Annotated in this window: 40 protein-coding genes (1 of these 40 running past the window's edge); 18 read left to right on the forward strand and 22 right to left on the reverse strand. The window is 37.0% G+C overall.

Going from position 1 to position 51,141, the window contains the following annotated elements; all coding sequences use genetic code 11:
* A protein-coding gene (gene fruA / locus AC0L3W_RS17045; protein WP_290039076.1) for a PTS fructose transporter subunit IIBC crosses the window boundary here: on the forward strand, positions 1–317 show its 3' end. Its footprint begins 1,429 nt before the window's first position; only the last 317 of its 1,746 coding nucleotides appear in the window; its start codon lies beyond the left edge, outside the window; it ends in the stop codon at positions 315–317.
* Between the two features lie 109 nt (positions 318–426).
* On the opposite strand, the gene proB is transcribed toward fruA, so the two are convergent.
* Positions 427–1,527, reverse strand: coding sequence for a glutamate 5-kinase (gene proB, locus AC0L3W_RS17050; protein WP_290039077.1), 1,101 nt, complete (start codon positions 1,525–1,527; stop codon positions 427–429).
* A 588-nt stretch (positions 1,528–2,115) separates the two neighbouring features.
* On the opposite strand from proB, the gene ahpC reads away from it, so the two are divergent.
* From ahpC to AC0L3W_RS17065, 3 genes are all read left to right on the forward strand, one after another.
* Positions 2,116–2,673, forward strand: coding sequence for an alkyl hydroperoxide reductase subunit C (gene ahpC / locus AC0L3W_RS17055; RefSeq protein ID WP_473574056.1), 558 nt, complete (start codon positions 2,116–2,118; stop codon positions 2,671–2,673).
* A gap of 196 nt (positions 2,674–2,869) precedes the next feature.
* Positions 2,870–4,465, forward strand: coding sequence for an alkyl hydroperoxide reductase subunit F (ahpF, locus tag AC0L3W_RS17060; RefSeq protein WP_409439989.1), 1,596 nt, complete (start codon positions 2,870–2,872; stop codon positions 4,463–4,465).
* A 481-nt stretch (positions 4,466–4,946) separates the two neighbouring features.
* Complete coding sequence (locus tag AC0L3W_RS17065) at positions 4,947–5,105, forward strand: YqaE/Pmp3 family membrane protein (RefSeq protein ID WP_113818064.1); 159 nt, start codon at positions 4,947–4,949, stop codon at positions 5,103–5,105.
* A gap of 90 nt (positions 5,106–5,195) precedes the next feature.
* Here the strand turns inward: AC0L3W_RS17065 and AC0L3W_RS17070 are convergent, their stop codons facing one another.
* From AC0L3W_RS17070 to AC0L3W_RS17090, 5 genes are all read right to left on the reverse strand, one after another.
* Entirely contained in the window at positions 5,196–5,606 is a 411-nt protein-coding gene (locus AC0L3W_RS17070) for a hypothetical protein (protein WP_290039079.1), read from the reverse strand.
* 79 nt (positions 5,607–5,685) lie between these two features.
* Positions 5,686–6,096: a hypothetical protein gene (locus AC0L3W_RS17075; RefSeq protein ID WP_290039080.1), complete on the reverse strand. Its 411-nt coding sequence runs from the start codon at positions 6,094–6,096 to the stop codon at positions 5,686–5,688.
* Between the two features lie 316 nt (positions 6,097–6,412).
* Complete coding sequence (locus AC0L3W_RS17080) at positions 6,413–7,633, reverse strand: DEAD/DEAH box helicase (RefSeq protein ID WP_290039081.1); 1,221 nt, start codon at positions 7,631–7,633, stop codon at positions 6,413–6,415.
* Positions 7,634–7,749: 116 nt separating this feature from the next.
* Positions 7,750–9,354 carry an ABC-F family ATPase gene (locus AC0L3W_RS17085; protein ID WP_409439988.1) on the reverse strand — a complete coding sequence of 535 codons (1,605 nt, stop codon included), beginning with the start codon at positions 9,352–9,354 and terminating at the stop codon, positions 7,750–7,752.
* Between the two features lie 966 nt (positions 9,355–10,320).
* Complete coding sequence (locus AC0L3W_RS17090) at positions 10,321–12,564, reverse strand: peptidase U32 family protein (RefSeq protein ID WP_409439987.1); 2,244 nt, start codon at positions 12,562–12,564, stop codon at positions 10,321–10,323.
* Positions 12,565–12,847: 283 nt separating this feature from the next.
* Between AC0L3W_RS17090 and AC0L3W_RS17095 the strand changes: the two genes are divergently transcribed.
* A complete protein-coding gene (locus AC0L3W_RS17095) occupies positions 12,848–14,476 on the forward strand; it encodes a methyl-accepting chemotaxis protein (RefSeq protein WP_409439986.1) in 1,629 nt (542 codons plus the stop codon).
* A 143-nt stretch (positions 14,477–14,619) separates the two neighbouring features.
* A complete protein-coding gene (locus tag AC0L3W_RS17100; RefSeq protein ID WP_409439985.1) occupies positions 14,620–15,093 on the forward strand; it encodes a peroxiredoxin in 474 nt (157 codons plus the stop codon).
* A gap of 69 nt (positions 15,094–15,162) precedes the next feature.
* On the opposite strand, the gene sfsA is transcribed toward AC0L3W_RS17100, so the two are convergent.
* Entirely contained in the window at positions 15,163–15,852 is a 690-nt protein-coding gene (gene sfsA, locus AC0L3W_RS17105; protein ID WP_409439984.1) for a DNA/RNA nuclease SfsA, read from the reverse strand.
* 185 nt (positions 15,853–16,037) lie between these two features.
* Between sfsA and AC0L3W_RS17110 the strand changes: the two genes are divergently transcribed.
* The 3 genes from AC0L3W_RS17110 to AC0L3W_RS17120 all read left to right on the forward strand — a co-directional run bounded on the left by AC0L3W_RS17110 (position 16,038) and on the right by AC0L3W_RS17120 (position 19,146).
* Complete coding sequence (locus AC0L3W_RS17110; protein ID WP_290039087.1) at positions 16,038–16,235, forward strand: hypothetical protein; 198 nt, start codon at positions 16,038–16,040, stop codon at positions 16,233–16,235.
* Between the two features lie 122 nt (positions 16,236–16,357).
* Entirely contained in the window at positions 16,358–17,986 is a 1,629-nt protein-coding gene (locus tag AC0L3W_RS17115) for an NAD(P)/FAD-dependent oxidoreductase (protein WP_409439983.1), read from the forward strand.
* A 233-nt stretch (positions 17,987–18,219) separates the two neighbouring features.
* Positions 18,220–19,146, forward strand: a complete 927-nt coding sequence (locus AC0L3W_RS17120) for a D-2-hydroxyacid dehydrogenase (RefSeq protein WP_409439982.1) — start codon at positions 18,220–18,222, stop codon at positions 19,144–19,146.
* 114 nt (positions 19,147–19,260) lie between these two features.
* Here AC0L3W_RS17120 and AC0L3W_RS17125 read toward each other — a convergent pair whose 3' ends face one another.
* The 7 genes from AC0L3W_RS17125 to queF all read right to left on the reverse strand — a co-directional run bounded on the left by AC0L3W_RS17125 (position 19,261) and on the right by queF (position 29,639).
* Complete coding sequence (locus AC0L3W_RS17125) at positions 19,261–20,556, reverse strand: NCS2 family permease (protein ID WP_409439981.1); 1,296 nt, start codon at positions 20,554–20,556, stop codon at positions 19,261–19,263.
* 225 nt (positions 20,557–20,781) lie between these two features.
* Entirely contained in the window at positions 20,782–22,497 is a 1,716-nt protein-coding gene (locus AC0L3W_RS17130) for a hypothetical protein (protein WP_409439980.1), read from the reverse strand.
* Between the two features lie 205 nt (positions 22,498–22,702).
* On the reverse strand, positions 22,703–23,482 hold the full coding sequence (gene xni, locus AC0L3W_RS17135; protein ID WP_409439979.1) for a flap endonuclease Xni: 780 nt from the start codon (positions 23,480–23,482) through the stop codon (positions 22,703–22,705).
* A gap of 1 nt (position 23,483) precedes the next feature.
* Positions 23,484–24,836, reverse strand: coding sequence for a nucleotide 5'-monophosphate nucleosidase PpnN (gene ppnN, locus AC0L3W_RS17140; RefSeq protein WP_290039093.1), 1,353 nt, complete (start codon positions 24,834–24,836; stop codon positions 23,484–23,486).
* A gap of 111 nt (positions 24,837–24,947) precedes the next feature.
* Entirely contained in the window at positions 24,948–26,423 is a 1,476-nt protein-coding gene (locus AC0L3W_RS17145; RefSeq protein ID WP_409439978.1) for a GGDEF domain-containing protein, read from the reverse strand.
* An 84-nt stretch (positions 26,424–26,507) separates the two neighbouring features.
* A complete protein-coding gene (locus AC0L3W_RS17150; RefSeq protein ID WP_409439977.1) occupies positions 26,508–28,709 on the reverse strand; it encodes a tetratricopeptide repeat protein in 2,202 nt (733 codons plus the stop codon).
* A 72-nt stretch (positions 28,710–28,781) separates the two neighbouring features.
* A complete protein-coding gene (gene queF / locus AC0L3W_RS17155) occupies positions 28,782–29,639 on the reverse strand; it encodes an NADPH-dependent 7-cyano-7-deazaguanine reductase QueF (RefSeq protein WP_409439976.1) in 858 nt (285 codons plus the stop codon).
* A gap of 105 nt (positions 29,640–29,744) precedes the next feature.
* Between queF and syd the strand changes: the two genes are divergently transcribed.
* Complete coding sequence (gene syd / locus AC0L3W_RS17160; RefSeq protein WP_409439975.1) at positions 29,745–30,296, forward strand: SecY-interacting protein; 552 nt, start codon at positions 29,745–29,747, stop codon at positions 30,294–30,296.
* 145 nt (positions 30,297–30,441) lie between these two features.
* Here the strand turns inward: syd and AC0L3W_RS17165 are convergent, their stop codons facing one another.
* A complete protein-coding gene (locus AC0L3W_RS17165) occupies positions 30,442–31,311 on the reverse strand; it encodes a delta-class carbonic anhydrase (protein WP_409439974.1) in 870 nt (289 codons plus the stop codon).
* A 191-nt stretch (positions 31,312–31,502) separates the two neighbouring features.
* Here AC0L3W_RS17165 and AC0L3W_RS17170 point away from each other — a divergent pair, with 191 nt between their 5' ends.
* The 4 genes from AC0L3W_RS17170 (at position 31,503) to AC0L3W_RS17185 (ending at position 35,184) form a co-directional block, all read left to right on the forward strand.
* Positions 31,503–32,384: a DMT family transporter gene (locus AC0L3W_RS17170; protein ID WP_409439973.1), complete on the forward strand. Its 882-nt coding sequence runs from the start codon at positions 31,503–31,505 to the stop codon at positions 32,382–32,384.
* A gap of 306 nt (positions 32,385–32,690) precedes the next feature.
* Positions 32,691–33,539 (forward strand): PA4780 family RIO1-like protein kinase, encoded by an 849-nt coding sequence (locus AC0L3W_RS17175; RefSeq protein WP_290039100.1) that lies wholly within the window; start codon positions 32,691–32,693, stop codon positions 33,537–33,539.
* Positions 33,540–33,578: 39 nt separating this feature from the next.
* Entirely contained in the window at positions 33,579–34,670 is a 1,092-nt protein-coding gene (locus tag AC0L3W_RS17180) for a GGDEF domain-containing protein (RefSeq protein WP_409439972.1), read from the forward strand.
* A gap of 76 nt (positions 34,671–34,746) precedes the next feature.
* Positions 34,747–35,184, forward strand: coding sequence for a tellurite resistance TerB family protein (locus AC0L3W_RS17185; protein WP_290039102.1), 438 nt, complete (start codon positions 34,747–34,749; stop codon positions 35,182–35,184).
* A 122-nt stretch (positions 35,185–35,306) separates the two neighbouring features.
* On the opposite strand, the gene AC0L3W_RS17190 is transcribed toward AC0L3W_RS17185, so the two are convergent.
* Together AC0L3W_RS17190 and AC0L3W_RS17195 are read right to left on the reverse strand one after the other, a co-directional pair.
* Positions 35,307–37,397 (reverse strand): HAD family hydrolase, encoded by a 2,091-nt coding sequence (locus tag AC0L3W_RS17190; protein ID WP_409439971.1) that lies wholly within the window; start codon positions 37,395–37,397, stop codon positions 35,307–35,309.
* Between the two features lie 512 nt (positions 37,398–37,909).
* On the reverse strand, positions 37,910–38,461 hold the full coding sequence (locus tag AC0L3W_RS17195) for a GNAT family N-acetyltransferase (protein ID WP_290039104.1): 552 nt from the start codon (positions 38,459–38,461) through the stop codon (positions 37,910–37,912).
* Between the two features lie 346 nt (positions 38,462–38,807).
* On the opposite strand from AC0L3W_RS17195, the gene AC0L3W_RS17200 reads away from it, so the two are divergent.
* Positions 38,808–39,434 (forward strand): alpha/beta family hydrolase, encoded by a 627-nt coding sequence (locus tag AC0L3W_RS17200; RefSeq protein WP_354669222.1) that lies wholly within the window; start codon positions 38,808–38,810, stop codon positions 39,432–39,434.
* A gap of 203 nt (positions 39,435–39,637) precedes the next feature.
* Positions 39,638–40,705 (forward strand): branched-chain amino acid aminotransferase, encoded by a 1,068-nt coding sequence (locus AC0L3W_RS17205; RefSeq protein ID WP_290039105.1) that lies wholly within the window; start codon positions 39,638–39,640, stop codon positions 40,703–40,705.
* Between the two features lie 60 nt (positions 40,706–40,765).
* Here AC0L3W_RS17205 and AC0L3W_RS17210 read toward each other — a convergent pair whose 3' ends face one another.
* Positions 40,766–41,743, reverse strand: a complete 978-nt coding sequence (locus AC0L3W_RS17210) for a LysR family transcriptional regulator (protein ID WP_409439970.1) — start codon at positions 41,741–41,743, stop codon at positions 40,766–40,768.
* Between the two features lie 135 nt (positions 41,744–41,878).
* On the opposite strand from AC0L3W_RS17210, the gene AC0L3W_RS17215 reads away from it, so the two are divergent.
* Both AC0L3W_RS17215 and AC0L3W_RS17220 read left to right on the forward strand, forming a co-directional pair.
* On the forward strand, positions 41,879–43,084 hold the full coding sequence (locus tag AC0L3W_RS17215) for a multidrug effflux MFS transporter (protein ID WP_290039107.1): 1,206 nt from the start codon (positions 41,879–41,881) through the stop codon (positions 43,082–43,084).
* An 80-nt stretch (positions 43,085–43,164) separates the two neighbouring features.
* On the forward strand, positions 43,165–43,953 hold the full coding sequence (locus tag AC0L3W_RS17220) for a M48 family metallopeptidase (RefSeq protein ID WP_409440393.1): 789 nt from the start codon (positions 43,165–43,167) through the stop codon (positions 43,951–43,953).
* Positions 43,954–44,024: 71 nt separating this feature from the next.
* Here the strand turns inward: AC0L3W_RS17220 and pntB are convergent, their stop codons facing one another.
* The 4 genes from pntB to rapA all read right to left on the reverse strand — a co-directional run bounded on the left by pntB (position 44,025) and on the right by rapA (position 50,948).
* Entirely contained in the window at positions 44,025–45,395 is a 1,371-nt protein-coding gene (pntB, locus tag AC0L3W_RS17225; protein WP_290039109.1) for a Re/Si-specific NAD(P)(+) transhydrogenase subunit beta, read from the reverse strand.
* Positions 45,396–45,397: 2 nt separating this feature from the next.
* On the reverse strand, positions 45,398–46,939 hold the full coding sequence (locus AC0L3W_RS17230) for a Re/Si-specific NAD(P)(+) transhydrogenase subunit alpha (protein ID WP_409439969.1): 1,542 nt from the start codon (positions 46,937–46,939) through the stop codon (positions 45,398–45,400).
* 360 nt (positions 46,940–47,299) lie between these two features.
* A complete protein-coding gene (locus AC0L3W_RS17235; RefSeq protein ID WP_290039111.1) occupies positions 47,300–47,962 on the reverse strand; it encodes an RluA family pseudouridine synthase in 663 nt (220 codons plus the stop codon).
* Positions 47,963–48,035: 73 nt separating this feature from the next.
* Entirely contained in the window at positions 48,036–50,948 is a 2,913-nt protein-coding gene (gene rapA / locus AC0L3W_RS17240) for an RNA polymerase-associated protein RapA (RefSeq protein WP_409439968.1), read from the reverse strand.
* Between the last annotated feature and the right edge of the window lie 193 nt (positions 50,949–51,141).

The following is a 51,141-nucleotide window of genomic DNA, read 5'->3' on the forward strand; positions in this document are numbered from 1 at the left end:
CTGAACAAGAAGCAGGTAAAGCCTCTTTTGTATTAGGGTTATGTTTTATTTCTGAAGGTGCGATTCCATTTGCAGCTAAAGATCCAATGCGCGTGATTCCAAGCTGTATGTTAGGTGGCGCAATTACTGGTGGTTTATCTATGTTATTCGGTGCGCAGTTATTAGCACCTCATGGTGGATTGTTTGTACTACTTATTCCAAACGCAATTACACCTGTATTAATGTATTTGGTAGCGATTGCCGCAGGGACATTAGTGACTGGTTTTACTTATGCTTTTTTAAAAAATAAAGCGGATGTTAAAGCCGCTAGTGCATAATCATATTAAATAAGTGTGATTGCTATAAATTAGATTGATAAAACTAAAAAGGGGGATAACGATTAAGATCGTTATCCCCCTTTTTTAATCAACCAACTTAATGTTGCAATTAATCTGCTGATTCGTGTTCTAGTACTGCGATGTTTTTATCAGAAACTAATGGACCCGTTTGGTGATGCGAGTCGCTTTCATCTTCAGTAATATAGTTAAGTAAGCAACTACTGTAGTTTGCTTCTGCTTTCGCTACGTGTTTACCATCGTCACTTCGGATTAATATCGTATCACCCGCAGAGAATTCCCCATGAACCTCAAGGATTTCATTACTAGTTAGTTGGTCACAATGTTCATCGAGTGGGTATTCAAATCCATCTTCAATAACGACTTCGCCTTGAGCTTTTGATGTATGTGTCATCCAATGTAAGTCTTCTTCCATTGGTTTCGCATAAGGGGCAAAAATAGTACCTGGATTTTTACCTAATATTAATTGTTCAAAAGAGTGCTCTTTAAAGCCGTTAATGATGTAAGTGGTTAAACCATGTGATGTTGCTTTTTCTGCAGCTTCTATTTTAGTTTGCATACCACCAGTACCTACACTGCTATGTGCGCCACCGGCCATATCGAAAATACTTTGGTCGATAGTATTAACGTTTTTAATCATTACCGCATCGTCATTAGTATGCGGATTTTTATCGTATAGACCATCGATATCTGAGCAGATAATTAAAGCATCTGCATCCGCCGCTGCGGCTACCATTGCAGATAGATTGTCGTTATCGCCTACTTTTAATGCGTCAGTTGTTACTACATCATTTTCATTTACTACCGGTAAAATACCATGGTCAAGTAATGCAAAAATAGTTTCACGTACACTGTCGTAACGTTCACGGTCTTGGAAGTCACCGTGAGTTAATAAAATTTGTGCAGAAGGGAAATCAAAGAAACGATCCCAAGCAGCCATCATCTCGTTTTGACCGGCTGCAGCCATCGCTTTTTTTATTGGTAATGAAGGCTTGTCAATGTTGCCAAAGAAGTGAGCGCCTGCGGCTACTGAGCCTGAAGATACCAGGATGACTTCTGTGCCTCTGTCTCGGCATTGTAAAATAAATTTGGCGATATGTAATAGGTAACGAGAACTGCAGCCTTTTCTTTCAGGGGCTATTAGTGCACTACCAACTTTTAATACAATTCGATTCCACTTATGATTTTTCATATTTTCTCTTTTAGCTTTTTACTGCATTACTCTTTATTCTTATATACAACATTAATCGCAAGAGTAAGAAGCGATTAACTGCTTTAGATAACTATGTTAAATCAGCAATTTCATAGCTCTATTCGGATAATTAGTTTGTTAGATTGTGTTTTAGGAACGGGTGGATCTTGGAGGGGGAAGGTTTGTTGATATACGATAATTTCTCATGAGAGCCATTATTTTATGTCCTGCCTTACTAGGTTGATTCAAAGATTAATTACATAAAAAAAAGAGTCTTAAATATGTAATCAAATCTAGTGTAACATATTTATAACAACTTTTTGTTTAATTTTTAGTCACAGGAAATAGACTCGTTATACCTTGGAAAGTTCAGGCTTTATTATAAATCTACTTTTGATTGTCGTACTTTTATTTTATACTTTAGCGCTCACCTTCAAAAACCTATTAAAAACAAAAAATAGTCATTGGCTATTAAACTAATTGAAACTAACAATTTTACCTATTGAGATTTTTACTACATAATGCTTCTCATGGACTCGAGGAACGAGTTCAAAAAGTAAATAACCCAAACTTAATAGGAATATCAAAATGATCAATACTAAATTGAAACCATTCAACGCAAGTGCTTTTAAATCTGGTGAGTTCGTAGAAATTTCAGAAAAAGACGTACTAGGTAAATGGTCTATCTTTTTCTTCTACCCAGCTGACTTTACTTTTGTATGTCCTACTGAATTAGGTGACGTTGCTGATCACTACGAAGAATTACAAAAGCGTGGCGTAGAAGTTTTCTCTGTATCAACTGATACTCACTTCACTCACAAAGCATGGCACGACAGTTCAGAGACTATTGGTAAAATCAACTACTTCATGGTTGGTGACCAATCAGGTAACATCACAAATAACTTCAACGTTATGCGTGAAGGTCAAGGCCTTGCAGACCGTGCTACATTCCTAATCGATCCAGAAGGTACAATCCAAGCAATGGAAATCACTGCTGAAGGTATTGGCCGTGACGCTGAAGACTTACTACGTAAAGTTAAAGCTGCTCAATATGTTGCTGCTCACCCAGGTGAAGTATGTCCAGCAAAATGGAAAGAAGGTGAAGAAACTCTAGCTCCTTCTTTAGACCTAGTAGGTAAAATCTAAGTCTAAAAAGCTAAGTAACTTGTTTGTTGCTTAGCACTAAATAGACCTTAGTCTGCAAGACTGAGGTCATTTAAAAATAGATTTTTATAAAGCCTTATTGACGAGAGAGTCGATTTTTAAATTAACCAATTTGCTTACTCACGTTTTTTACTAAACGTGCACAAACACAGCTATAAAAAATTACAAAGGTGGGATTATGTTAGACCAAAATATGAAGACGCAATTAAAAGCGTACTTAGACAACTTAAAAACTGAAGTAAAACTTGTTCTTAGTCTTGATGACAGTGAAACTGCTAAAAAACTGAAAACACTGGCAACTGATATTGCATCATTGCATGATAAAGTATCTGTAGTTGAAGATCAATCTGCAAGTACTCGTAAACCAATCATGCAAGTGGTTAATCCAACGAAAAATACAGCTATCGGTTTCGCTGGTTTACCAATGGGTCACGAATTCACATCGTTAGTATTAGCATTATTGCATACTGGTGGTCACCCAATGAAAATTGATGCAGAAGTGATTGAGCAAGTACGCAACCTTGAAGGGGAGTTTAACTTTGAAGTATTCATCTCTCTAAGCTGTCAGAACTGTCCTGATGTTGTACAAGCATTAAACATGATGGCTGCAATTAACCCAAACATCAAAGCGACTATGATTGATGGTGGTGCGTTTCAAGACGAAGTTGCAGAGCGTAACATCATGGCTGTACCAAGCGTATACTTAAACGGTGAAGTATTTACACAGGGCCGTATCACATTAACTGAAATCTTAAGTAAAGTTGATACGGGGGCTGCGAAAAAACAAGCTGCGGCGTTAAATGAAAAAGAACCATATGAAGTACTCGTTGTTGGTGGTGGTCCTGCAGGTGCATCTGCAGCTATTTACGCTGCTCGTAAAGGTATTCGTACTGGTGTTGTTGCTGAACGTTTCGGCGGACAAGTAATGGATACAATGGCGATTGAAAACTTTATCTCTGTAAAAGAGACTCAAGGTCCTAAATTAGCTGCTGCTCTTGAAGAACACGTTAAAGAATACGATGTAGATATCATGAATGAGCAACGTGCTGACTCAGTTGTTGCTGCAGAAAAAACAGAAGATGGTTACATCCACGTTTCATTAGAAAGCGGTGCAACATTAAAAAGCCGTAGCGTTATCTTATCAACAGGTGCTCGTTGGAGAAAAATGAACGTACCTGGTGAACAAGAATACAGCAATAAAGGTGTTGCTTACTGTCCTCACTGTGACGGTCCATTATTCAAAGGTAAAAAAGTAGCGGTAATTGGTGGTGGTAACTCAGGTATTGAAGCGGCAATCGACCTAGCTGGTATCGTAGCGCACGTAACTGTTTTAGAGTTTGCTGATACATTACGTGCAGACCAAGTATTAGTAGATAAAGCAAACAGTATTGCTAATATCGACATTGTTAAAAGTGCACAAACAACCGAAGTGGTTGGAGATGGTACTCGTGTTACTTCACTTAAATACCTTGACCGTGTTAGCAACCAAGAACACGAAGTTGAACTATCAGGTATCTTTGTGCAAATCGGTCTAGTGCCAAACAGTGATTTCTTAAAAGATAGCGGTGTTGCTTTATCACCACGTGGTGAAATCGAAGTGAATGCAAAAGGTGAAACGTCATTACCAGGTGTATTCGCTGCAGGTGATGTAACAACGGTTCCTTACAAGCAGATTATCATTGCAATGGGTGAAGGTTCTAAGGCAAGCTTAAGTGCATTTGACCACTTAATTAGAACCCCAGCTCCAGTAACAAAAGTCGCTGAAGTCGCTTAATTTACAATAACAGTTTTTGTTATAGCCACTTAACAAAGTGGCTAATTATAACAACAGGCCAACTACTATGTATTTGGCCTTTTTTGTTTTATATCAGTTAGACTCATTCATCGTCTTTTCGTTAATTTCCTGGCAGAAAATTAAAGAGTTAATCTTTAGAATATTTCATTTACGTCTTAAACTAAGTCATTTCTCCTGCGCAAAATTTAGAATACTTATTTAAATTGGTGTTCATCTATCCTCTTCGACGTCATTAATTCTTTAACGCTTTACTTGTTACTCACTCCAAACATAATATCAGTGCGTGTTTATAGCTAAGGCAGACTCAGTTCAAAAGTCTGGCCACAAAGAGTGCTTGTGCAATTTTAGAGTTATTTCTCTAGGTTTAGGCTTGCACTTTGATTAAAAACGAAAAATTTAGCACATAGCTGTGGTTATGATATTGTAGATAAAATGATTACTTTAAATTCAGGAGGATATTTTGAATCAGCTAATAAATATTATTATTTGTATTTTCTTACCACCACTGGCGGTATTGTTGAAGTTTGGATTAGGAAAAGATTTTCTAATTAACTTAATTTTAAGTATTTTCTTCTGGGTTCCGGGGATTATACATGCTTTATGGGTGACGACGCGTTAGGTCTAATAACTTAAGGTTAAGGTCTCGTTATAAAAATGCCTCAGTCATCTTATGGCTGAGGCATTTTTGTTTTTATATTTAGGTTTCCTATTATTTAATCGTGAACTTTACATCTGCATCGCGTAATAGGTACAAGGCAAAGCACGCAGCCCACATCGGCCAAGCTGCAAAAAACAGCAAGCTGTTAAACGGATCTGCATATTTTGCAAAAGCAGAAAGTGTTGAACCACCGTGCATTAAAAAAATCAGTCCATAAGTAAAGCGTTTCTTAATACCTGCTACAAAAGCTAATACTAAAAGCAATTGTAAGGATCCGATTAGGTAACTGATTAAGTCACTACTACCTAGTCCATAATACTTTTCAAATACCACAACTGAGTGACCGGGATTTACAAATTTATCCATGGTCCAAACAAACATAACAATGAAAACACCTAAACGCAGTGAGAATAAGCTAGTTTGTAGACGATTTATTAATACGGGGGAAATAGATTGAGACATTAAAACTTCCTTGGTTAAAAGTATCGATATATCAATAAAAAACCCAGCGTCAAGGCTGGGTTGTTATTAGTGCGATATCTTACTTAATAGTGAACTTTACATCTTCATCACGTAGTAAATAAAGTGCAAAACAAGCTGCCCACATTGGCCAAGCTGCAAAGAACAGTAGATTATTAAAGCCATCCATGTACTGGTTGTAAGCTGATAAAGTTGATGCACCATGTAAAATGAAAATTAAACCGTAAGTTAGGCGTTTTTTAATCCCACCTAAGAAAGCTAATACTAATACCAGTTGCACTGCTCCTAGTATATAAACTGCAAGTGTGCTTGAGCTTACACCGTAAAATATTTCAAATACTTTTGCACTATGAGCTGGATTCACGAATTTATCCATAGTCCACATGAACATAACGATAAACACACCTAAACGCAGTGCTAATAGAGCACATTGCAGACGACTTTTTGTATCCGTTGATAAAGCTTGTGACATTAGGTTTTCCTTAGATTTTTAAAAATTTTAGTTTGGAATTAATAAAGACCTAGCGCTATTCAATTTAATTTCACAATTTTGAAATTTAATTAGAATAAATGGGAAATCCAGTGATGATTAATAAAAGTTATATTTATTATTAAGTTATCTGCTTTGAATTATTGTTAATGGGATAGCTGACTGATTGGGTAAGTAGAGAATAGTAGTTGCGACACATAGGGGACGCAACTGATTCATATTTTGGTTAAGTCACTTTTTAAGCTACTGGTTATGAAATTATTTAACTAGATCGTGACTCAATCCCTTTCAATAAAGATTATTTATTTGGACGTTTTGATGATTGGCGACGACGGCCTTTTTGTGCTTTTTTAGGTGCATAAGCGGCATCTGAGTTAGGCACAACTAATTTAGGCTCAAATCCTTCAATCACTTCACGTTTAATAAAGTAACCTAGGTGTTGTTCAATGGCGCATAAGTTACGGAAATCATCTCGCGAGACTAATGAAATCGCTTCGCCAGCAGCCCCTGCACGACCTGTACGACCAATGCGATGTACGTAATCTTCAGCTTCATCAGGTAAATCGTAGTTGATCACGCGTTCTAAATCATCAATATCAATGCCACGTGCCGCAATACCCGTTGCCACTAAGAATTGTATTTTACCTGCTTTAAATTCCTCCATTAATTGTTCTCGCATCGCTTGGCTACGACCACTATGGAAAGATTCTGCTGCAATCTCACGCTTTTCTAGCTGGCTCACTAATTTAGCTGCACCACGTTTCGTTTCGATGAAAATCAACGCTTGTTGCCATTTATTGTCATGAATTAAATGACTTAATAATGCCGATTTAAACTCTTTATCGACGGTAATTAAATGTTGCTCAATCTTCGGCACGGTGACATTTTCAGGTGCTATTGAAATCTCAACGGCATCTGTTACTGCTGTTCTTGCAAGGAAACGGACTTGCTTTGATAGGGTTGCTGAAAATAATAGGTTTTGACGTTGCTCTGGTAACTTTTCAACCACTTTATTAATGTCGCTAATAAAGCCCATATCTAACATACGGTCAGCTTCATCGATGACTAAAATAGTGGTTTCATCAAAATGAATAGCACGGCGTGTGTACATATCCAATAAACGGCCTGGTGTAGCAACAAGTATATCTACGCCATCAATCAAGCGTTGCTTCTGTGGTTCGATGTCGATACCGCCATACATAGCCATTGAGCTAATATTGATATGTTTAGCGTAATGTTGAATGTTCTCTTCAACTTGAATAGCAAGTTCACGTGTTGGCGTCAAAATAATTGCATGAACACGTTTAGGGCGAACTATTGGCGCATCAATTAATTTTTGTAAAATAGGTAATACAAAGCTGGCTGTTTTACCGGTCCCTGTTTGTGCTGCTGCAATGACATTCTTGCCTGCTAACACTTTAGGAATTGCCTTTTCTTGAATAGGCGTTGGTGCTTGGTAACCTTGCTCGGTGACTGCTTGTACAATTGGATCGCTTAATCCAAGGGATGAAAATGACATAAATTTCTCTAATTAAAACGATAATGGCCAGTTAAACTGACCATTATAGGGTTATATTCTGTTGAATAACGGTGATTGATTCATTGAACCATCTCACCGTCTCCACTAATAGGTGATTAAGCTAATTTCTTAGCTTCTTCCTGACTTGCTAGGTATTCGTTGTATGTACCTTGGAAATCAATAACTTGTTTATCTTTAATATCGATAATACGTGTTGCTAATGACGATACAAATTCACGGTCATGACTCACAAAAATCAAGGTACCTTTAAATTCTTTTAGGGCATTATTTAAAGCATCAATAGCTTCTAAGTCCATGTGATTAGTAGGTTCATCCATCACTAATACATTGACGTCTTGCATCATTAATTTACCAAATAACAGACGGTTTTTCTCACCACCTGAACAGTTACGTGCTTTTTTGTTAGCGTCATCATCAGTAAAGAGTAGACGCCCTAAAATACCGCGCACCATTAAATCGTTATGTTTGCTTGTACGCCATTGCCCCATCCAATCCATTAACGTTAGATCGTTGTCAAAGTCTTTTGAACTATCTTGTGGGCAGTAACCGATAGAGGCATTTTCAGACCACTTAACTACACCTTCGTTGTGTTGTAAGTCATTCACTAAACAACGCATAAAGGTCGTTTTACCGACACCATTCTCACCAATAATTGCCAGTTTAGCTCCAGCTTCTAAGATGATATCACCACCGATAAATAATGGCCCTTCATCAAAGCCATGGCCTAAGCCTTCTAATACTAGTGCTTGGCGATGCATTTTTTTACCTTCGTCAAAAGATAGAGAAGGATGCAGACGGCTGGTTGCCTTCACTTCATCAAGCTTGATTTTATCCATTTTCTTAGCACGAGAACTTGCTTGTTTCGCTTTAGACGCGTTAGCACCAAAACGGTTTACAAAGTCTTGTAGTTCATCTATCTCAGCGCTTTTCTTCGCATTCTCAGATAATAGTTGCTCACGGATTAATGACGATGCTTCCAGGAAGTATTCATAGTTACCTGGGTAAATACGTAATTCACCGTAATCGATATCTGCCATGTGTGTACAAACTGAGTTTAAGAAATGACGGTCATGCGAGATGATAATCATAGTACAGCGGCGTTTGTTTAACTCGTCAGACAACCAGTTGATAGTATTAATATCCAAGTTATTGGTTGGCTCATCCAGTAATAGTAAATCTGGGTTAGCGAATAATGCTTGTGCTAATAACACACGCAGTTTCCAACCTGGCGCAACTTGCTTCATTAAACCAAAATGAAACTCTTCTTCAATACCTGCTGCTAAAAGTATATCACCAGCACGACTTTCTGCCGTATAACCGCCCATTTCAGCAAACTCACTTTCTAGTTCGCCCACTTTCATGCCATCTTCTTCTGACATCTCTGGCAAGCTATAGATGCGGTCACGCTCTTGTTTGACTTTCCACAGCTCTTTATCACCCATGATCACCGCGTCAATAACAGTGTATTCTTCAAAGGCAAATTGATCCTGACTTAGGGTACCCATTCTTATGCCGGGATCTAAAGAAACATTACCAGCGCTTGGCTCTTGTGCGCCAGTTAGGATTTTCATGAAGGTTGATTTTCCGCAGCCATTTGCACCAATTAAACCGTAACGGTTGTAGTTACCAAATTTGGCAGAAATGTTTTCAAATAAAGGCTCAGCGCCAAATTGCATTGTAATGTTTGCGGTAGATATCAAAATCAAGATTCCATCAGTTAAGAGTAGCGTGATACGCAAAATAGCATTATCAAGCTACAGAAATATTTAGGTCGGGCAGTATACAGATTAAGCAGCGAAAATATCGAATTATGTGATGAAAAGCAGCGTTTTTTTGGTTTATTTTTAATCAGCTTTATTTATACCTTCGTGATTAAAAATAAATGTACGCTTTTATTTTAGGAGTACTTTTATTTTTAGCTTGTTAATAGGTGTCTCTAACCGCTTAATGTAGTTGTTTTTATCGCGTTTAAATATGTTTTATGGAACACAAGTTTTTTGCTGAAAAACTGATATTCAATCAAAAGAGAAATATCTTTATGTTTTTAGTGATGGGGATATTTGTCCCCTTTTGTGTTGGGTTTTGTTTTAATGTCTATGCGGACAGTATCCTGCTGGAAAAATCCGAAATCATCATAACTGAAGAGTATATCACTATTAACCAAGGGCTGATTAGAGCTGCAGGGGGAGATTTTTAGTGAAATAAAGTCAATATATTGGGTGAAAAAAGACAGTGTATTATTAGCCATTAAAGTCAGATAAAAAGTTTATGCTTGGCTCATTATCCGACCATTGATTTGAAACGGTAAAACAGCACTCGAAAATACTGTTGCTGCTAATGGTTAACGCTCATTTATCTTTATTGGTTTTTTTGTAGTGGCTGGGTACTTAGCTTGATTGGTGTGTGGCCTATCAAAAAACACGATCTTGTTGGGCCTAGATGACCGCTATGATTGGACTTTTTATTTATACCCCATTTATTTATATTTCATAGGTTTAGCAGGGATATTGGAGCTGCATAGTGCTCATAAAGAAAGAGATGAGAAAGCTTTTTTGAAAGAGTTGCTGCAAAAAGAGCCACAAAATGCAATGCAATAGACAATTGAAAATGTTAATAAAATAAGGAGCTAAACATAAACTGTTATAAGTATAGCTCCTTACCTTTATTTACAGTCCTTGCTGATATTGTGCATTGGTCGACACAGGAATTAAATTTGTCACAGTGACTTCTGCTTGTTGATCGCCTGCTAAGAAATCTTCAAAGTATTTAATTAACTCCGCCTTATCTTGTTTCTCTTTTGAACCTGAACCTATATCCGTTAGGTCAATAAAGAATTCATCAAATAAGTTTGAGAAGTCTTTAATTGCTTCAAAGTTTAAGAATTGTTCATGGTTGTAAATACTTGGATAACCACCTAGTTGCTTATCAACAGCAAAAGAGATGCCTTTAACGTTAGTGATCGTTGTGGCTTTTTGACATTTCAACATACAACCATCTTCGATACTAGGTTTGTTACATCCAACGGTTTGTTGGAAGAAACATTGGCGACTAGTCATCATCAAAATAGGGTGGTAAATACTGTATAACATTTTGAAGTTAGCTGGACGTTTGATGTTTTTAATTTGATTACGGTTAATCTCATTTGAGATAAATGCACCTGCACAGTTTAGCTCTTCTTGCATAGTTAATAGTGCGTAAGAGTTAGTGGTGTTTAAAAACGGGCCAGCTATCCATTCAATACCCATTTCAAAGGCTTTATAAGCAATACCTGTATTGTTAGTAACAATACGATCTGGTTTTAATTCTTCTAAAATGCGCACAGCTTCAATGTAATCTTTACCGATCAATACTGCTGGGAACCATGGAATGAAACGTGGATTACGAGCTAAAATATCACGCTGTTTATTACAGCGTTTTTTAAAGCTTTCAGGTAGTTTAAAGTAGATATCAGCCTCGGTTAGATCGCCAAGGTAGCCATCTTTTTCATCGCTGATCAACATTGATAGGGTTGGTTTTTCATTGAGTTTTGGGTGCGATGTTAATGTTGGGATAGTTACAGCAGGAATAACTTCCTTTTCACCATTAAGGTAATAAGCGACTTTATTTTTAACATCGGTTAACTCTTTAAATGGGATTGTTAACCCTGCATCTAATTCTGAAAAGTCAAACTCGGCAACATTATAACGGCTGTTTTTGAAGCTTTTAAAGCGTTTTGCAATGGCTTCCTCTGTGACTGCAGATTGCTCAGATTTAATCAGATTAGAGTTTGATTCTACTACAATGGTTTTTTGGTCGATAACGATAGTTACTGTAAATGGTTTATCTAACTGCCCAGAGAAGCTCAGTGACAGGTCACTTTTTTCGATGTTCAAGGTAGCAACTTTTGCAGCGACTTCATCTACTATTTTATTTTTGTCATCGCGTAGAATATCTTGCGCTTCTTGAATTTGTACAACCGAAATAGCGTTACTTTTTTTATTGGCATGAGTAAAGCTGTTATCGCGTGGGTTATCGATAAACATATCTTTGGTTAAGTTGCCTTTTAAGAAGGAGTTAGTGAAATCACGGTTAAATACTTTATATAACGCAGAGTCATCAGCTAATAATTTGCCTGTATCCACAAATTGATTGATCTGCTGACGCCAGCTATCAACGACTGTATGTACGTATTGTGCTCCTTTAATACGCCCTTCAATTTTTAGCGAATCGACACCTGCATCAACTAACTCAGGTAAGTCGAACCAAGCTGAATTATCTTTTAAATTAAGCGGGTACTTGTTACCTGCATTGGTTTCTTCATATTCATCACGGCAAGCTTGACTACAACGGCCACGGTTACCAGAGTTACCAACACTTACTGAGCTTGAATAACATTGCCCAGAAAAAGCAATACATAATGCGCCATGAACAAACACTTCCGTTAATACATCATTATCGTGTGCTAATGCGGTAAGACTTTTGATTTCAGACAGGTTCAATTCACGTGATAAATTGGCACGTGTTGCTCCAATTTTAGCCAGGAACAGTACTTGACCTTCATTATGTGTGGTGAGCTGAGTAGAAGCATGAATATGTAGGCTTGGAAAGAATTTTTTAACTAAGTTAAATAAGCCAAGATCTTGCACAATGATCCCATCAATACCGGTATTAACTAATTGATTTAATAGCTTGGTTAATGCTGGCAATTCATGCTCTAAAATAACAATATTTAAGGTCAGAAAAACTTCACATTGGTATTCATGTGCTAATTTAATTATTCCGACTAGCTCATCAAAAGATAGGTTTGCAGCACGGTTACGAGCATTAAAAATATCTAAGCCACAGTAGATGGCATTAGCTCCCGCGATAATGGCTGCTTTAATGGCATCAACATCACCACCTGGGGCTAACAATTCAATTTTTCTACTCATTTTATTCACCGTCTGTTTAATATATTACTTTGGGCTGGAGTTTACCTTTATATCACTACATTTACTATGGCATTAGATGGTAAGGGAGTTTGAAGCGGCTTTTACCCGGCTCCATATGTCGCAACATTTTAATTAATTCGCCATTTTAAATATTGGCGGGCGTTGTAAATAAATTAATGCTTTAAATTGTTATTTTTCTACGTTTATCTACTTTTTATTTTTATTTTTCTACTACAATCTAGGTATTAATGGATGAAAAGTAATAACAGCAAGGAGAAGTACATTGTTAAATACTATAGGTAGAAGTATTAGAATTAAATTATCACTATCCATCGGGTTAGTGTTTATCTCTTTAATTCTAGTCGTTGTCGCTTACAACTCAGTCACCTCTAAGTTAACTGACGGTATTGAAACGGAAGGGCATCGTTTTATTCCGGCTTTATCGCTAGCTCTCAATGCCGATAGAGATCTTTATCAAGCTTATGTCGCACAACTCGAATATTTACATGAAAATGATCCTGCATTTAAAAAAGATTTTGAAGAAAATGCTCTGCAAACAACAGACAAAATGCAAGAGTATCGTGCGTTATTAGTAGGCTACCCTGAGATCATTGATAAATTGACAGGTTTTGATGAGAGTTATTCCATTTGGAAAAAAGATTCGGATGAATACTTTCAATTATTTGAGCAGGGTAAAAAAGCGGAAGCGGAAGCGTTATTATTTACAGTTAATCGACAACATTTTTCTGAACTAAGAGACATACTTGATACCGCTGGAGAGCTGCTTTATAAAGAGTCTCAAGTTACTATTGATAAGGTTAACGCAGAAGTTGAGAGTGATAAATTTTGGTTACTGTGTTTTATTATTTTTGTCGTTATTGTATCGGCGGTATTAACCTACCTAGTACCAAAAGTGCTAGTAGATGGTATTGATGATTTAACTACACGTATTAAGCAAATTCGTGAAGGAGATGGTGATTTAACTCAACGCATCTCTTCTCAAAGGAAAGATGAGTTAGGTGAGCTTGCTAATGAATTCGATTTCTTTGTTGATAAGTTACACCACCTAATTACATTAATTAAAGAAAATAGTATTTCGTTAAATAGTAATGCAAAAGGGCTAAGAGACATGTCTGTTTCTAGTAAAGACCTAAATGTATCACAACATCAAAAAATTGAAGCCATTGCAACAGCGGTTAACCAATTCAGTGCTTCTGTTCGCGAAGTAGCTGAAAATACTTTAAATGCATCAACAGCAACCAACGAAACGACTGAAATGACCAACAATGGTATGGTATTAATTGACCAGTCTGTGCAAGATGTGAAAGAACTATCACAGTCAATACAACGTGCCAATGACGATATAACAACACTCACTGAAGAGTCGAATAATATTGCGGTGGTGTTGGATGTTATTCGTAATATTGCAGATCAAACCAACTTATTGGCATTAAATGCTGCTATTGAAGCTGCCCGAGCTGGTGAACATGGTCGAGGGTTTGCGGTAGTAGCCGATGAAGTTCGTTCATTAGCAAGTAAAACGCAGCAGTCTACTAATGAAATCCAACAGATGATTGATAAGTTGCAGGCCGGTGTGAAAAATGCAGTTGTGTCCATCGAGGATGGTTTTGATAAAGTACATCGTAATGTAAAATCCACTGAACAAACTCAAACGATGTTTGAAAATATCAAAGATTCAACTAATTTAATTAGTGATATGGTCGCTCAAATTGCTACAGCTACTGAGCAGCAAGGTAATGTATCTGAAGATATTAATAGTAATTTAATAAACGTGAGTGATCAAAATAGAGAAAGTTTAGATGTTTCTGAAAATGTTTATAAGGCATCAATTGAGCTAAATGAGTTGTCTGAGCAATTAAGTGAAAATGTTATTCAGTTTAAAGTGAATTAAGCTTGTTTAAACCTTATTTAATTATATCTATTATTTTAGTCATTGTTTGTTATTGGAGTTTAGGGCTAAACTAAGATTTCGCCCAACCCATCTATTATATTATTAAATAGATGGGTTACTTTCTTCATCTAAAGGAAAAAAATATGATTCAAGTAGGCCAAAAATTACCACCTGCAAATTTAAGCCAATTAACTGCTGATGGTATGCAAACTCATGATGTTAATGAATTATTTGCCGGTAAAAAGGTAGTGTTATTTGCTGTGCCGGGGGGATTTACACCAACTTGTTCAGAAGCGCATTTACCAGGTTATGTGGTACTTGCTGATAAGCTACAAGCAAAAGGCGTGGATTTAATTGCTTGTGTGGCTGTTAATGATGCTTTTGTCATGAAAGCGTGGGGCGAAGTGCATAATGCCTCTGAACTTTTAATGCTAGGTGATGGCGATGCGAGTTTCACAGTAGCGTTAGGTTTAGACAAAGACACTGCAGGTTTTGGTGGCGTTCGTTCACAACGTTATGCAATGATTATTGAAGATGGTGTTGTAACTACATTAAATGTTGAAGAAGCTGGTGAATTTGAAGCGAGTAAAGCTGAAACAATTTTAGCTGCCTTATAGTGATTAATATCATGCTGTACGCGGGAGCTTACAGCATGATTGTTTAATGGCAGATTGGAAGTCTGTGTACTAAAAGTCAATGTAAGCGCTTAAATCAGGGAAGTAACAGACAATCTCAACACCTTCTTTCTTAGCTTGTTCAAATAGGGCTGTATATTTTTTATCTATAAAGCTTGCTGGCTGGACGTTTTTGATACCCGAATGTAATACTGCAAATAATAATACACTACGGTAACCTTGTTGTTTCATCTCAATTAATTCTCTGAGGTGTTTTTGCCCTCGCGTCGTAATCGCATCTGGAAAGTAACCATCTCCAGGTTGAATACGTTCATCTAATAAGGTGCAACTTTTTACTTCTACATAACAGTCTACTTTTTCTGTATCAGTTAAAAGAAAATCGATTCGGCTATTTTCTTCTCCATATTTAACCTCGGCTTTACAGTCTTGGTAATCAAGTAATTCTGGAATGAGATCTTGTGCAATTGCTTCAGCAACCAAGGTGTTAGCTTTAGCGGTATTAACACATATTAAGTGCTTTGCTGGTGTTAGTGTAAATTCCCAGGTGTGTTGGTATTTACGTTTTTTATTCTCTGAAGTGCTGTAAAAAATAGTATCGCCTGGTTGGCCACAACCTGTCATCGCACCAGTGTTTGCACAATAAATGGTTGTTTCTGACCCGTCCATTAAGGTGGCATCAGCTAAAAATCGTTTGTAACGTTTAATCAAAGTCGCCTTTTGCATGGGGGTATTAAATAGCATTATTGTCATTTCCTAACAGTTTAGTAACAAGTTTGTGATTATCTATTTACTATTTAAATGATAATCATTACCATGTGTTGGTTTTAATTTACTGGCACAGGGTATTATACCGATTACAGTTGATAAGTGATTAGTATTATTGTGACTTAATAAATCATGTAACGGATAACATGGAGTGATTGATAATGTCTATTCAAATCGAGATCGGCAAAGAAAAGCTAATGGAATTATTTGAGTTAGGTGTACTTTGCGCTGCTGATTTCCGCTGCCTTACCGCAGACTCAAAACAAACCGTTTCTAAGCTTTGTTTGACTAGTTGCTCTAAGCGCTTACAAACCGCAGCGGCGACTATTCCAATCTCTATTCATAAACAAACACATTAATGCGTCATTGATAGCCATAATAGGGCTAAACTAATCCCTATTTAATCTATTTATGCGATTACATTTTTTAAACAGATCACGTAAACTACGCGCTTATTTTTATGCTCAATGTCAGGTGAATCATGATACGTCTCAACCAAGTTAAATTACCGCTGGATCACAATCAAGATGCGTTACAGCAGTTTGTATTAACAAAGCTCAATATTACAGAGCAACAGTTGGTTAATATTCATGTTTTTAAACGTGGCTATGATGCGCGTAAAAAGAATCAAATCACCTTAATTTATACCTTAGATATCACTTTAACCGATGTTGATGAAGCGGCATTATTAGCAGATTTTTCAACGGATCAGAATGTTCGTATTTCACCTAATACCGATTACCAATATGTAGCATCAGCACCAGCAAATTTACAAGAGCGCCCAATTGTTATTGGTATGGGGCCTTGTGGCTTATTTGTTGCGTTGATCTTAGCGCAAATGGGTTTTAAACCGATTGTACTTGAACGTGGTAAATCAGTGCATGAGCGTGCTAAAGACACGTTCCGTTTTTGGCGTACTAGTGAATTAAATACTGAGTCAAATGTACAATTTGGTGAAGGCGGTGCAGGGACATTTTCTGATGGTAAGTTATATAGCCAAGTGAAAGATCCTGGTTTTAAAGGCTTAAAAGTTAAACAAGAATTTGTTGCTGCTGGTGCACCTGCAGAGATTATCTATGTAAGTAAACCACATATCGGTACTTACAAATTAGTGACCATGGTTGAGAAAATGCGTCGTAAGATAATCGAATTAGGCGGTGAAATTCGCTTTGAAACACGTGTTGAAGAGATCAATATGGAAGAGCAGGGTGAGGATAAACAAGTAACAGGTGTAACTTTACATAACGGAGAGGTTATTAATTCCCGCTATGTGGTTGCAGCGGTGGGGCACAGTGCCCGCGATACTTTCCAAATGTTGCACGATAAAGGTGTTTACATGGAAGCTCAATCATTCTCTATCGGATTCCGAATTGAACATAAACAAGAGATGATTGACCAAGCTCGCTTTGGTATTAATGCGGGTCATCCTATTCTTGGTGCGGCTGATTATAAACTAGTACACCACTGTAAAAATGGTCGTAGTGTATATAGTTTCTGTATGTGCCCAGGTGGCGTAGTGGTTGCTGCAACCTCTGAAGAACACGCCGTAGTTACAAATGGTATGAGTCAATACTCACGGAGCGAGCGTAATGCAAACAGTGCAATTGTTGTGGGTATTTCTCCTGAAGATTTCAATAACGATCCGCTACAGGGTGTAGCTTTACAGCGTAAATTAGAGCGTCATGCTTATGTGATGGGCGGCAGTAATTATGATGCACCAGCACAGATGGTAGGTGACTTCTTAGCCGCTGGTAAAGGCAAACCTTTTGAGAATGTTGAACCGTCATACAAGCCGAATGTAAAAATGACCGATTTGAGTGAGGCTTTACCGGAGTTTGCTATTGATGCGATTCGTGAAGCATTACCTGCTTTTGCAAAGAAAATTCGTGGTTTTGATAGTAAAGACGCAATGTTAACCGGCGTGGAAACGCGTACCTCATCACCTGTACAAATTAAACGCGGTGCCGATTTCCAAAGCTTAAACACTCAAGGTTTATACCCTGGTGGTGAAGGTGCTGGATATGCTGGTGGTATTTTATCTGCGGGTATTGACGGAATTAAAATTGCTGAAGCGGTCGCATTAAAAATGTTAGCAGACCTCGCTGACTAGGCAAATTAAGCAACAACACTAATGAGTAGTAACAGGCGTTGCTACTCATTTACATTTTATTCCCACCTTCATTTTTAAAATGCCCTGTACATTTTTACTTCCCTCTTAAAAACCTGTATATCTATTAACCTTTATTTTTCATAAGAAAAATCCAATACCGATTATATTAACAAGCAAAATAGATTAGTTAATTAATGTGATTGGTATAACAACCGTCGAATTAAGGAACTCAAATGAAAATTGTTTTATTAGATGCACTCACGTTAGGTGATAGTGACTTATCTGTATTTGATACATTAGGAGAGTTAACGGTTTATCAAACAACCGATGCAAAACAAACTGTCGAAAGGTTAGTGGGGCAAGAAGTGATCATTACTAATAAAGTTGTGATCACAGCGCAGCATATGGCTGATAACCCACAATTAAAGTTAATTTGTATTTCAGCAACGGGTACTAACAATGTTGATTTAGAAGCAGCAAACGCAGCTGGTATCGAGGTAAAAAATGTTTCTGGGTATTCTACCGAGAGTGTTAGCCAAGCAACTTTTTCTTTGTTGTTTCAATTGATACATCAAAGCCGTTACTATGATCAATATATTACTGAGAAAAAATGGTGCGAAAGCCCGGTGTTTACTCATATAGAACGCTCTTTTTTTGAAATAAAAGGCAAGCGTTGGGGGGTTATTGCAATGGGTGAAATCGGCCAGCGAGTTGCGCAATTAGCGAGTGCTTTCGGTTGTGATGTTTGCTATTACTCAACATCGGGAAAGAACAGCCAGCAATCGATTCCACAGGTTGATTTGCAAACGCTATTGAGTGAATGTGATGTTATCTCTATTCATGCGCCCCTTAATGCTCAAACAGAAAATTTGATTGGAGCAGAGGAGCTACAGCAGTTAAAACCGGGTGCAATTATATTGAATTTAGGCCGTGGTGGTATTATTGATGAAAGTGCGATGGCAACAGCTTTAGATACGCAAGATATTTATCATGGTACTGATGTCCTAGCGGTAGAGCCGATGCTCGCAGAGCACCCTTATTTTTCTGTCAAAGCTGAACATCGCTTGGTCGTTACACCACACACTGCATGGGCAAGTGTTGAAGCACGTGCTAGCTTAATTGAAAAGGTAGCTAATAATATTCGCACGTTTAGCGTTTAACTAAAGTTAAGCTTAGCCTGAAACTAAAAAGGCCCGATTTTATAACTTATAAAATCGGGCCTTTTATTATGTATTAAGCATTCACTACCATTAAGTGGGTGCTATTTTCGCTATTTAACCAGGGAAGAAGATTAATTTAATTAAGAATAAGATAGCTAGGAACCACACACTCAAACTTAAGTCTTTTGCTTTACCACTGGCAATTTTGATTGCTGCATAAGCAATAAAACCAATAGAAATACCGTTAGCAATAGAGAAGGTTAGTGGCATCATGATCGCAATAATTACTACTGGTGCCGCCTCAGTAATATCATCCCAGTTGATGCTTTTAAGACCGCCAACCATTAACACTGCAACGTATAATAGTGCTCCTGCAGTCGCGTAAGCAGGTACCATTCCAGCTAATGGTGCAAAAAATAACGCTAATAAGAATAACACACCAACAACAACAGCTGTTAAACCAGTGCGGCCACCTTCAGCAACACCTGCCACACTTTCAATGTAACTTGTTGTTGTTGATGTACCTAATACTGAACCTGCCATTGATGCACCACTATCTGCTAGTAGAGCACGATTTAAACGAGGAAGGTTACCATCTTTATCTAGTAGTTTTGCTTTATCAGCAACTGCAATTAAAGTCCCTGAAGTATCAAATAGGTCAACGAATAGGAAGGCAAATACAATGCTGATCATGCCTACGTTAAACGCACCTGCAATATCCATCTGCATAAAGGTAGGTGCAATACTTGGTGGCATAGATACAATACCTGCATATTGTACGTCACCCATAATTAGACTGATGATTGTCACTAGTAAAATGGCTATCATTACACCGCCTTTAACGCGGAAATGAGCAAGTGCAATCGTAGCAATAAATGCTAATGAAGCTAGTGCTGCTGGTAATGCAGTAATATCACCTAAACTTACTAAAGTTGCTGGATTACCTACTACGATGCCGGCATTCTTTAAGGCAATTAACGCTAAGAATAAACCGATACCGGCTGCAATACCTTTGCGCATTGGTAATGGAATTGAGTTGATGATCCACTCTCGGATCTTGAATAAACTTAACAATGTGAAACACACGCCTGATAAGAATACTGCACCTAGTGCAACTTCCCAGCTGTAGCCCATGTGTAGCACTACCACGTATGAAAAGAATGCGTTTAAGCCCATACCTGGTGCTAAAGCAACTGGGTAATTAGCGTATAATCCCATAATAAAACAGCCTACCGCAGCAGCCAAACAAGTTGCTACAAATACTGCGCCTGAATCCATTCCTGTTGCAGATAGCATTGATGGGTTAACAAAGATGATGTAAGCCATGGTTAAGAAGGTCGTGAAACCTGCAACAATTTCTGTTTTAACATTACTGTTGTTTTCGCTCAGTTTAAATAATTTTTCTAACATAATTTTTCCGTTACTAGCTGGTGTAGAGGTCTGGTTCCGTGAGACCTACAAGATTAAAGATTGAGTGTAAATTTTGGTAAGCGAGTAGAATAACTGATTTTAATGTGAGTGTAATTACATTATTAAACTGGATGAGTTAATTTCAGTAGCTTGTGATTGTGCCAAAAATAAAAAACTGGCCGTAGCCAGTTTATAAAAAGAGGTGGGAAGCGTTAAAAATGAAGCTTATTTTACTGCTGCTTTATGATTCATTGTTGAATCTAAACGAATACCTTGGTCATTAATATCGACGTTAATATTCATACGCGTATCGTAATCTTTTAGGAACATCGCCTCTTCAGGAATTATTTCACCTGCTAATTCAACGGCATCAGCGATTGGCGTTAAAATTTTCTTAGTATCGAAAGATAGTTGATATACCCCTTCAGCTGATAATGTCTCAAGAGATAATTTCTCAGCTTCTTGTAATCCTTTGTTGCCATTGTAGATCACAAAGTGATCTCCTTTAATTGCCATTTGTGGATTTAAATTTAACCGTGAAGAGATAGGAATGACTTTATTAAGCGATACTGCAGGCCCATTATTAGTTAAATCAATTTGCTGTAATTCAGGTACAAACATCTTAATTGAATTAAATAAGTTAACAGGGTTTTTGACATGAATCGCCAATAATGCATCTAAACTTTCTAAGCGAGGTTGGTCATTATCTTGCGAGACAGCATAATCAAAAATAGCAGTACTGATGCCTTTCACATTAGCTGCCATGCTTGAACCCATACCTAGCATTGCTAGGGATTCACCGCTGGCATCTATCTGATATTGAATATCTGCTAAAGGCCCACATTGGAAACGTGGTGTTTTTAAATTCGCCCAAATATCAGTTAAAGCGCTAGATAGTTGACCAACATCTAAACCAATCGATGTTGCTATGACATTATCGTCAAAGTTTTGTGTGTAATTAGGGATGTAACCACGTAACGTTTTTAGAGCATTTAAGATCGGTTGATTTTTACTTTCAAGCACAGCTGCAAAACCTAGTGTTGATTGTTCTTTACTGATATCCACCTGCGTGTAACCAAAAGCAGTACGAGGCCAGTTTTGTGCAATACCTCGTAACTCTTCTTTACAGGCTGCGCTATGTAATAACTGAAAGGCAGTATCTTCATCTTTAGTTAGTTCTGTTAACTGTCTTGCCAGTTGGTTATCATCTTCACTGGTTAAGCCTTTGATGATTTCCACATGATTAACAAAACCAACACTGTTATTCATAAATTGATGTTGTTGCATAATATCTTCGAGCATGTGTGTATCAGCTAATGATTTGCTTGGTTTTTTTATCCCTAATGCCATGGCCAGTAAATCTTCTGATACAAAACTACTTTGAATAGTGGCTGTTAACATGCCATTTGATTGCGCAACGATTAGGTTAATAGGCTTACCTTGGTCATCTTCAACCATTGGATAAATTCTGTATTTAAGTCCTTTTAACTCACCTTCAGTATGCGTAAAGTCAGTTTCTTGTTCATTTTTATCTAACAAGTCCCAAATTGCTTGTGGGTTTTCAACTTCTACTTTGAGCACGGGTAATAGCCCTAGTGTATAAAAATAAGCGCGGATCTCATCTGCTAAACCAAAGTTCTTAGTCAGTAAATCGGCATCCTTTAAGCTATCTTCATAAGTACTTAGTAGATTCGTTAAAAAATGTATTGAGGGAGATTCTTCACCGTATAAGGATTCAATATGTGTCGGGTTTTTAGGGTCAATCAGGTTCGGTGCAGAGGCGATATAATCTTTAATAGGAAATGGGGTTAATTGACCTGTGAAAAATGGTGTATCGGCAGGTACGTAACTCAATACATTATCATTTTCTGCTTGTTGCTGGTACCAGTAAGCAGAAGCGCCAGCGGCTATTACCGCAATAGGAATTAATATTTTTTTCACAGTTGAAACTCCATAATCTATGACGAATAAAGCGACCTAATAAGGCGCGCTTTATAAAAGGCTTTATACCCTTTGTAAGTAACCAGTGGGTTAGTACATGAGGAGTAATATAATATATAAGACGGATAAATTTATTAGTCAGCTAAGTTGAGTATTTGTTCATTCAAATCTTAGACTTTTCACACTTTTCTCAATAGCTTGTGTATTAAGTTTTAGGATATCTCAAGTCTTTTAAATTAAAGCCCAGTTGAATATCTATTTTTAAGGAAACCAGTTGTTTGGAGAGTAAGGCTTCTTGTTGCTGTTGTTGTACTTTTAATAAACGTTTATCGCTATTATTTTCAGCTTGGAACATTCTCTGTAGGCTGTAGTACTCCTGCAATAAAGCCATAGCTCCTTTATTACCTACCCCTTCAACCCCTTTAATGTGACTACTGCTAATGCCGGTAATCGCCCAATAGTCTGTTAGTTGATCTATTTTCATGTTTAGTTTGTGTTCTACATAGTAACTATCCATGTGTAGAGATTGAAAATAGTCATAGATACTCGTGTAAGCATTCAGTAACTGATAAAACCCTTTATCTGTCGAGACTATTGTACAGCGCTGTTGACGTGCGGTGACTTTGTGGGCCAAGGTGGCAATCAGATCATCGGCTTCATCTTGCTCAGTAACTAAAGACTCAATACCCATTTCATAAAAGGCATCTTGAATATGTGGTAAGTAAGCTTTTAAATCACTAGGAATTGGCTTTCTGCCTTGTTTGTATTCAGGTAAAAGCTGATGTCGCCAACTAGCTTGATGACTATCAAATACACAAATGACATGACTGGGTGTATGTGCCCTTAATAATTTCTGTAAGGCATTACAGGCAGTATTGTTGGTGGCACTTAATGCAAATTCTGCTTTTACATTTTGTTTTTCTTGTATTGCATAGATGCGACGAATTAAGTTCATCGCATCTATGATTAGTAATGACGCGCCCATTCTAAGTAGTTATCTTATAACAAGGAGTGTAAACACTGCCAGGTAACTTCATACGGCCTTGGTCGATAAAGCTTTTCAATAATTTATCTACTCTTAACATTAATTCTTTTTCTCCGGTCAGCAAGAATGGGCCATTTTCTTCAATGGATTTTATTCCTTCATCTTTCACGTTACCACCAACTATACCTGAGAAAACTCGGCGTAAGTTTGATGCAAGTTGCTCTTTGGGTTGGTCGTGATGTAGCACTAAGTTTGCCATGTTTTGATGGTTAGGGATGAAAGGCTCCTGAAAGGTTCGGTCTATTTTTAATGCCCAATTGAATGAGTAAGCGTCACCAATAGCTTTACGGTACTCTTTGACACGATGCATCGATTTTTTGATTATTTTAGCGACTGTGGGGGCATCATCAATAATGATTTGATAATGCTCTTGGGCTTCAGGGCCTAAGGTGTGTACGATGAAGTCATCGATTGCTTCAAAGTAATCAACACTGCTTGCTGGCCCAGTTAATATAATAGGCAGAGGCTGGCGTTTATTTTCTGGGTGCATCATGATACCAAGAATATACAACAACTCTTCTGCAGTGCCTGGGCCGCCTGGGAAAATGATAATACTATGAGTAAAACGCACAAAAGCTTCTAAACGCTTTTCAATATCAGGGAGGATCACTAATTCGTTCACAATTGGATTTGGAGGCTCTGCAGCAATAATACCCGGCTCAGTTAAACCAATGTAACGGCCCGGCGCAACACGTTGTTTAGCATGTCCCACAGCGGCACCTTTCATTGGCCCTTCCATAGCACCAGGGCCGCAACCAGTACAAATATTGAGTTCCCTTAAACCAAGTTGATTACCCACTTCTCGTGTATAAGAAAACTCTGTTTTATTGATCGAATGACCGCCCCAACAAACGACCATATTCGGGTCAATGCCGGCTTTTAAAATATTGGCATTACGTAAAATAGAAAACACTAAGCTGGTGGATTCTTCACTATTAAATTCTGTTGATTCATGAGGCTGTAGCTGAGTGTTAACATACAAAATATCACGTAATACTGAGAATAAGAGGTCTTGCATTCCTTTAATTAACTCACCATCAATATACGCATCTTCAGGGGGATTAATGAGCTCTAAAATAACGCCGCGTTCTTGATGTAATACATTAACTTGAAAGTCTTTATGTTTTTCCAGGATCTCTTTACTGCTGTCAGTGTGGCTACCTGACTTTAAGACGGCTAACGCGCAATTTCTGAATAACTGGTAAGTTTCGCAAGAGGCACTGTATTTTAGTTGGTTGACCTCTAGTTGAGAAAGTAACGCCATACTGCCAACGGGACTGATATGTGAAATCATAGCTTCTCCTTTTAACTTTTTATTAGATTAACTGAGTTAGATGGAGAAGCCACGTAAAAGCACTGATTTTTGATAAATAATTAAAATAAAAAAGGTTATATAACTATATTTCTACTGATTTTCTGATTTTTGCTCATTTTTTGTAAGCTGAAAAACCTGATCTCTACCCTGACGTTTTGCTTGGTAAAGAGCAGTATCTGCTCGCTCAAAAACATCGTCACTTTCATCTGAAGGAGTAAATGCAGTAAAACCAATCGAAATAGTAATAGTCAGGTGCTCCTGTTTAAACTGGAATGGAATAGACTTAATGCGGTCACGTAATTTATTTAAAGCAAGCTCAGTTTGTGTTGGTGAAATCTCTGGTAATAATAATGTAAATTCTTCTCCACCAAAGCGTGCAATATAATCAGCATTACGAATAGATTTTTGTAATGTTTGGGCAATAACGTTTAGTACTTTGTCTCCGGCAAGGTGGCCAAATCTATCATTAATTGATTTAAAGTTATCGATATCAATAATCGCCAGGTTGAGGGGAGTTTTATAGCGTTGATAGCGAGTGACTTCTGTTTTTAAGCGTTCACTCCAAGCGGTTCTGTTAGGTATTTTAGTTAAGAAATCAATATGTAGTTGTTTATTCTGTTGCTTTAAGGTCTTTTGATAGCTTTGGGTCTCGTTCTGTAACTCCTTGATTTGCCTTACCATACTTTGAAATTTAGTACGGTATTTCTCTTCTTGTTGCTCTTCCTGTAAAGCCATCGCTGCTTTTACATTCGTTACGTAATCTGAGATTGAAGCTTGCAATTCTTCTAGGGTTTGATTTTTGCTGTTTGCTTGAAGCTGATCTGCACCTTGATGAATTGTTTTATAGGTTTCTTTTTGTTTTTCAAAGTCTTCTTCACTAAGCTTAAGGGTCTGCGCAAAATTTAAATAAAACTGCGTTAAGCTATCATTAAGCGTATATAAGAAATGACGGGAAGTTCGGCGTTCTTCTCGGGTGCTATCAATAATAATATTAATCACTTGTAGACAGTATTGAGGTAGCTGAAACGGATCTGGATCGTTAGAGATATCAATACGTACTTTTTCTAGTTTTTTAGCAAAAGCTTGGCCTACATCTAATTCCAAAATCAGTAGTTGTAACTCATCGTTAATAAAAGAGATGTCAGCTTTGGTATCTACTTCTGATGGGGTACAGCTTTTGTTTAATTCAATGACAGCATGTTGATAAATTTTAACTAGATCTTTTAAAGCACAGTGATGTTCAGTAATAGTGTAAGGCTCTGGTGCATCTTGCATCTCAGCAATTTTATCTTTTACTGCTTCTGAGAGTGAATTTATTTGTTGCAGTTGTGCTTGTGATTGACGTGCAACTAATTTACCTTCAGATAATTTATCTTCAAGCGTATAAGGGGTGCTTTCAAGTTGTTGGCTATACTCATCAAATAACTGATTTTCATCTTCAACAGTTTCTGTTGATTGCAATTTTTTTAAAAATTTAAACTGATATTTATCGATTGCTTTGTCTTGTCGATAACTCCGTTTTAATAATTGCTGCAATAATCGAGTTATTGCCTTAGATGACGCCATCTGCTGATTCCTTTTTATTATTTTAGCGTTCTGAAGTATCGATTAGTTTCTATGTAAGCACAAGCTAAGACACCTCAAATTTACCTAACGATTTAATTCTGGCCATGAGATCGTAGTGCCAGGATGGCTACTTTTTTGTTTCACTATACCTTTATCAATACCTGCTTGGCCTAATATCCACAAATCCCCATCAAAGAATGCGGGTTGAATTTTTTCAATAGCATACAACTCTAGCCAAGTATCGGTATTAAGTTGGTCACGCATCTGACAAGCCCCATATAAAGCGAGACTGGTTAAATTTAACATTCTTTCAGGGGCAATTGCCCGAGACACATTGTTTAAGAATGGGAAGGCAACAACGCCACAGGCAATATTTCCTTCTAGAGAATAACTATCAGCAAAGAATTTAAAAAAGGATTCAATTTCTAGTGCAAATTGTTTTGCTTCTTCATATTGTTCTTGTTCGGAAATGAATAACAGCTGATTATCACGTACTTGAGTGATTTGAGTGCGCTGGTAGAAATGCGTAGTCAATGCCTGACCTAAAGCTGCTTCAATTTTTTCTGCATTAAACAAGCCTTTTGTACCATTTAAGTTGTTAAGAAACGGAATATTTACTAGTGCATAAAATAGTGGGGTACCTTGATATTGTAATTCATTTTCTTGTATTTGCACTTGGTGAGAAGGCAATTTTGAACGTGGGTGTAGCTGCAATCTTTTACGCGTAGTTAGTTCTGATTCAACTAGTTTTTTATTGCGTCTAAAAATACCTAATACCATTAATAAAGCAATTAATAGTAATAATACCGCTATGTAAGCTACATTTTTAAAACGATTATTCTTCAACAATAACTCGTTATTTTTTGTTTCTAACTGGATTTGTTGTTGCGTTTGCTCAATAAGCTGAAATTGCTCATTGATTTTTAATTGTTGCAAAGCAAACAGCTTTTCCTTGATCGCATTTTGTAAGGAATGGAAGTTTTTAAAGTGAAAATTTGCTTGTTGATGGTCACCAGAGAGTTCATAACTTAAGGCTAGCATTTCAAATGCTTTTACTCTGAGTTCTGGAAACTTGTCTTTTGCTAAAGTTAATACATTTTCTAACTGTAAAATGGCTAACCCGGTATCTTGGCTACGAATATTAAGTTGCGCCAATAATAAGATAGTTTCGGTTTGTTGCTCCAGCCTATTCAACTTTTTAAAGTGGTAACGAGCATTTTGCAAATACTTCTGTGCTAGGTCAGTATTTTTATCCAGGTCATAGGGCATTGATGCATAAGTACGGCCTAATTCTAAATAAATATAAGCTAACAGTGTTTTATGCTTTTTCTCTACTAATTCCATCGCATTGAATAGGTAGATTAAAGATTGATTAAACTCTTTATTTTGACGCTTTAAAATTGCAAATTTCAGTAAACTATCAGCTTGTTGTACATAGTTTTCTGTGGGTAATAATAATTCAACGCGCTGACTAGCAAAGTCCATTGCACGCTTATAGCGATGCTTCTGCTGATAAAGATTAGATAGGCTAGCTTTGATTAAACTATTTAATTTAATCAATTGGAGTTGATCAGCCATTGCATTGGCAGTTTGAAAGTTTGAAACCGCCAGTTGTTGCTGGTTAATTTGGTCATAATAATGCCCATAGTAATAAGCTAACCAAGCTAATAGCTCTGTTTTTTTGCTATTCTTAAGGCTTTGTTTCACTTTACCTAGGGATTCATTTGCTAATTGGTATTGGTGTGTTTCTAAAGCTAATTTAGTGACAGTTAGGTTGACTATTTCAGGTAAGTTAGCGAAGTTGGTCTTTTTATTATCTGCCATTACTTGTAAAGAGTGCTGCATCATATTGATCAGCGTTTCATTACTCAACTGTGGACGTTCTGGCTCAGGTATTTCAATGGCAATCAGGTTTAAGGTTCTAATCTCATCTGGGCTTTCACTCGGGTTTTTTAATAGTGGCATTAATAACGATAAGCTTTTTTCGTAGTTTTCTAATTCGATGTAACAAGAAGCTAATAAGTGCGTTGGGGCATTATTAGGGATACGTTTGGTTGTTAAACGTGAGTTTTTATTAATGAAGTTGTCTTGTGGTGGTGGCAATGCAGCCACCTTATCCATAAATGCAGTAACATTATTAATACAAGAAACAGGTTCAAGTTCACGGGTTTTATAGCTTTCTTTAATAGATGCTGGGATTAATGCATCACCTAATTCTATTGCGAATACTGAATGGCTCATCACCACTAGTAAGCAACCTATCAATGCACGTGAAAAAAAGCTCATGAATACTTAAAACCTTATATGAAATTCGCACCTTACTTTTGTTAAGGTGCGGTTATTGTAACAAATTTAACGTTACTGTCTTACTAAACGAATATTGTGTATCTCTGGTAATACACAAGTACTGCGTAATGGATTGATATCTAAGCCACCACGACGTGTGTATCTAGCATAGACAGTTAATTCACTTAATGAGCCGTGTGCCATTAAATCACAAAATATACGCTCTACACATTGCTCGTGAAATTCATTGTGTTGACGGAAAGAGATTAAATAGCGTAGTAATTTTTCGTGATCTAAGCGCTTACCTGTGTAAGTTATCTCTACACTTCCCCAGTCAGGTTGGCTGGTGATTAAACAGTTAGACTTTAGTAGGTTAGAGTGAAGTGTTTCAGTGACTGTATCATCTAAACTAATGCCGTTTAACAAACTTGGAGATAGTTGATATTGATCTACTTCGATATCAAGCTCATCGATATTTATACCAGACAGAGCCCCTAACTCATCTATTACTTTATCTAATTTTGTATTAAGCGTCACTTCTACCAATTTTTTAGCACAGGCAGATAAGTCATTGCTGAGAATGGTTTGAACTTCTTCTACAGAGTCAAACTTACTTTGGTTAAAGCTATTAAGGTAAAGCTTAAATGATTTTGATTCGATTAAAAATTCACTATTGTAGGGAACTTTAACCACGCCAGTTGCCACTATTGGCTTACCTTTACTATTCAACCAAGAAAGCTCGTAGATATTCCATAAATCAACACCGTAAAAGGGGAGTGAATCAGCTTCTAAAGAAAGTTCATTACGATTTAAACTACGCGGAACACCCTGTAATAAAGTATTGTCATAATGGCATTTATATTCAGTGATTTTACCTAGTGATAGGTCTTTTAAAGCTGAATCGTGGTCGTATAAAGTTGAATGTGACATTGAGTTTCTCATTTTTAAATCAGAGGGTGCTATAAATGCAAGACAAAGCAGCCCGAATCGTTACAATAAGCAGTATTGTAACTAAAAAGAAGAATTATTCGAGCTATGAATACAGATATCCAAACTGAGTTATTGGCGTTACAAGCACGTCACCTTAAATTATGGGAAGTTAAAAACGGTACGCTTCCTACGCAAGCCTTTGATGCAGAGTGGCTGTCTCCTTGCCAAGTTGGTGAAGTATTTGAAGATAAAATTACTTGGAAAGCACAAAAACGCACAGAACAAGTTGATTTAAAAAATATTGAAGATGCACTTGAAGTAAAGCTTCATCCCACAATAGAAGCCTTATTTTGTAGCCATTATTGTGATCATATACCTTGTGAATTTGATGGTCATCCTATTGAATTAATTCAGGTATGGAATGATCAAGATTTTTTAGGTTTGCAAGAAAATATGATTGCACACTTTATGATGCAGAAACGTTTAAAGAAACCTGCCTCTATGTTTATTGCGACTTGTAGTGATGAAATGCAAGTTATCTCGATATTAAATGAGACTGGGCAAGTGCAATTAGAGACGTTAGGTAAAAAACAAGAAGCAGTATTGGCAGAGTCACTGGCAGAGTTTCTAAGTAAACTAAACCCTATCATACTGTAATTTATAATCGCGCTTATATATTACAGCCAAGTAATCGTGCATAGAAAGTTAGGTTAACATTTACTCTTATTATTTAGTCAACTAGGTGAGGCTTAACACTCACCTATATTTTTGCTATTAACACCAAACTATTTTCAGTAAGTGCTTAATAAGCGGATAATAATAATGGATTGGTAACTAGGTTTCTCACACCATGGGCATGATTTTCATTGTATTGATTGTCTTTGAACCATGTCGCAACGGTATTAATACTAACCTTTAATACTTGAGGGCGAACACTCCATGTAACCTGAAATGGTGAGCCTTGTTGGTTGTAAGCCGGCCCGGTGGTTGACCCTAAATATTGTATTGGTTGTCCTGAGTTATCTGGAATATTGATAGCCTGCGGACGATCACCTTTCACTGAGTCCTTGGTTAACTCTACAAAATCTAGAGCTTCTTTATCATTTACTAACACAAACACTTGAGACTCTACGCGAAGAGCCGGGTTTTTAGTTGAGTCACTTAAACATGAACCCAGTGTCGGTCCTGGTTTTACGTTTGCTGTTGAATAAACATAATGAACTTCAATAGTATCACCCGGAAATAATTGATGATGCAGCTCTTTAGATAAAGGCACAGAAATTGGAGTTAGTTCTTCCTTAGTTAATTGTCCTGCATATAAATATCCACTATTGTTACCCTTACCATCTCCATTACCAGCATAACGAGTAAATTCACCACCTTTATGCTCTGCATTTTTATGAAAATGAATATTACATAGGTTCATATCCGTGGTGTTTGGCGCATATGAAAATAACTGAGTATTGTTCCCTGCAATATTATCTATATCTCGTGGTGATTGAGGACCAAATCCTTTATCTAGGGTGTTTTGTTGTAATTCAGCTCTTTGTTGCTCAATAATCTGATCTGAGACTGGTTCTGATTGAGTTACTGTCTGTGATGCAAAAACCGATAATGGAAGTGCAGTCGTGGTACACAGTAGTAATAAGTGTTTTTTCATTAAAATTTTCATAGCTATCCTTGCTAGTTATTATTAGTAGCTACGTTATTGTAGCTAGCTTAAGTTTTTGCTTATTTGTTATGTAAGCTTCTGATGTAATTAGGGTTGTTATAATAGATGAATCAAGTGTTTAAATAAATAACAGATAGGGGAAGAATAAGATAAACTATATATTCCTTGTTCTTAATCACATTAATGCCAATATGTTACAAAACTTCTTTTTATCTATTCCAATCAGTTTACGTTTTATGCTGTTATCTGCATTTTCATTTGCATTAATGACAGCCTGCGTAAAGTTGGTAAGCACACACAATATCCCCGTTTTTGAAATTGTTGCTGCAAGAGGCTTGGTCTCTTTGCTGATAAGTTATGTTGATATTAAGCGTAAAAAAATCGCAGTGTGGGGAAATAATAAGGCGTTATTAATATCGCGAGGAGTGGTTGGCACGTTAGCGTTAATTTGTGTTTATTACGCAGTTACTACTTTACCACTAGCGGAAGCGACACTATTACAATATTTGTATCCTGTTTTTACCGCTTTATTAGCTTTTTTCTTTTTAAAAGAGCGAATTCAACGATCGACCTTAATATGTATTGGCTTATGTTTAGTTGGCTTACTTGCAATGGTTCAACCTAATCTGGCTTTAAATGGTGAAACGGTTTTACCTTGGTTTAGTGTGTTTGTTGCGCTATTAGGTGCATTAGGCAGTGGTACTGCGTATGTGATTGTTAAACGCTTGAGTAAAACAGAAGATAGTTCGGTGATTATCTTTTACTTCCCGCTGATTGCATTACCCTTGTCTTTAGCTTTATTAGGGAATGATTTTGTGATGCCAGATGGTGAAGCGTTAATTTTATTATTGTTTGTGGGGATATTCACGCAAGTTGGACAGGTTGGCTTAACAAAAGCGATGCAAACAGAAGTGGCGGGAAAAGTAAGTGCTTTCTCTTATGTGCAAGTCGTCTTTTCTACTATCTTAGGCGTGTTAATATTTAACGAAATCCCATCTATTTGGACATTGATTGGCGGTATACTAATCATTTTAGGAGCATTGGTTAATGTCTTTGGCGGTAAGAAAAAATAATCACTTTTAGTCAACTATAGTCTCCTCGTTAGTGTTTATACTGAGTAAACTCTTACCTTTAGGGTATTGGTGATGAGAGGGTTGATTAATAAGCCCTATTTTCTTGAAAATAGATTATTTTATACATTATTTATAGTTCAAATATGAACTATTATTGCTTTGTTGCGTCTATAATTGAGCGAAAAAGAAACAATTTTTGTCTGTTTACTTGTAGTATTATGCGGCAGAGTATTGCTACTTAAGCTGCTGACTAACATCAATAGCGTCCACTTAACCAAGATATTATTAGATAATTTAATCATATAAATGAAAATACCTAAAAGAATTCAGCCATTAATCGATGATGGCATTATAGATGATGTGTTACGCCAGTTAATGAGCGGCAAGGAAGCCACAGTATATGTTGTGCAATGTGGTGATCAAATACGTTGTGCCAAGGTTTATAAAGAAGCGAGTAAACGTAGTTTCAAAAATGCTGTTTTATATAATGAAGGGCGTAAAGTGCGCAATGGGCGTAATGCCCGTGCAATGCAAAAAGGCTCGAAGTTCGGTCGTGAACAGCAAGAAGAAATTTGGCAAAACACTGAGGTTGATACCTTGTATAAGTTTGCGGCAGCAGGCGTAAGGGTTCCAACCCCCTATGGGTGTTTTGGTGGCGTGTTAATTATGGATTTAATTACTGATGATGACGGTTACGCTGCTCCACGTTTAAATGATGTCGCTCTGTCGGAAGAGCAAGCACTAAGCCATCACGCTAAAATGATGGATTATGTGGTGCGTATGTTAAGTATTGGCATTATTCATGGTGATTTATCAGAATTTAATGTGCTGGTGGATGAGCAAGGCCCCGTAATTATCGATTTGCCACAAGCGGTCGATGCAGCTGGTAATAACAATGCTAAAAAAATGTTGTTACGTGATGTAAACAATATGACTCAGTATTATTCTCAATTTGCCCCAAGTTTAGCGACTACACGATATGGTGAAGAGATTTGGGCTATTTTTGAAACTGGAGAGCTTTCGGATAAAACGGTATTAACCGGTCAATTTGTTGACTCTGAAGTCACTGCGGATGTGGATAATGTATTAAATGAAATTAACGCTGCACGTGAAGAAGAGTTAGATCGTTTGGATCGAATGACTAATCATGACTAGTCATATTCAGCACCATTAATTGGTCAGAGCCTTAATATTATGTTTTCTCGTTTTTATTCCATAATGAATGTCGGCATCCAAGATGAGCCTCCGAGTAAAGTAGAAAAAATGCGTATGTTAAACGTGTTAAACCTACTCACTTTACTTGTCTCTTTTGTTTACACTGCTAACTATGTCTTTGTTTTAAAAGAAGACTGTGCTGCATTATACAATGTAATGTTAACAGGTGGGTACGTTCTTGTTTTTTTACTCAGTTATTTTCATTGTCACAAGGTCGCTAAAATAACCTATTTTAGCTTTGTTCTTCTGCATCTTTTTTTCTTTACTAATTTATTTTTTACGAAGGATAGTGGGTTTCATTTTTACTATTTCTTAGTGCCGATGGGAGTTCTGTTACTATTTGAATTAAAAGAGATATCTCTGAAAATTGTGTTTAGTATAGCGGCTGCATTATTATTCTTATACTCAGAGAATACACTCAATCCAGACCCGTTAGTTGTTTTAAATTCCGAGACTAACCATATACTGTATCAATCTGTTTTTTTAGTGAATATGTTTGCGATTGTTTTAGCATTAACCTTGTTTAGTAAACAGATAGAAAAACATGAATTAGAGTTAGTAAAGCAGGCAACCACTGATATTTTGACTGGTATTAAAAATCGCCGTTGTTTCTTTGAAGAAGGTGAACAGTTATTAATTGAAGCTAAAAAAGCAAAGCAGCATGTGACGTTACTGTTATTAGATTTAGACTTTTTTAAAAGTATTAACGATAAATACGGACACTCAGTAGGTGATGATTGTTTAGTCGGAGTTGCTAGTACTTTACAGAGGTTAGATTTTAAAGATAAAGTTTGTGCTCGTATTGGCGGTGAAGAGTTTGCTTTATTGTTACCTAATTGTAGTTTACAACGAGGCATGTTGATTGCTGATAAACTTAGAGTGCAAATTGAACACTTAGTGATCACCAATAAGAAAGACAACGTAGTGAAATGTACAACAAGTATTGGTGTTAGCTGTAACATCACCCAGCAAGAAAATTTAAAAGCGTTACTTGAAAAGTCAGATATCGCCCTATATGAAGCAAAAGGGAACGGACGTAACCGTGTAGCTTCATACTCTGAACATGGATGAACCTTGTTAAATCCAACATCCTAGGATGTTTCAACTAATCGTTATCCGCACCAAGAAATTACTAATAGGTTTTAATATGATTGCAAAAATTAAACAGTTTTTAAATTCGATGATCCCTCCTGATAGCCCTGAATTTGATAAGTCTTTAGCTATTGTTTGTTTGCTTTGCGAGGTTTGTGTCGCTGATCATCAAAGTGCTTCTGAAGAAGAAACTGCCGTTGTCCATACTTTACAGAAGCTGCTGAATATAGATGCAAATAATGCAAGTCGCTTGTTACAAGAGGGAATGAAAGAGGTGAGCGCGAGTAATTCAGTATTTGATTTTACTTCGCAATTAGGCGAGTTAGATAGTGATGCTCGTATTGATGTCATTAAAGCAATGTGGGAAATTGCTTATGCAGATGGACACTTAGATGAAATGGAAGAGGCATTGATTCGTAAAGTTGCTTCATTACTTTATGTTAATCACAGTGATTTTATTAAAACTAAATTATCAGTTGTACCAGCTCACTAACAATGAGCAGTTGTATCGAGCTGCTATTATCAATAAAACTAAATGGTTGTGATAGCAGTTTTATAAAGGTGGGAGTGATTTAATTTGTTATTGTATTTAGCTGGTCTTTGTCACTTTTTTGTTTACCCATAAGCTCTTCTTTTCTTAACTTTCTTAATATAGGAAAAGACCTTTTCTGGTAAAATATTACCTATATATCTTCGTCTAAAACCTACTTTCCATAAAGATGAATAATAATGTTTTTTAAACTTAAATGGAGATGTAAAAGCACTCCATGAGCCAGATGTTTTAGCTAAATGCCTTTCATAATTATAGTTTCCTACATATTCTGAATGAGTCAAATTACCAAATTGTACAGACTCTTCATAAGTAGGAGTGGTTAATAACCTTGAAATTGGGTTTATTGAAGTTTCAGGTGAAATTTCCATTTTCCAGCAATCACTTTCTGTTTTCATAAAGTCTTTAATAAAGTCTAATGTACCTTCTTGAAACTCATTTATGATCTCTGTTGTTCTATGAGAAGATATATGTTCTTCACAGACGGGGGTAATCCCTTCTTTATCTGATTTAAAGTTAATGACCGAGCCGTGGGGGGCAGAAAAGATAAATTCGAACAAATGTACACAGCTAATAACTACATCGTAATTCTTTTGTGGCTGAGAGAAGTTACATATATATCCTGACATTGGTAAACCCTTTGATACATAACGCTTTGCAGTATCAAATGTGCCTAGGTAATAGCCTTCAACATCTAGTTTTTTATTTAGTATGCGGCTTAATTTATCTATTGAATTTTGCATTGTACCTTGCCAACCTATGTCAACAATCGCTATTTTACCAGCTCTCAGAAAATCAATTTGTTGTAAGTAGCTTGTTAAATTTTCACGTTCATTAGCGGAAACTTCACATACTTCTTTGGTTAATAATTGGAAAAGAGTCGCTAATTTTTTTTGATCTGATGGGGAAACTATTTTATCGTTTTTATCAATAAAACCTGCTGCCTTTATTTTAGCTATATGCTGATCTGAGTTGATATCTACTCTGTCTAGATAGTGCCTTACACTTAAATTAGGAAAAATATTACATAGTAACTTTAGTGATGACTCGTCTATATTATCACATATAGTGGGTATATTAATTGCTCTTCGAGAAGCATACATATACTGACTAGGTGGCACTGCTTGGCCTTGATTCATTAAGTTATAAACTTTATGCATCATGTATCCGTCACGTGCGAGAAAAAATGCTTTTTCAACTTGCTGTTCAACAAGCTTATTGGTTAGCCACCGAATAAACCCTAAATAGATAATGCCGCAATATATATAACCAAAATCGTACCACAGGTTTACATTATTATTACCTCTGCGAGTAAACACTTTATTGATAACAGTTGCAAAGTAAATAGATTCATCAATCGATAAGTTCTTATTATATAGCTCTTTTAATATTTTAAACTCAGGTCGTTGGAATGCGTATTCACTAGGTTTTTCATAATAGTAGGTTTTGATCCCTTTTTTCATCGCATTGATAATATCGGCATAAAAATAATCACCTACATGAAGAATGCTAGAAGGCGGGCAGGCTAGCTCATTTAAAATATGATTGAATAAAGTGCCTTTAGATTTAGACTTACGAATAGTGGAAGATAGGTAAAGTTTATTAAAGGTAGTATAACCATTGTCGTGGAGGATTTTGGTTATAACACTTTCTGGTAAGTACATATCTGAGGTAAAAATAACTTTTTTACCGTTATCTATACAATATTGATAAAACTTATACATATATTCATTTCTGATACAAAATTTTTGCTCTATCTCTATTTCTAACGTTTTCAATCTCTCTGTTATTTCGTTATCGAGGTTTTGCGTTGTTTGGATATGATGGTAAATCTCGTCTAGATTGAGGGATTGAACACCACTTATTTTAGTCGCTATCTTAGTGGCCTCAGGTTCCGCTTTAGTGCGTACCTTTTTGAATTTAAAACTAAGTTCTCCATATTTCTTAATATATAAATTTTCTACAATAGTAAAGATATCTGCAGGATCAAGTACTTTTCTAACAATAACCGTATCGAAAATATCAAAGGAGATGACATCGCTTTTATCAATTAACTTTTTAAAATCATTATTACGATATAATCGTTTTGTTAACGTGATGCATCTATTGAGGATTTTTAACTTAACTTTTTTAAATTGCTGCTTTTTTAATATCATAATTAATCATCCTCAATACCGTGTATAAATTCACAAACTTATGAATTACATTTACACGATATGTTTGAAGTAAAGCATCAGATTGCTATTTCCATAAGAAAACAAATAAATACTGTTTCTAAGTTATCTGATGATGTCCATATACCTGCTTTAAGATTTATACTGATTCAATTATTTTATTATTTAGACATTGTTAATTAGGGGTAGCCTTTGTGTACACGGCCACTTCAAATTTTAAGTGGTTACTTTTCGATGTTTTCTATATAAACACATATATATTACTGAAAAATTATAGGTGCTTTAAAGAGGAGGTTGTTTTGGAGAAGCATCTAAAGCAAATTTAATATTAATCCTATAAAGGCCCTAATTAATCTCGACCATATCTCATTTATAATAAAAACTAGCAATAAGATACTGTGAATGCATTGTTAAGTTGAATTATCAGAACAGTTATACTACTGCAACAGGTGACTTAACAAAATACCAATTTAGTTAAGGTTTTCCTTTTAAGTTCAGTTTAATCGTTTTTTTAATAAATAATCCGTTTGGATATCTCCACCCATATCAAATCCGTGTTCACCGAATTTGAAAAATCCCATTTTATTGTAGAATTTTAATGCTGGTTGGTTATCTTCCCATACACCTAGCCACAGGTATTGTTTATTCTGCTGTTCAGCACGTGCAACGGCAAAGTTAATTAATTGATGACCTAATCCTTCACCTAAAAATTCTTGTAAAAGGTAGATTTTTTCAACCTCCAAGGCATCCGGATCGGCAAGATCTGTTTGTGCACTACCCACATTAAGTTTTAAAAATCCTGCGATCTCGGCTGTTTCATTGCTAATAGGCGCTGAATAGATAAAGTAAAACTCGCTTTCTGGATTCTGTAATTGTGTTGAGAGTAGCTTTATATTTAATGATTCTTGATAGTATTTTTGTAATAAGGCTTCACTGTTACTGTCAGCAAAGGTTTGCTGGTAGGTTTCAATAGCAATTTTTCTTAATAAAGTAACTTGCGCTAAGTTACATTTTTGCATGTTATTCGGGATAGTTGTTTGCATCATTTTCCTTATACCAATCACATTAATTAATCTATTTTACTTGTTAAGATAACTTATATCTTCGTTGTAATTTTCGGAAAGGGGCAACCATTCACATCTTTACCTTAATGCTCCTAGAGGTTGAAATTACTGCTTAAACTAAGTCATTTTTCCTACATAAAATTTACAACACTTATTTAATATAATTGGTATTAAAATTTTAATAAAACCCTTGGTTATAAGTTCCATATCTTAAATTAACTTACTCATCGGCGCAAAATTTAGCACCTATAAATTTGCTTCTATTAGGTTAATTTAAAAACGGATTGGTATAATGGGTATTGTTGATTTTTATTCATGAATTGAGAATATGATGAAAGTGGTTTTTGATGGGCCTGAAGATGGTCCTCTATTTGTTTTTGCTCATGGGGCTGGTGCACCTTTAACTTCTGACTTTATGCAAAAAGTCAGTGTTGGACTTGGAGAACAAGGTATTAGAGTTGCTCGTTTTAATTTTAATTATATGCAGCAACGGGTTGATACTGGTAGCCGTCGCCCACCGGAACGAGCTCCGAAATTGGTTGAACAATTTATACAACTTATTAATGGTTTCGAACAGCCTATGGTAATAGGTGGCAAATCAATGGGAGGGCGTATGGCTAGTTTAGTGATGGCTGAACATGCGTTGGCTCAAGTAAAGGGTGTTGCTTGCTTGGGGTATCCTTTTCACCCACAAGGTAAACCGGACAAACTACGGATCGAACATTTAGAGCAGGTCAAGGTGCCTTTGGCAATCATACAAGGCACTAGAGATAAATTAGGGAGTCAGGAAGAGGTCGCAAATTATGATTTGCCTAATGCATTACAGTGGCATTGGTTAGAAGATGGGGATCATGATTTAAAACCGAGAGTAAAAAGTGGGTTGACACAGAATGGACATATGCAATCTACTATCGATTATTTAGCGAATTATATTAAACAATGCGTGGTTATTTGATAAAAGAGACTGTTTTACGAGCTGTTGCTTGAAAACTATCCATTGTTTGGATAATAAATTAGCTTTATCTACATTTATTTGTAAAAGAAGTGTGGATGTATTGTTGATTATTTTTTAAAATCGACATCCGGTCGACATATAAGCAATGATACCTGTACTTTTCATCCATTGTCGTAAAGCATTTAGTTACAGAAGGGAGTTACATGTCAATTGATATCAAACCGCTAGCAGTTGCAGAGCGAAATACCTGTCCAGCAGAATTTAGTTTTGGTGAAGTATTTGCCGACCATATGTTTACACAAACTTATGATGCGAATCAAAAATGGTCAAATGCTGAAATAAAACCTTATCAAACACTGCAATTAGACCCATCAGCTTCGGTTTTACATTACGGTCAAGAGATCTTTGAGGGGTTAAAAGCATATCGTACAGAGAAAGGGGATATTCATTTATTCCGTCCTCGTGAAAACTTTAAACGTTTTAATCGTTCTGCTGCACGTATGGTAATGCCAGAGATCGATGTGGAGTTTCATCTTGAAGCTTTGATGGCGCTATTAAAAATAGATAATAAATGGGTGCCTGAAAAAAATGGTACATCACTATATATTCGTCCAACGATGATCGCGACAGGTGCTAAATTAGGCTTGGGTGCGAGTGATAAATACTTGCACTTTATTATTACTGGGCCTGCTGGCGCGTACTTTAAAGATGGTTTTTCTCCTGTTTCTGTTTATGTTGCAGATAAATACCGTCGTGCAGTTGTTGGTGGTGTTGGTGAAGCAAAAACTGGCGGTAACTACGCGGCAAGTTTATACATGTCTGAAGATGTTGCAGCGCGAGGTTATTCTCAAGTACTCTGGTTAGATGCTATTCATGGTAAATACATCGAAGAAGTTGGCGCGATGAACATCTGTTTTGTTTATGGTGACCATATAGTTACCCCTAAATTAAGCGGCAGTATTTTACCAGGTATTACACGAGATTCGATTTTACAATTAGCTCCAACTCTTGGTTACACTGTATCTGAAGAGCAATTAGCAATAGAAGATATTTTAGCTGATATTAAAAGTGGTAAAATTACTGAGGCCTTTGGTTGTGGTACAGCTGCGGTTATCTCTCCAGTAGGCCAATTATGCTGGAAAGATGTTGATTACATCATCAATGATAATAAAGCAGGCGAAGTTTCTCGTAACTTGTACGATGAATTAACGGGAATTCAATACGGTCTTCGTGAAGATAAATTTGGTTGGATAGAAAAAGTAGATTGTTAATCATTTAGTCTTCTTTTTAATTACCTATTATCAAGGCGCTATTTAGCGCCTTTTTGATATCTAATAGGCATGGCTGTTATTATTCTTAAACGCATTATCAACACTATCACAAATCATATTTCTCACCCATTGATGGCCTGGCTCATCCGTGTTGCCTTGATGCCATAACAATACGTAAGCCATTTCATGGAGTTGAAAAGGCAATGGGATCTGTTTCAGTGGGTACAGCTTTTGCGCATGTGGAACAAAGCTGCTTGGTAATGTAAAAATTAAATCGCTATGCGCGCAAACACTTGCTCCACCATAGAAGTCTGGCAATGTACTGATGATATTACGTTGCTTGTTATGTTTTTCTAACTCGAAATCTATGGCCCAAAACTTATTACCTTCGCAGCTAACTTGTAAGTGATTACACGCTAAATAACCTTGTATATCCCAAGTATTATTTTTGACATGTTGTAATGCCGGGTGGTGATCATTGACTAAACAGGTTTGATGATCACTGAATAATATCTTATAGGTTAGTTCATCGGGTAAGTTATCTATCTTTAACTGTTGTTGCTGATCATAATCTATACCAGTAATGCCAAACTCTACTTTGCCTTTTTGTAAGTCTTGCATGGATCCTTCTTTCCAGCCTAAAACATCTAAATGAATATTACTGGCCTGTTGTAATAAAGGTCCAATAAAAGAAGGTAATAATGTCGCGTAGGCACTTTCCAACATGCTAATAGAAAAGTGTCGGTCACTGCTTAAAGGGTCAAAGGTAGGTGCTTGAGTAAGTTGATATAGGCCTTGCAGTAATTTAGTGAGTTTCTGTTGTAAATTAAGTGCATGGGGAGTGGGTTTTAAACCATGTGCTGTTCTGGTAAATAGCGGATCTTGTAAATGCAAACGTAAGCGAGACAAACTTTTACTTAAAGCTGATTGACTGACATTCAAGCGAGTTGCTGCGCGAGTGACGCTTTGTTCCTCTAATAAAACTTGTAAAATAACTAATAAATTAAGATCTATTCGAGTGAGTTTATCAATATGCATAGATATTCCTGTTGGGAAAATAAGAACTGAATTAATACCATTTCTATTCATATCATAGTTGATTTACACTCGCATTGTTATCAGTTTAATATCACAAATTGGCATTTTATTTTCGTTATTTTTAAAGAGAGAGTTATGAGTCGTAAGTTGTTACCAATCCTAATGATGATGGTGGTGTTAAGCCCACTGGCCATTGATATCTATTTACCTTCCATGCCTGAGATGGCTGTTGAGTTCGGAGTATCGGATACTCAGGTTCAATCGACTTTGATCCTGTTTATTTTGTCGATGGGGGTAGGGCAAGTTCTAATTGGCCCATTAGCTGATAGATATGGGCGTAGACCAATTGCGTTGGTGGGAATTTGTTTGTATATCGCGAGTAGTTTTTTTGCGTCAGTTGTGGTGCAGTTTGAATATTTACAACTGGCTCGTGTACTACAAGGTATTGCAGCTTGCGCTACTTCAATTGTTGTATTCAGTGCCGTGAGAGACAGATTTAATGCACAGCAAAGTGCACATTATTATAGTTATTTAAACGGTGTTATTTGTGTTATTCCTGCATTAGCACCAACTTTAGGTGGTTTCTTAGCATTGCATTTCGGTTGGAGAGCTTCGTTCATCTTCATGACTGTATTTGCTATTTTAGTGTTGTTTGTTGTTGCTTTTAGATTACCAGAGACTCGTCCTGAACATGCTAATAACCATACGGCCCTATACAGGTGGGCACGTTACCAACCTGTATTAGCCAATAGCCAATTTGTTTTTTATGCGTTGACCTGCATGATTGGTATGGCCAGTATTTTAACTTATGTATCCTACGCACCTAGTTGGATCATTAAGCATTTAGGGTTAACAGAGCTGACCTTTAGCTACCTATTTGGCTTTAATGCATTGATTAATATCGTGGCTTGTTTTGCTGCACCTAAAGTGATTAAAAAAGTCGGTAATCATCAGACGGTGACGATTGCACTGTGGTTAATGCTGGTATCGGGAGCTGCTCAATTTATATTACAACAGTTGCCTTATACTAGCCCGTTAGTTGGCGGTTTATACTTTATGTTACCAATGTTGTTGTTATGTATTGGCTTTGCACTTTTGTTAGGGCCGGCAACATCAATGGCATTAAGCTCTTTTGGTGAGCGTGCAGGTACTGCGAGTGCATTACTAGGCTGCATTCAAATGGCTGGTGCCGCGTTATTAACGGGGTTACTGCAGCAGACTAGTTTAACGGGGCCCTACGCAAGTGCTTTTATGATTGGTGGAAGTGGGTTATTGCTGCTGATTGTTATGACCCTGCCTAAATATAAACATTGGCATCAAGAGCGTCCTAATTACGCTTAAGCACCTGTTGAAAATTTATTCGCATTCTCTGTGTTAGCTTGAGATAATAACTCCATTACATTTTTGTCAATGGAGTTATGATGAAACATTCCCTATCTAAATTATCCCTGATTGGTAGTTCCCTGTTACTCTCTGCCTGTGTGACTTCTTCGCCGACTGGGCGTAATCAAGTTTTGTTATTTGATGGTTCGGAAATGGCAACATTGGGAGCTAATTCCTTTGAAGAAATAAAAAAACAGGAAATCATTAATCAAGACCCTGCTGTTAATGCCTATGTCCAGTGTGTGAGTAAGCAGATAACCGATACTTTGGGTGCCCAACCTGATTTTGATGAATGGGAAGTAGTGGTTTTCGACAGTGAACAGGTTAATGCCTTTGCTTTACCTGGTGGAAAAATCGGTGTCTACACAGGGTTGTTATCTGTGGCCAAAACTCAGGATCAGCTTGCGACAGTAATTGGCCATGAAATAGCTCATGTACAAGCAAATCATTCTAATGAACGTTTATCCTCAAGCCAAATAACAGGTATTGGAACCTCTGCTATTGGCGTTGCTGTTAGCGGCAGTGAATACTCAGAAATAGGCTTAGCAGCATTAGGTTTAGGCGTTCAATATGGCATTACTATGCCTTATGGAAGAGCTCAAGAGTCGGAAGCAGATATTGTAGGTTTACACTTAATGAGCGAAGCGGGTTTTGACCCATTACAAAGTGTAGAGTTATGGAAGAATATGGCCATTGCGTCGGGTGGGGCAGAACCGATGGAGTTTTTATCAACCCATCCTTCAAATACAACTCGCATTAATGATTTACAAAGTGAATTGAAGAATCTTAAACAAACGAGTTTTCAAGCGCCTAACTGTCGTGCTTAATGACACTTGTAGTGTAATGCAAACAAAAATGCCGAATCAATTGATTCGGCATTTTTAATTAAAACGTTAAATTAAAGGTTAGATAGAATTGCATCTACCGATGCTTTTGCATCACCTAATAACATTTCAGAGTTCTCATTAAAGAACAGTGGGTTTTGTACGCCAGCGTAACCAGCACCCATCGAACGTTTAAAGACAACTACTTTTTCAGCTTCCCAAACATTAAGCACTGGCATACCTGAAATCGGTGTACCTGGCTCATTTGCTGCAGGGTTAACGGTATCATTTGCACCAATAACTAATACTACATCAGTTTCAGGGAAATCTTCGTTGATTTCATCCATCTCTAATACAATATCGTAAGGTACTTTTGATTCAGCAAGTAATACATTCATGTGTCCTGGTAAACGACCTGCAACTGGGTGAATACCAAAACGTACGTTTTTGCCTTTAGCACGTAATTGTTTAGTAATTTCAGCAACAGGATATTGTGCTTGTGCAACAGCCATACCGTAACCCGGTACGATGATGATGTTTTTAGCCGCTTTTAAAGACTCTGCAACTTGTTGTGCTGTTGTTTCTGTATGCTCACCGTACTCTTGGTCGCCTTGTGCAAATTCTTCATTACCAAAACCACCTAAGATTACGCTTACAAATGAACGGTTCATTGCTTTACACATGATGTAAGAAAGAATCGCACCACTTGAACCTACTAAAGCACCTGTGATGATCAGTAAGTCATTTGCTAGCATGAAACCAGTTGCTGCCGCAGCCCAACCCGAGTAAGAGTTAAGCATTGATACTACTACTGGCATATCTGCACCACCAATAGAAGCCACTAAATGCCAACCGAATGCTAAAGCAATTACAGTCATAATGATAAGTGCTGTTAAGCCTAAATCACCGCTAACAAAAGCAACTAATAGAAGTGCTGCTGCAGTTACTGCTGCAATGTTGATCCAGTTTTTACCAGGTAGAGATAGTGCTGCACTGTTTACTTTACCGCTTAGTTTACCGTATGCAACGATAGAACCAGTGAAAGTAACTGCACCAATAAAGATACCTAAGAACACTTCAACATCGTGAATAGTTTGCGCAGCTGGTGCTAAAACAGCATGATCTAAGTATGAGTTGAAACCAATGAAGGTTGCAGCCAAACCAACGAAGCTGTGTAAAATAGCGATTAGCTCAGGCATTGAAGTCATTTCAACTTTTAATGCTAAACGTACACCGATACCAGCACCAACAGCCATTGCGATAGTGATGTAACCTAAGCCACTCACTTGTGAGCTAGCAATAGTTGCACCGATCGCGATGACCATACCGATAATACCGAATAGGTTACCGCGTTTTGCACTTTCTTGGCTGCTTAAGCCGTTAAGGCTACCAATGAATAGGATAGCCGAGATGATGTACGCAGCTGTAATTAATCCTTGAGACATGTTTATTTATCCTTCTGGAACATTTTCAACATACGGTGTGTCACGGTAAAGCCGCCCACTATGTTGATGGTTGCAATAAGAATTGCAACCGTTGAAAGAGCTGTGACCACGTTATTGTCACTACCAACTTGCAGTAGTGCACCGATAATGATGATGCCACTGATTGCGTTTGTTACACTCATTAAAGGTGTATGTAGTGAATGTGCAACATTCCAAACTACACCGTAACCAACAATACATGCCAGTATAAATACAGTGAAGTGTGCTAGGAAGTCTGTTGGTGCAACACTTGCTAACCAACCAAATAGACCAGCAGCAACAACAGCAGCAGCAGGTTTAATCCATTTGTTTGGTTCTTTTTCTTCTACAACTTCTTCTACTTTTTCTTCCGCTTTTGGCGTAGGTGCAGCACTTACGTTAATTGCTGGTGGTGGCCAAGAAATTTCACCTTCTTTAACAACCGTTGCGCCACGGATAACTTCATCTTCGAAGTCGATGTCAATTTGACCATCTTTGTTTTTACAAAGCAGTTTCATCAAGTTAACTAGGTTTGTTGCGTATAGTTGGCTTGATTGTGTTGGTAAACGACTTGGTAAGTCGGTGTAACCTATGATTTTAACGCCATTTTCAGTTTCAAACACTTGGTCTTTTACTGTTAATGCTGCGTTACCGCCAGCCGCTGCTGCTAAATCAACGATAACACTACCTGGTTTCATTGATTTGATCATGTCTTCAGAAATGATCTTAGGCGCTGGTTTACCTGGAATAAGTGCTGTTGTAATGATGATATCAACATCTTTAGCTTGCTCAGCCATCATTTCAGCTTGCGCTTTTTGATAACCTTCACTCATTGTTTTAGCGTAACCAGTGGTACTTACTTCTGTTTCCTCAACGTAATCTACTTCAAGGAATTCACCGCCCATACTTTCAATTTGTTCTTTTACTTCAGGGCGAGTATCGAATGCTCGAACGATTGCGCCTAGACTACCAGCAGCACCAAGTGCAGCTAGACCGGCAACACCAGCACCAACGATCAACACTTTAGCTGGTGGAACTTTACCCGCAGCAGTGATTTGACCTGTGAAGAAACGACCGAATTGGTTCGCAGCTTCAATAACAGCACGGTAACCTGCAATATTAGCCATTGAACTAAGCGCATCTAATGCCTGCGCACGAGAAGTACGAGGAACACTATCCATCGCGATAACGCTGATCTTTTTAGCTTCTAGTTGTTTTAATAGTTCTGGATTTTGAGCAGGCCAAATAAAGCTAACTAATGTTGCGCCTTCTTTGATTAATTGAATTTCTGCTTGAGTCGGAGCATTAACTTTAAAGATAATATCTGATTGTAAGACAGCTTCAGCTTCAGTGCTAATTTCAGCACCCGCTTCTTGGTAAGATGAATCAGAAAAGCTTGCCGCTGATCCTGCGTTTTGTTCTACAAGAAAGGTGAAACCTTGTTTAATTAATAGTGCAACAGTACTAGGTGTTGCCGCTACGCGGTTTTCATTTTCTTGGATCTCTCTAGGTATACCTATCTGCATAGTAATTCCATGATCGCTTATTGTTAAAGATTGTTATCGAAGTTTATTTTGGGTGTCATTTAAAAAATGCAGCTGACACAAATCACCTGCATTTTTTAAATAGCGCTAACACCACAAAGCCAAGATAACGCGTTTGATTGTTTTATAAACTTGTCGATTAATTGTGTATTACGACAATTTTCAGCAAGTTAAAGCTTAGTGAAAAATAAGGGCGAACGCTACCATTTTAAGGTTCTTTACATAGTTTTTATGCAACATAAAGGTTACTTAATATAACCATTGATAATAAGTAACCTTAATTGTAAATCTAATGTTAATAAATAAAGGCAAAAGGTTAATTTTCATGTTTGTTTGTTAAATTTATAAAAAAGGTGGCGGGCATTCAAAACTAACACGTAATTCTGTAGAGGGGTGAGTAATAGTGATGCTCGCAGCATGTAATGCTAAGCGATTTGGTGAATATTGTTTACCAAATTCAGTCGCATAGAACTCGTCGCCAACAATAGAATGACCTAATTGTTGCATATGTACACGTAACTGATGAGTTCTCCCTGTTAACGGAGTTAATTTGACTAGTGTAGTTTGTTTTTCTCTTTTAACCACTTGCCATTCAGTTTGGGAGCTTTTTCCTTGTTCAAAGTCAACGATTTGACGAGGCCTATTTTCCCAATCACAACGTAAAGGTAAGTCGATTAATCCACTGTCTTCTTTAATAATCCCTTCAACGCGTGCAAAGTAGGTTTTATCGATGACTTTTTGTTGAAACTGACGTCCCATGTGGCTTTGTGCTGATTTGCGTAAAGCTAAGATAATAATGCCAGAAGTGGCCATATCCAATCTGTGTACAACACAAGCTTCAGGCCATACACGCAATACTCGTAATGCCAAACTGTCTTTATGCCAAGGGTCTCTACCTGGAACGCTTAATAATCCAGAAGGCTTATTTAATACAACAATATCCTGATCCTGATGAATAATATTTAAATAAGGGGACATTGGTGGGTTATAAACAAAATTTGGCATAAATAGTTACCGTTGTAGTGAACTGTAAAAGGCTACCAGAAAATTCTAATAGCCTTTATTTGTTGATATTAGATTATGTATGAGTAGAAACGATGAAACGGATTGCATCTAATTTCAGTTGGGTATTATCTAAAATCTGCTCGAAGTTACTTTGTTGATCACGAATATGTTGGATCTCTTCTTCACGAATATTAGGGTTAACAGCTTTTAATGCTAATAAACGATCTCTTTCTTGTTGTAGCGTATGTTGCATATTTTGTTTCGCTTCATCAAGAATGTCTGCCATTAACGTTTGTGCGGTAGGCAGAGATTGCTTAATTAGTTGATGGATTAGGGCTTGAGAAGCATTCGCTACTTTACGACTAATATGGCGATTGATTGGGGTTAACTGGCGATCAAAGCTATCAAAAGTTACATTTTCACCCAAGTTTTTAGCATTTTTGTCTAATAACAGGCGGATTGGTGTTGTTGGCAAGAAGCGACTTAATTGTGCATTATCAGTATTTAGTGCTTCAACAACATAGATTAACTCAAGGAATGTTGAGGCTGCTGGTAATGAGTTATTTTTTAAGATGGCAACAGAAGTCGTACCGGTATCTGAGCTTAATACCATCTCCATACCATGGCTGATTAATGGGTGTTCCCAAGTTAAGTAGGAGACATCGTCGCGACTTAATGCTGTTTGGCGGTTAAATGTCACTGTAACGCCTTCTTCTGGTAAGCCCGGGTAATCACTTGCCAACATATTACTAGTAGGTTTTAAGATTAAGCACTGATCGCTGCTGTCTTCTTGTTGCACGCCTAACACATCAAACATCTGTAGTGCAAAACCAGTGAAGTGCGGTAATTGATCAATTTCTGTTATGTCATCAAGCAAATTACTATTTTGTAAAACACCACTAGAGTTAATTTCTAATAACTTATCTCTACCTTGTTCTAAGTTAGCTTTAAGTTCTGAGTTTAATGCAGCAGTACGTTTGATTAATTGACCTAGTTGATCTTGGGCGTTATCGCCGGTAGCTAATAAATTAATTAGTTCATCTTTCACTGACTCATAGACAGTATGTCCAGTAGGGGTGGTTTGTGTGAAAGCAGATAGACCTTGTTCATACCATTGTTGTAAAAACTCCTGAGAGGTGTCTTTAAGATAAGGGGTATAAATTTGGATATCACAGCGCTGTCCAATACGATCTAAACGTCCAATACGCTGCTCAAGCAGATCTGGGTTAATTGGAAGATCGAATAAGACTAGGTGGTGAGAAAACTGGAAGTTACGACCTTCAGAACCAATCTCAGAACAAACCATAACCTGTGCACCATCTTCTACTTGTGCAAAATATGCTGCCGCTTTATCACGCTCAATGAGCGATAAGCCTTCGTGGAAAACAGCTGCTTTGATCGCTTCACGTGTACGTAATGCTTCTTCAATTGCTAAAGCTGTTTGAGCTTGAGCGGCAATGATCAGAATTTTTTCATTTTTATTCTGTTGTACAAGGTCAATGATCCAGCTGATACGTGGATCAAAAGCACACCAAGAATTATCTGTAGATGCTTCAAATGCTTGATAGATTTGCTCTGGGTAAAGTGCAGAGAATGCTTGTTGCTCCAAATTACCAACAGGCATCATTTTTGATACCTTCAGTGCTGTTTTATATTGTTCTGGTAACGTTAACGCGACTGATTTCAATAAACGTTTAGGAAAGCCTTTAATCGCAGAACGGGTATTTCTGAATAATAAACGGCCTGTACCATGTCTATCTAGTAAGCCACGGATCAATTCACGTTGTGCCACTTGTTGCTGCTCTGGGTCAACGGTAATATCTGAAATGGTTTTAAGTAGTGGCTCTACATCTTGTTCTGATAAAAGTTCAGTAATACTGTTTTTGGCTTCATCTGTTAAGAACTTACCATCAAGTAGCTGGTTAACAGCTTCAACAACGGGTTTATAACCTGCTTCTTCGTTTACAAAAGCTTGGTAATCATAAAAACGATTTGGATCAAGTAAACGTAAACGTGCGAAATGACTTTCGTGGCCTAATTGATCTGGTGTTGCCGTCAACAATAATACACCTGGAACTTCATTTGCTAACTTTTCAATTGCATTATATTGTGGACTTGGCTTTTCTTTATCCCAAATTAAATGATGTGCTTCATCTACAATCATCAGATCCCAAGTTGCTAGCAGTGCATTTTTTAAATGCTTTTGTTTACGAAGTAGATCAATACTGCATAAAACAAGTTGCTCAGTATCAAAAGGGTTAACTGCATCTAAATAAGCTTCCTCACAACGTGATTCGTCAAAAATACTAAAGTGCAAGTTAAAGCGACGTAGCATTTCTACTAGCCATTGATGCTGTAAATTTTCAGGTAAAACAATCAATACACGTTTAGCACGACCGGTAATTAATTGTTGATGCATAATCAGGCCTGCTTCAATAGTTTTACCTAATCCCACTTCATCTGCTAATAAAATACGTGGAGCATGGCGTTGACCTACTTCTTCCGCAATATAAAACTGATGCGGAATAAGGTCGACACGTGCACCTAATAAACCACGTAAATGAGAACGTTGTTGTTCATGCTGATTTAATAAAGATTTATAACGTAATACAAAGCGATCAAACTTATCAATTTGACCTGCAAATAATTTATCTTGAGGTTTATTAAACTTAATAAAGTTATTAAGAAAGGTTTCTCTTAACTGGGTTTCTTCACCGGTATCTTTACGTGTACCGATATAAGTAATGATATTTTCGTTTTCTTCTATATCTGTTACTAATAAAGACCAATCAGCATGGCTTAATACTTCATCTCCAATATTGAAGCGTACACGTGTTACTGGTGCTTCTTCTATCGAATAAAGGCGTTGCTCACCTGAAGCTGCAAATAACAGCGTTAACATACGTCCTTCTATTGCGACTACTGTACCTAAACCTAACTCTGATTCAGCGTCACTAATCCAACGCTGGCCTAACGAAAATGTCATAAAAACTCACTCATTAATTGTAACTAAACAAAACTTAATAGCAGAAAAGGCGCGTATGTTACCTAAATCCTATTCAAAGGTACTAGTGATAAATCTAATAAATAGATAAAAATAAAAATAGCATATAAATGAAGGATAATAGATGGTTTGTATGTTAATTAAGCAAACGAATTTAAATTGTAAATAATCGCAA

This window comes from Psychromonas sp. KJ10-5 (assembly GCF_055808325.1).

What these genes read in the sequence shown, in the direction of transcription:
- ppnN (WP_290039093.1), bottom strand. Translation starts at nt 24,836, where the DNA reads ATGATTTCACATATCAGTCCCGTTGGCAGTATGGCGTTACTTTCTCAA.
- sfsA (WP_409439984.1), bottom strand. Translation starts at nt 15,852, where the DNA reads ATGCTATTTAATACCCCCATGCAAAAGGCGACTTTGATTAAACGTTAC.
- AC0L3W_RS17180 (WP_409439972.1), top strand. Translation starts at nt 33,579, where the DNA reads ATGTTTTCTCGTTTTTATTCCATAATGAATGTCGGCATCCAAGATGAG.
- AC0L3W_RS17120 (WP_409439982.1), top strand. Translation starts at nt 18,220, where the DNA reads ATGAAAATTGTTTTATTAGATGCACTCACGTTAGGTGATAGTGACTTA.
- AC0L3W_RS17090 (WP_409439987.1), bottom strand. Translation starts at nt 12,564, where the DNA reads ATGAGTAGAAAAATTGAATTGTTAGCCCCAGGTGGTGATGTTGATGCC.
- AC0L3W_RS17195 (WP_290039104.1), bottom strand. Translation starts at nt 38,461, where the DNA reads ATGATGCAAACAACTATCCCGAATAACATGCAAAAATGTAACTTAGCG.
- AC0L3W_RS17175 (WP_290039100.1), top strand. Translation starts at nt 32,691, where the DNA reads ATGAAAATACCTAAAAGAATTCAGCCATTAATCGATGATGGCATTATA.
- AC0L3W_RS17165 (WP_409439974.1), bottom strand. Translation starts at nt 31,311, where the DNA reads ATGAAAATTTTAATGAAAAAACACTTATTACTACTGTGTACCACGACT.
- AC0L3W_RS17200 (WP_354669222.1), top strand. Translation starts at nt 38,808, where the DNA reads ATGATGAAAGTGGTTTTTGATGGGCCTGAAGATGGTCCTCTATTTGTT.
- AC0L3W_RS17150 (WP_409439977.1), bottom strand. Translation starts at nt 28,709, where the DNA reads ATGAGCTTTTTTTCACGTGCATTGATAGGTTGCTTACTAGTGGTGATG.
- AC0L3W_RS17110 (WP_290039087.1), top strand. Translation starts at nt 16,038, where the DNA reads ATGTCTATTCAAATCGAGATCGGCAAAGAAAAGCTAATGGAATTATTT.
- AC0L3W_RS17125 (WP_409439981.1), bottom strand. Translation starts at nt 20,556, where the DNA reads ATGTTAGAAAAATTATTTAAACTGAGCGAAAACAACAGTAATGTTAAA.
- AC0L3W_RS17115 (WP_409439983.1), top strand. Translation starts at nt 16,358, where the DNA reads ATGATACGTCTCAACCAAGTTAAATTACCGCTGGATCACAATCAAGAT.
- queF (WP_409439976.1), bottom strand. Translation starts at nt 29,639, where the DNA reads ATGTCACATTCAACTTTATACGACCACGATTCAGCTTTAAAAGACCTA.
- AC0L3W_RS17190 (WP_409439971.1), bottom strand. Translation starts at nt 37,397, where the DNA reads ATGATATTAAAAAAGCAGCAATTTAAAAAAGTTAAGTTAAAAATCCTC.
- AC0L3W_RS17235 (WP_290039111.1), bottom strand. Translation starts at nt 47,962, where the DNA reads ATGCCAAATTTTGTTTATAACCCACCAATGTCCCCTTATTTAAATATT.
- ahpF (WP_409439989.1), top strand. Translation starts at nt 2,870, where the DNA reads ATGTTAGACCAAAATATGAAGACGCAATTAAAAGCGTACTTAGACAAC.
- proB (WP_290039077.1), bottom strand. Translation starts at nt 1,527, where the DNA reads ATGAAAAATCATAAGTGGAATCGAATTGTATTAAAAGTTGGTAGTGCA.
- AC0L3W_RS17230 (WP_409439969.1), bottom strand. Translation starts at nt 46,939, where the DNA reads ATGCAGATAGGTATACCTAGAGAGATCCAAGAAAATGAAAACCGCGTA.
- xni (WP_409439979.1), bottom strand. Translation starts at nt 23,482, where the DNA reads ATGGGCGCGTCATTACTAATCATAGATGCGATGAACTTAATTCGTCGC.
- AC0L3W_RS17170 (WP_409439973.1), top strand. Translation starts at nt 31,503, where the DNA reads ATGTTACAAAACTTCTTTTTATCTATTCCAATCAGTTTACGTTTTATG.
- AC0L3W_RS17215 (WP_290039107.1), top strand. Translation starts at nt 41,879, where the DNA reads ATGAGTCGTAAGTTGTTACCAATCCTAATGATGATGGTGGTGTTAAGC.
- AC0L3W_RS17100 (WP_409439985.1), top strand. Translation starts at nt 14,620, where the DNA reads ATGATTCAAGTAGGCCAAAAATTACCACCTGCAAATTTAAGCCAATTA.
- rapA (WP_409439968.1), bottom strand. Translation starts at nt 50,948, where the DNA reads ATGACATTTTCGTTAGGCCAGCGTTGGATTAGTGACGCTGAATCAGAG.
- pntB (WP_290039109.1), bottom strand. Translation starts at nt 45,395, where the DNA reads ATGTCTCAAGGATTAATTACAGCTGCGTACATCATCTCGGCTATCCTA.
- AC0L3W_RS17205 (WP_290039105.1), top strand. Translation starts at nt 39,638, where the DNA reads ATGTCAATTGATATCAAACCGCTAGCAGTTGCAGAGCGAAATACCTGT.
- AC0L3W_RS17185 (WP_290039102.1), top strand. Translation starts at nt 34,747, where the DNA reads ATGATTGCAAAAATTAAACAGTTTTTAAATTCGATGATCCCTCCTGAT.
- AC0L3W_RS17080 (WP_290039081.1), bottom strand. Translation starts at nt 7,633, where the DNA reads ATGTCATTTTCATCCCTTGGATTAAGCGATCCAATTGTACAAGCAGTC.
- AC0L3W_RS17210 (WP_409439970.1), bottom strand. Translation starts at nt 41,743, where the DNA reads ATGCATATTGATAAACTCACTCGAATAGATCTTAATTTATTAGTTATT.
- AC0L3W_RS17070 (WP_290039079.1), bottom strand. Translation starts at nt 5,606, where the DNA reads ATGTCTCAATCTATTTCCCCCGTATTAATAAATCGTCTACAAACTAGC.
- ahpC (WP_473574056.1), top strand. Translation starts at nt 2,116, where the DNA reads ATGATCAATACTAAATTGAAACCATTCAACGCAAGTGCTTTTAAATCT.
- AC0L3W_RS17075 (WP_290039080.1), bottom strand. Translation starts at nt 6,096, where the DNA reads ATGTCACAAGCTTTATCAACGGATACAAAAAGTCGTCTGCAATGTGCT.
- syd (WP_409439975.1), top strand. Translation starts at nt 29,745, where the DNA reads ATGAATACAGATATCCAAACTGAGTTATTGGCGTTACAAGCACGTCAC.
- AC0L3W_RS17145 (WP_409439978.1), bottom strand. Translation starts at nt 26,423, where the DNA reads ATGGCGTCATCTAAGGCAATAACTCGATTATTGCAGCAATTATTAAAA.
- AC0L3W_RS17220 (WP_409440393.1), top strand. Translation starts at nt 43,165, where the DNA reads ATGAAACATTCCCTATCTAAATTATCCCTGATTGGTAGTTCCCTGTTA.